The organism is Flavobacterium ovatum, from assembly GCF_040703125.1.
GTDB classification, from domain to species: domain Bacteria; phylum Bacteroidota; class Bacteroidia; order Flavobacteriales; family Flavobacteriaceae; genus Flavobacterium; species Flavobacterium ovatum.
Map to the genome: position 1 here is coordinate 1,384,113 of NZ_CP160035.1, position 57,671 is coordinate 1,441,783.

Sequence of the window (57,671 nt, forward strand, 5' to 3'; positions counted from 1 at the left end):
ACCATTACGTTCCATATAAATGTAAGGAGCCATATTTGGATCCCATTTTCTAGTCATGTGTCCAAAATGAACACCTGCTTCTAGTAAGTCTTTTACTTCTACTTTGTTTGACATTTTTTGTTTAGTTTACGTTCTGTTGATTAGCAATGTATAAATGGCGATTTCTCGGCTAAATACATTTAGATGCTAAACTAATTCCTACCTCAGTAGGCAACAACAACATTGTTTTTTAATTCAAATAATAAACGAAGTCTTGCGCATAATTGAACAAGACGGGTAATATTAACGTTTAGAGAACTGGAATTTCTTACGAGCTTTCTTCTGACCGAATTTCTTACGTTCAACCATTCTTGGATCTCTTGTTAATAAACCTTCTGGTTTCAATATGCCTCTGTTTTCAGCATTAACTTCACACATAACACGTGCTAATGCCATTCTTACAGCTTCTGCTTGACCAGTTGAACCACCTCCGTAAACATTTACTTTTACGTCAAAGTTAGCTGCATTTTCTGTCATAGATAATGGTTGCAAAACTTTGTACTGTAAAGTAGCTGTTGGGAAGTAAGTTGCGAATTCTTTTTTGTTTACAGTGATTACTCCTGTTCCTTCCGAAACATAAACACGTGCAACAGCGGTTTTTCTTCTACCGATTTTGTGAATAACTCCCATTACTTAAGATCGTTTAGGTTAACAGTTCTTGGTTTTTGAGCTCCTTGTTTGTGCTCAGTTCCAACAACTACATTTAGATTTCTAAAAAGTTCAGCTCCTAATTTGTTCTTAGGTAACATTCCTTTTATTGCTTTTTCTACTAAGGTTGCAGGGTTTTTTGCTTGCAATACTTTAGCAGTTAAAGTTCTTTGTCCTCCTGGGTAACCTGTATGACGCATGTAAATTTTGTCATCCATTTTTTTACCTGTAAGGTTGATTTTTTCTGAGTTGATAACGATTACGTTATCTCCACAGTCAACGTGTGGTGAGTAACTTGGCTTGTACTTACCTCTCAAAATCATAGCGACTTTTGAAGCAAGACGACCTAAGTTATGACCATCTGCATCTACAACGATCCACTCTTTTACAGAGTTTGCTTTTGTTGTAGAAATTGTCTTGTAGCTTAATGCGTTCACAATAATAAATTTTAATTAAACATTCCATCCCCTATAAAGGGGTTGCAAAAGTACAATTAATTATTTTAAATACAAATACCATAAATGATTATTTTATTTACGGTTTTGTCTGATTATCAATTGTCTATTTTGTTTCATTTATAGTTACTATGGTTTTTGGCTTTTAAGAGGTCATTTGTTGTAACAGTTAAATTTATTATGAAGTGTTTTTGTCTTTTTTTATGGTGTTGTTTAATTCATTATCTTGCGCTTTGGAATCTGATTTTTCGTCTTGTCTTAAACGTTTTACTTTAAGTAGAGTCTTAATAGGAAAAATGTAGTAATGTTAGAAATTGCACTCCTATATTAATGTATAAGGTTTTGTTGTTTTGTAATTCTGTCATGAGGACTGGATTTTGCGTGAGGGATAGTAGCGGAAATCCTTTTTTGGGCTCTTTTGCCCAAAAAAGATTGTAGCGAATAGCCCGACCCGTTTTTTTTACGGGGCACGCCCAAAAAAAATAAACTTTTATTTGTTAATCGAGTTTCAGTTTTTAAGAATATAAAAATATCACCGTTATGAAAGTAAAAGCAACTCTTAAGCAAATTGCAAAAGAACTTAATGTATCTGTTTCAACCGTTTCTAAGGCTCTTAATAATAGTCCAGAGATAAGTGAATTGACTAAAGTTAAAATTAAGGAGTATGCAAAACTTAAAAATTATAAACCCAATGTTATTGGGCTGAACCTTAAGAATAGGAAAACTAAAACCATTGGGGTGATTATACCTAATATATTGAATTCTTTTTACGCCAAGGTTTTTAGTGGTATCGAGAAAGTGGCCGATAAGCAAGGGTATAATGTGATTACGTGTATTTCGAATGAGTCGATTGTAAAGGAAGTGAACACTTTGGAGATGTTGAGTAATGGAACAATTGATGGATTTATTTTGTCGGTTTCTGAGGAGGCTCAAAAATTACAGGATTACTCCCATTTTTCAAATATCATTAATGAGGGTACTCCAATAGTAATGTTTGATCGAATTGCAGATGAAATAGAGTGCGACAAAGTGATTGTAGACGATTTTGATTCAGGACGTAATGTTACGCAACGATTGATTAAACAGGGATGTAAAAATATTGCTTTGATTTCATCTATTGAAAATTTAAGTGTTGGAAAATTAAGAAGTGAAGGTTATTTGAAGGCTTTGATTGATAATGGAATTCCTATAAATGAAAATATTATCCTTAGAACGGATTGTGAAGAGGATATGAAGTCTAAAATAGAAGGGATTTTTAATAACAATACGATTGATGCTGTTTTTGCTCTGGATGAAAACGATTCGGTTGCGGCTTTGAGAGTCGCAATCAAAAATGGTTATAATATCCCGGAGGATTTGTCTATTGTGGGTTTTGCTGATGGAATTCTAGCTTCTAGAAGATTGTCTCCGAGTTTGAGCACCGTAAGTCAACATGGAGTTGAAATTGGCGAAGTAGCTGCGAAACTATTAATTGACCGATTAGAAAATGAAGATGAAATCGAGCCACCCTACGAAACTATTATCATCAAGACTAAACTGAAAGAAAGAGAATCTTCTCGTTCTAAAAAGAAGAAAAAATAAAGTATTCGGGTTGATGAAATTTAAACACGAATTGGAATTAATTGAAGTCAATAATTTAGTTTCTGACATAAAAAAAACCATTCTTATTTTTAAGAATGGTTTTTTTTATGCTCTATTAAGATATTGGTTTCTTGATTTAGATTTTTGTAAAATCTAAATTATGTGTATAACCGACTGTTATGGTGTGGTTATTTTCTCGGCTAATTCCGTCTCCTTTTTCGGAGAATTGATTTAGATAGCCAACTTGAATATTGGAATCTTTGGTAAAACGCCATCCCAAAGCTGCTGATAATCGGTTTTGGTCAAAGACGTTTGCGGCTACGCGTTCGCCAATATTGACGAAAATTTCGTCAGCAACAGCTAGAAATAAGGTGTTGTCTTCCATTTGAGCACTTGTTAAAGGAACTTGTACTCTAAAACGGTATCTTGCTCTATGTCTTAGTTTCCAGTAGCCTTCTTCTGGGTCATCGTATCTCAAATAATCAGAGGATAAACTAGTTCCAAAATTTTTAAACGACTGTGTCCATCTTTGTTCTAGTCTAAAACGGCTATCAAAAGAGAAGCGACCACTGTTGTTGTGATTGATAACTAATTGTTCCCAAATACGATGTTCGTTAAATTTATGATCATTGAATCTTGAGGGTATTGCTTCTGCAAATTCTCCATAAGCTGCCGTTTCTATATGTGCCCAACCAGCAGTCACCATCACATCCTTGCTGACATTATAGTCAAGCCCAAATCGGAACATGCTTTGCATTGGGTTTTTAAATCCTTGATTTCTACGCATTTGGTATTCTGTGTGGAGTCCCCATTTTTCGGTCAGTTTATGGTTTCCGTTGTAGCTCATCCAGACATTCGTTTGGTCTACTTTTGTGTTGGTTTGTGCCCACGAAAAGGAAGTGACTGCAATTAAAAGGCTTAGGCTAAGGTTTTTTTTTAATTTTCTCAAAATTAGTAATAGGTTTTAAAAGTTTTTTTACAAAAATATCATTTACATCCATTTTTGGCCTCAATAAAAATCTTAATTTAATGTTATATTCTTTGTTAAAGGAAGGCGTTTTGAAAGGGTGTTGTGAAATTGTTGTAAATCAGTAAGTCTTTTTTTTTGTAAAGGGAATATAAAAGGAGTCTTCTTGTGCTTAAAAAGGAAAACCATTCGAGCAGAAAACAAGAATGGTTTTTATAGGTTGTTTGAAATCGTCAATAATAAATGAATTTTCTTGTCGGTGAGATCAAAAATCCAAATTCGTTAATCTACAATCGTTAATTAATTATAATGATTATGATCTTCGGAGGCTAAAGGGATTTAGTGCGCTTCCAGCCAATTTTTCCCCATTCCTAAATCAACTACCAAAGGAACATCAAGCTTAAAAGCCGTTTCCATTTCGTGTTTAATCATCGGTTGAATTTTTTCTAGTTCGCTGTTGTGTACATCAAAGACAAGCTCATCATGTACTTGAAGTAGCATTTTTGATTTCCAGTTGTCGGCAATCAGTTTATTGTGAATATTAATCATCGCAATTTTGATAATATCTGCCGCCGAACCTTGAATAGGAGCGTTGACTGCATTACGTTCTGCGCCACCACGCACAATTGCGTTTTGAGAGTTAATGTCTTTCAAATAGCGACGACGACCTAAAACCGTTTGTACATAACCATTGTCTCTCGCAAAATCAACTTGTTCGCTGATGTATGATTTTAATTGAGGATATGATTTGTAATACGCTTCAATTAAATCGGCACTTTCCGAGCGGGAAAGATTCGTTTGGTTCGAAAGTCCAAAGGCCGAAACCCCGTATATAATTCCAAAGTTGACCGTTTTGGCGTGGCTACGTTGTTCCTTGGTTACTTCTTCAAGCGGAATATTAAATACTTTGGCAGCAGTTGATTTGTGTATGTCTTCGTTATTTTTAAAAGCTGCAATCATGTTCTCTTCGCCACTCAATGCTGCAATTACACGCAATTCAATTTGCGAGTAATCGGCAGAAATCAAAGTGTAGTTTTCGTCACGAGGCACAAATGCTTTACGAATCAAGCGTCCTCTTTCAGTACGAACCGGAATATTTTGTAAGTTCGGGTTGTTAGAACTCAAACGTCCCGTAGCTGCTACTGTTTGCATGTAATCGGTATGTACGCGTCCAGTCTTAGCATCTACTTGATTAGGCAAAGCATCAATATAGGTACTTTGCAATTTTACCATTTGGCGCCATTCTAGAATGTCACGTACAATTTCGTGGTCGTTGACTAGATAACTCAAAACCTCTTCGCCAGTAGCATATTGACCTGTTTTTGTTTTCTTTTGTTTGGGGCCACCAATTTTTAATTTGTCAAATAATATGTCACCCAATTGTTTTGGCGAAGCCAAGTTAAATGTCTCTCCAGCAGTTTCATATATTTTTTGTTCCAAAGCATTACTTTCTACAGCCATTTCGGTTGACATGGCTTTTAAAAAGGGAACATCTAGGTTGATTCCTTCTGTTTCCATAGCGGCAAGCACAGGAACAAGTGGAATTTCGATTTCGTCAAATAATTTTTGTGTGCCTGTTTTTTCCAGTTCAACCGCAAAAAGTTCTTTTAATTGAAAAGTTACATCGGCATCTTCGGCGGCATATTCTTTAACTTCCTCTATTGCGATATCGCGCATCGATTTTTGGTTTTTTCCTTTTTTTCCAATCAAGGCTTCAATTGATTTTGGAGAATATTTCAAATAAGTTTCTGCCAAAATATCCATATTATGACGCATATCAGGATTAATCAAATAATGCGCAATCATGGTATCAAACAATTTTCCGGCTACTTTAATATGGTAGTTCGCTAGAATCTTTAAATCATATTTAATGTTCTGACCAATTTTTTCGATTGCTGCATTCTCAAAAAACGGAATAAATTTGGCTGACAAAACCTTTGCTTCCTCCTGGTTTTCTGGAAACGGTACATAAAAACCTTTTCCTTTCTCCCAGGCGAACGAAATTCCGACCAACTCCGCATGCAAAGCATCTAATCCAGTAGTTTCGGTATCAAAACAAACAGAAGTCTGCTTTTGTAAATTTTGCAACAACAATTTTATTCCCAAATCACCTTGTACAATCTGGTAGGAGTGAGGCGTGTTTTCAAGTGTACTGTAAAATGATTGATGCGCGACTTCTGAATCTTGTCCCGAAGTAGTAGCCGAAAACAAGTCAAATTGGTCGTCGTTTTTCGGTTGTGGTTTTTTGTATAGTTTTGAGTCGTCAGCTGGCGCACCTTCAGTTGGTTCAGCCGAAGCTTGATTTCTAAAAATAGCGTCAAACTGCTCCGCCATTCTTCTAAACTCCAATTCGTTAAAAAGTTCATCCGTTTTCGCCACATCAGGAGTCGATAGCTCATAGTCTTTTTCGTCAAAAGTCACTGGGCAATCTAGTAAAATTGTAGCTAGTCTTTTCGATAAAAGTCCGAGTTCTTTATTTGCTTCAATTTTAAGTTTTATAGCACCTTTCAGTTCGTGGGTATTCTCCAAAAGGTTTTCCATCGAGCCATAAGCCGCCAAGAATTTCTTCGCCGTTTTCTCGCCTACACCAGGCAATCCCGGAATATTATCGGCAGCGTCACCCATCATTCCAAGAAAATCAATCACTTGTTCGGGTCTTTCGATTTCAAATTTGGCCAAAACCTCAGGAATTCCCCATATCTCAATGCCATTCCCCATACGGGCAGGCTTGTACATAAAGATGTTTTCAGACACCAATTGGGCAAAATCCTTATCCGGAGTCACCATATATACTTTGTAATTTTCCTTTTCTGCTTGTTTGGCAATGGTACCAATCAAATCATCGGCTTCAAAACCCGCAACTTCAATAATCGGAATGTGCATCGCATTTAGTAATGCCTGAATATAAGGAACTGCAATCTTAATCGCCTCGGGTGTCGCGTCACGATTCGCCTTGTATTCTGGGAAAATTTCGTTACGCAAAGCACTTCCACCTTTGTCAAACGCCACCGCCAAATGGTCGGGTTTCTCACGCTTAATTACATCCATCAACGAGTTCATAAACCCCATAATGGCAGACGTATCCATTCCCTTAGAGTTGATTCTCGGATTTTTTATAAAAGCATAATAGCCTCTAAAGATTAAAGCGTAGGCATCGAGTAAAAAAAGACGTTTTTGAGCAGACATAATAAAAATAATTTGGACGTAAAAATAAACAAAGCTTTTTAAAAACAGTCATTTTCGAGCTTCATTATTAAATTTGGTTCTTCTGGAAATATTGTGAAATTCATAAACTAATATAAATACTTCAATGATTTGTCAGTTCGAGGAGTAATTTTTATTCTAAAAAAAAGCAATATAAAATGACGTTATTTGAATGTTAGCACTTCTAATTCCCCTCTTGAGAGGGGCTAGGGGTGTGTTTTTTTAAGTATTTGTAAGTCAAGTATTTAAGCTAAAATATCATAGGAAGCGAAGTCGAGATGGGATAATGGGTCTCGACTTCGCTCGACTTGAGGAAAACTAGTACTGCTTACAATAACTCTTCTAATTTAAAATTTATTCTTTCACACAAATACCAAATAGAACCTTAAATTTTAAAAGAATCATTTGGGCGTGCCACCAAACCAAAAATGAGCCATTCTGTTTGTGGTCAGAGGCTCTTTTTTGTTTTGCTGTCGTGCTCCCGACGCTTCGGGACGTTGCAAGTTCTCAACAAGTTCCGCTGTCGCTTCACTTGTTTGCGGGCTTTACACTACAAAATGGTTCACTGAACACCTATTTATAATATAAATTAGGCGAAGTAATCACTCACGCAGGCTTGTGGTAAATGTTGAAGTTTTTTTTTGGATTTAATGTTTTGATATTAGTGTAAATAAAGAGGGTAGTAGGTAAACCAATTTTAATGTTTTTTCTCTAGTTGATCCACTGTAATAATTCTAAAAGTATGAGAGTTAACCGTGATTTTGATGTTCTTTTCAACGTTGGTAACATAAAAGTTTTTTCCGATTTTATTAAAAAACCGCTCTTCTGTTTCGGTAATAATATCCAAAAGTGTTTTTTCTATTTCAGCAATAGATAGATTTGTTTTTAGTTTCTTGTTTATTCTCCCATAAACAAGGTCGGTATAGGAAATATTATTTATAATTTCAGATTTGTTGATGCTCATTTTGTAGTTAATTTTTGATTATATTTGAAATGTTCGTCTTGTGTGAGGATACAAAACGGATTCGCTTTATTCCTCGCGTATGACTGCATTGACTGCTTACTTTTAAGTGAATTTAAATCAAATTCCATGTTTTAGGAACCCATGTTTTTTGTAATTTCTTCAATTTGATTTAATAAATCTTCAGGTTCAAAAGGTTTGTAAATAAAACCATTCATTCCGCTAGAAAATATTTTATTCTTCACTTCCATAAATACGGATGCTGATAAAGCTAAAATAGGGATTAAAGTGTTGAATTTCCGAATCTCCATCGAAGCTGTATATCCATCCATTACTGGCATTTGGATATCCATAAGTACAACATCGTATTTTTTCTTTTTGAACATGTCTACGGCAATTTGACCATCATATGCGACATCTACTATAAGTTGTTCTTTTTCGAGTATTTGTTTTGCCACCATGACATTTATTTTATTGTCTTCAACTAGTAATACTCTTTCTCCATTGAAATTATATTTTTTCTTTTGAGTAGGATGTATTAATTCTTGGTCCAATGTTAGTTTTAATTCTAAATCAAAATAAAATCGACTTCCTGAGCCTAATTTACTTTCAATTTTAATTTCAGAATTCATTGCCTCAATAATACTCTTGACAATAGGCAGGCCTAGACCGGTTCCTCCATAAATCCTATTAGTGTCTGTAGAGGCTTGTGTAAATGCCTCCCAAATTTCATCATGCTTATCTTCTGGAATACCTATTCCAGTATCGATTACTTCAGTATGCAATATTAGGCTGTGTTTTGTGAGTTGTTTACATGTTGTTATTAAAGTTACGGTTCCTTTATCGGTGAACTTTATTGCATTTGTGACGAGGTTGTTAATCACTTGATTGTACCGAATTATATCCATCCAAACAATAGGTAAAGTGTCATCAATTTCTAAATTCATAGAAATACCTTTTCGGAAGCAATTTGCTTCATGAATTTTTTTTATCTGCTTTATGGATGCCCCTATGTCAGTAGGTATTGGGTCTAATTCAACGACGTTAGATTCCATTTTGCTGTAATCTAGGACATTGTTTAAAAGATTCAGTAATATCTTCCCTGAATAATTTAAAGCTTCAATGTTTTCTAATTGGTCTTCTCTTGGATTAGTATCTCCCAAAATATATGAAAGGCCAATAACTGCATTAAGTGGCGTACGAATCTCATGACTCATTGTACTCAAAAATTTAGACTTTGAATTAGATGATTCAATGGCTTCTTCTCGTTTATCATGAATTTCGGAATAATAGCGTTCATTGTTTTTTGAAAATTGTATTAGTTGGTAGGTGATCAAAAAAACCGTACTAATAATTGAGATTGGGTACACAATTGTTGATGCAATAGTAGTATCCATTTTTGTTTCGGAAAATAGATTGAAATTAGTTATATGTAGTAGTGTCCAGAATATTGCTGAAAGTGCTGAAAAAAAGATAATATAGTTCTTCTCTCTTCTAAAGGAAAATATTGTGAAAGGAAGTCCTAATGGGTACATTAATATAAATTCAACACTTCCAGTTTTCCCTATAAAAGAGGCTGCTGCTGCTACACTTAAATTTAATGTGATAAGATAGAGTATTCTTGCCAGTGTAAAGTTGCCTTTTTTAGCTATAATAGCAGCCACAATGAATAGTATAGCGGAAGTTCCCGTATTGTAGCTTAAGATGTCCATTTTTAAAAAATTTAATAATAGACACCATATAATTGCTAGTGAAGCGGTAATTAAGGATAAAGAATATACCATTTTTACTCTTCTTATAGAGAATTCTGTATTTTTATTATTTTCTTCTTTCATAGGGATGGTAAATTTTCATCAATAAATGTATCATTTTTTAATTAGAGTACCTTGTTTTTGATTTTTTTTATGAAAATAAAAGAATATAAAGCTTGTTAAATTTTATTTTTTATGCTTTTTATCGATGTTTAATGCTTTTTGTAGATTCCGTAATGTAGAGGGAGCTGATTTATATACACGAATTGCAAACCCACTACTAATGTCGAAGATTTTTATTTCTATCTTAGAGTAGCTGATTTTGTGAGTTAACAGCATGTTATCCAGTTATCAGTGCTTGCTTTTATTTTGAAAGTAGCGAGTAGTGTTTGCAACGCGGTTTGTTGGTGATAAATGAATATCTAATAATTCTGAAGAGTGCGGTTCTGCTAGTTTTTTTTAATCATTACAAGTAGATTCTAAAGATTTGCGTTGCAAATGCTACGTTTTTTTCGGTTATAATTTAAATTGGTACTCGATGCAGTTAAGTACCAGGTATCAGGGTAAACGAGTTGTGCAAACGATAATATTAGGTGTTTCAATTGTTATGTATCCGAAGTCGGGAGACTTCGGATAGCGGGCTTACAATCCTTGTTCGTCCTAAATTCATCTTTGTTTATTTCAATCCCACAATATGGGCAGGTGCATTTTTTTTCGTCTTTTTTATGTTCTTGGATTCTCTCGATAAATGCAGAGCTTATTATTCCTGTTGGAAGATCGAGCCGACTTTGTGTATTTATTTCTGATGCTCAACTTTCTGGGGATTTTATAATGCTATGAGTGACAGGAAAACAAAAAATGCAACTCATTATAAGTTGCTTTAACCTAAATTTTCCCGTTGTAAACGCTACGTTTTTTGGTTTTAATTTAATTAGGTACTCTGCGCAGTCCAATACTAGGGTTTATGGCACACTGATACCAGTGGGAGGTTGATATTGGCAGGAACAATCTCAAATCAAGTTGATGTCTGGTTTTGCTTAATTGCTGTATCCGCCCGACGAACCACATATTTTTTAGATTAACCTAAGGTATTAGTTTTGTTCTAAACAATTTAGACATGGACAAAAATGAATTTATGTTATCCCAAGTAGAATCTTGGAAACAAAGTGGACTTTCACAACAAGGGTATTGCGATCAAGCAGGTATTAAATTAGGAACCTTCAGCTATTGGATACGAAAAAGCAAAAATGAAGAAGCACAAAGCGGAGGTTTTATTGCACTGAAAAAACCAGTTTTAGCTTTAGAAAACAAATACGAAATCGTTTACCCTAATGGAGTTGTGCTGCGAGTGGATACGGATAATTTAAGTGAACTTTCGGCTTTAGTAAACCTATATTAGTGTTTAGCCTTAGTAGTTCACATACCTTTTTGCTCTACCCCAAAGTTTGCGATATGCGCAAAAGCTTTAATGGTTTGTGTGGTCTTGTTACCAATGAATTAGGACGCGTAGCACACAGTGGAGAAGTATTCATTTTTATCAATCGCAATAATAATCAGATGAAACTTTTGCACTGGGAATCTGGTGGTTTTGTTCTTTATCACAAGCGCTTAGAGCAAGGGACTTTTGCTGGTTCAACCGGTACTAAATTGCAAATTAATTGGAGTGATTTGGTGTTGATGATCGAAGGAATTCAAATCATAAAAAGCAATAAAAAAAGGAGATTTTCTTTGGAATAAAACAGCCCTAAGCCTTGGTAAATATAGGATTTTGACGTATATTTAGCCTATGGAAATAGACCTAGATAACGTATCAAAACAGGAACTTTTTGAGCTTTTAACTAAAGCTCAAAAAAACATGTTTGTGCTGGATAAAACTATTTTTGAACAAAGTGAAACTATTTCTGTTCAAGGTAAAACTATCTCCAAACAAGATAAAAAACTTGTTAAGCTTGAAAAAAAGGAAGTCGTGTTAGAAGGTAAAGCTTCTAAATTAGAAGGTAAAGCTTTTAAATTAGAAGAACGAGTTGAAGAACTTCAACGTTTAGTAGAATTACTGCGCCGTATGCAGTTTGGTCAAAAACGAGAGCGTTTTGAAGATCCTTCTCAAACTACTTTACCTTTAGATCTAGAACAAGAGCTCCTGCAAGAACAAGAAGAAGTTATCAAAGAAGAAATCACTTATTCTCGTTCTAAAAAGAAACATCCTGGCAGGGCTAAACTTCCGGATCATTTACCAGTTGAAGAAATCGAGATTTACCCTGAAGGAGATTTATCTGATCAGGTTTGTATTGGCAAAGAAACTACAGATGTGCTTGATTATGTTCCGGGACACTTTAAAATCAAAAGATATATCCGATACAAATACGCGACTAAGGATAAAGACAATACTAAGATATCCATCGGGGATTTACCCGAAAGAATCATAGATAAAGGAATACCCTCAGAAGGACTACTAGCCACTATCTTAGTAGATAAATATGTGGATCACCTTCCGCTATATCGTCAAAAGCAACGGTTCTCTAGAGAAGATATCGATATTGCTTCTTCTACAATAGATGGTTGGGCGGCTCAGAGCATGGATGCTTTAAAACCCTTGTATGAGAAGCTGGTTATGGATATCAAAAATGAAGGTTACCTTCAAGTTGATGAAACCACCATCAAGGTTTTAGACGACAAGAAAAAAGACAAAACGCATCTCGGTTATTATTGGGTGTATCATGCCCCAATATCAAAACTTGTAATGTTCAATTACAGCCCTACTCGTGCAAGTAGCGCTGCACTACCTATTTTGCAAAACTTTAAAGGTTACTTGCAAACAGACGGATATGCAGGCTACAAAGCTTATGGAAAAAAATCAGATATTACTCATCTGGGCTGTTGGGCACACGCTAGGCGAGAATTTGAAAGAGCATTAGATAATGACAAGCAAAAAGCACAACATGTTTTAGTTGAAATACAAAAGCTATATGCGGTGGAGCGCAAAACAAAAGAACAAAACCTTAGACCTGAGCAAATCAAAGAGCTGAGGCTTCAGGAAAGCTTACCTATTATAAACGAACTAGGTAAATGGATGTTTTTGCAAATCAAACTAACCCTACCAAAAAGTCAGATTGGCAAAGCTCTTGCATACTCTCAAACAAGATGGGATAATTTATCGGCATACCTATTAGATGGCAACTTGCAAATAGATAATAATCTGGTGGAAAATGCAATCAGACCAGTAGCCATAGGTAGAAAGAATTATCTTTTTGCCGGATCGCACGATGCTGCTCAAAGAGCGGCTATGGCCTATACCTTTTTTACTAACTGCAAAAAACATAACGTAAATCCTTTTGAGTGGCTAAAATATACCCTTGAGAATATCCAATCTATAAACCACAAGAATATTAAAGACTTGTATCCCCACAATTACAAGCAACTAGCGGAATCTACACCATTGTAACATTACGCTCCTATGAATAATCGCATCGTATAAAACAACATGTAGTTGCTCGGGTGGATACTAATTGCTAATGATGCAATAATTGAAGTTAATAGAATGGCAGAAATGATTATCAGTGCTATAAATATAGGAATTGGATAAATGTCAGACAGGAACATTTTTATACCTATAAAAATCAGAATTAGTGATAAACCAACTTTTAAGAATCGGAAGACACCGTGCATACCTGCAAGTGCAAAGTATAAAGATCGTAATCCGAGAATTGCAAAAGCATTAGAAGTGTAAACAATAAATGGATCATTAGTGATTGCTAATATTGCGGGGATAGAGTCCACGGCAAAAATTAAATCACTTACTTCAACCATTAATAATACAATAAATAAAGGAGTAGCGTAAGTCTTAGTATCTTGTTTTACAAAGAATTTACTACCTTGAAAAGTTTTTGTTACAGGGAATATTTTCTTAAACAAACGGACAACTGGATTTTTATCAGGATCAATTTTTTGCTCGTCCTGCAAGAGCATTTTAATTCCTGTGAAAACAAGAAATATCGCAAATAAGTAAATAATCCAATGGAATTGATTGATGAGTGCTATACCAGCGAAAATAAAAATCGCCCGCATAACCAATGCACCAAGGATGCCCCAAAAAAGAATTTTATGTTGATAAATGGACGGAACGTTAAAATAAGAAAATATTAAGATGAAAATAAAAATATTGTCAACACTAAGTGATTTCTCAATCAAATATCCTGTTAAAAATTCTAATGCTTTTTCTTTGCCAAACAAGTGGTAAATTCCGTAGTTGAAAACTAAAGCAAGTGAAATCCATGCAAAAGTCCATATAAGTGCTTCTTTTACTTTTACTTCATGTTCCTTACGGTGAAATACACCTAAGTCTAAGATTAACATTATCAAAACAAAAACATTAAACCCTATCCAATACCAAATATTAATTTCCATAATTATATAGTTTTAATTTTATAAAAACAGGTACTTGTAAATAAGGACATAATGTAAACAATGGGTATTATGGACTGGTAAAGTTTAGGTTTTTTTAAGGGTATTAAATTACGATTAATTTGAAAATAAAGTAAAAAGATGAAGTTTTTTTAGCAAAACTTTATAATGTTCTTTCATTAAATAAGGTGGTGTTTACACTTAAAACGATAGTGCAGATTTGTAATCCATGCTTATTTCAATATTATATTCAATTTCTTGTTTTGTTGCAGTTTACTAAGTTAAAATATAGTTGTGTTGAATTATTAAAAGGTATATTGCTTGAAATCTTAAAAGTTAGAAATGAAACATTTTGAAGAAACAAAAGCATTGCTACATAATTCAGTTCTGTTTTATATAATTACGGCTAGCATGGATGGTAATTATTCTTATGTGAATGAAAATTATTCTAGAGAATTTTCGCACATTAACAACAGTTTAGTTGGTCAGCCTTGTTATATTACAATGCATCCTGATGATATGAATACGTGTGTTGAAGTTTCAGCTAAATGCTTTGAGAATCCGGGTAAATTATTTCTAGCAACAATTAGAAAACACGATGGAAGAGGTGGTTATGTTTATACTCAGTGGGAATATAAAGCAATGTTTGATGATCAAAATAATCCAGCTGGGATATTTTGTCTAGGATATAATATAACAAAATATGTTGCTGAAGAATTACAGCTACAAAATTCACGGGTAGAAAACGAGAAAAATTTGGTAAAAATCGAAAAAATGATTTTTCAACAATCACATCTTATACGGGCTCCTTTAAGTAATATAATGGGACTTACTGATATTTTAGATAAAACACTAATGGATAGTAATACGAGTAATATTTGTGATATGATATCCGAAAGCGCAAACCAATTGGATGACGTTATTAAAAGTATTGTAAATATTGGTAGAATGTAATGTATTTGCCGTTTATTATCCATGTTTGGGGAATTCTACTAGCTAGTAGTTTACGTGTGAGCCTTCTTTGTTACATCTCAAATATGCGATATCCAAAGTTCTAGTTTTTGCCAAATAGGTAAGGTGTTTTTACAAATTAGATGATTGAATTCCAAGCTATTTTAACTAATCTTGATAGAAATTAAAGTCCGTTATAGCAGGTATTTGTTTATAAAGATAGTAAAGGACAGTAGGAGGGATATTCTTGATATTCAATAATTGTTTGCTCCTTGAAATCAGTAGTTAATTCAGTATTTCTTGCGTTAAAGTTTAATTAATTAGGGACCGTTTCTTTGATATAAGTTGTTATTTTGTGTAAAAATTAGTCCAATGGGTTTTAGATTATTGTTTTTTTTCTCGATATTATTGATTGTGGAGGTTTACGCCTACCAAGCGATCAAGACGCTCATTAAGGGAAAATGGTTGTTGATGGGGTATTCGGTTTTGAGTGTTTTTCTCTTTGTATATATTGTGTATTCATTTTTAAGTTTTGACCGTTCTGTTGGGCAAACCAAGCATACTATGTTTGCAATGGGATTGATGTTGTTGGTTTATATTCCTAAGATTGTGTTGGCTTTGGTTTTACTAGGTGAGGATTTGTATCGATTGATTTCGGGAATGTTTCGTGCGGCTGTTGGTGATTCTTCGGAAGGTTTTTTGGCAGCTCGACGTACTTTTGTGAGTCAGATTGGTTTGACATTGGCATCGATTCCGTTTTTATCTTTGATTTACGGAATGACGATAGGGAAGTATAATTACAAAGTCATCAATCAGCGCATTTATTTTCCAGATTTACCAGAGGCTTTTGATGGTTTTACGATTACACAAATTTCGGATGTGCATTCGGGTAGCTTTGATGATGCTGAAAAAATCAATTACGCTATTGATTTGGTTAATGAGCAAAACTCGGATATGGTTTTATTTACGGGTGATATTGTGAATACTCACGCCACAGAAATGCACCCTTGGATTGAGACTTTCAAACGTATTCATAAACCTGCTTACGGGAAATATTCGGTTTTAGGGAATCATGATTATGGTGAATATTTGGATTGGAAAACTCAAAAAGAGAAAGACGATAACTTTGAAGCTATCAAGAAACTGTATGGTGATATTGACTTTGAGTTATTGTTGAATGAACATCGTTTTATTGAAAAAGGTGAAGATAAAATAGCCTTAATTGGAGTTGAAAATTGGGGTCGTAGTTTTAAAAAAGCAGGAGATATCAATAAGGCATCTCATGGGGTAGCTAATGAAGATTTTAAAATTGTAATGAGTCATGATCCTTCCCATTGGGATTATGAATTAAAAGAACACGAAAAGAATTTTCAATTGACATTTTCAGGACATACACACGGAATGCAGTTTGGAATTGAAATTCCAGGTGTTTTCAAGTGGAGTTTGGCGCAGTATATGTACCCCCAATGGGCAGGTTTGTATGAAGTTTTGGGACGTTATATCTATGTAAACCGTGGTTTTGGCTTCCATGCATACCCTGGAAGAGTAGGAATTATGCCTGAAATCACGGTGATAGAACTAAAAAAAGGAGAGAAAGTAACATAATTCGTTAAAAATGCTACATTTGCACATTAAATATCTATTTTTTTAGTAGATTTAAAATATTAAATTTTTGGTTTTATGTCAAAATTCGGAGAACTTATAAGCGCACATGTTCCTGTGTTAATAGACTTTTACACAGAATGGAACGAAGCATCATTGTCTATGCATCCTGTCATTAAGGATGTAGCAGCAGCACTTGGCGATAAAGCTAAGGTGATTAAAATTGATGTGGATAAAAATCAAGAATTGGCTGAGGCCTTACGAATCAAGGGACTTCCTACTTTGATGATTTACAAAGATGGGCAAATGATTTGGAGACAGTCAGGCGAGTTAGATGCTAATAGTATTATTGCCATTGTTCAAGAGCAATTGTAGCTTTGTAATTAGGGTATCTTAGCGTATTGATAGTTTTTTTGATCAATAAATTCCAATACTTTAGGTAGCGTGTATTTCAAGTTTTGAAATGCTTTGACGCTGTCATGAAATATAATTATACTTCCTGGTTTAATATTTGAAATTACATTTTTAAGGCACTTTTCCTTCGAAATGGTGGTGTCAAAATCTGCGCTCAATACATCCCACATGATAATTTTATACCCTTGTCTTTTTAATTTGTCTAACTGAGCAGTATTCATCTTGCCATAAGGAGGGCGAAAAAGATTAGTCTTCAAGCCAAATTTCGAAAATGTCTTAGCGCAATGTTTTACATTTTTAAGGTATTCTTTGGTGGTGGTTTTCCAGCCGTTCAAATGATTGTAGGTGTGATTGCCAATAGCATGTTTACGCTCAATTATCTTTTTGAATAATTGAGGTTCGTCCTCAATGTTTTTTCCAAGACAAAAGAAAGTTGCTGTGGCATTGTGTTTTTGCAGTTGGTCTAGCACCCAATTAGTTATTTCTGGGGTAGGTCCATCATCAAAACTTAGGTATATTTTGTTTTCTGCATTAGGAATGTCCCATACGTATTTTGAAAATATCCATTTAATTAATGAATTTGTTTTTATCCAGTAAAAGCTCATTTTGATAGGTGTTTTTAGAGATATTAAGTTATAAAAAAGTGCAGCAATTTCCAAATAATTGCTGCACTTTTTTATAGGACTTTATTCTGCTTGATTTATTCTTTGTCTCTGCCAAAATGTTGAAACATTTCAATATAAGTATTGAATGTTTTTTTGTTTTTTTCGTAGAAGGTCAAATCTCCATTTTCTTTCATTACTTGTAGTAAACTTCTATAGCGCTCAATGTCAGTAATAATGTCAATAGCGATTTCCGATTGCTCTGCAGGGCTTAATTTGCTGTAGTAATTAAGGCTTTCTCTGTATTTACCTATTAGTTTGTTTAGTAATTCTTGTGCTTTGGTTACATCGTTTGTTTGATAGTATCCTTTAGTGAAAGGTTCTATTAAAGAATAGTATCCAAATTTCTCTAAAGGCATTTTGGTAATAGCTAAATCAATTACTTTTTTAGCTTTGTCTATTTTACCTTCTTCGATTAGTTTGTCCATCAAACGAGCCAGATTGGTTCGGTAAGTGATACTTTCTCTTCTGGTTTCAGGATCGTGATAGATTTTGTCGCTATCGCTGTTACCCCAATCCCATGACATGATGATGTTGTACATTTTATCGGAATCAATTTGTCCCATGTCTAGTGGGCTTCCGTCTTTTGGAATTGCAGTTTTCAATGGAACTAATCTGTAAACCATTCCGTCAAGTTGTAGGTATTCTTTCATCCATAGATAATCTTCATTATCGTATGCGCCTCCACTGAAGTAAATAGGTCTTTTCCAGTTGTTGTTAGCAATGATGTCAAGCATCATCAATCTGTTTTTATACAAAGCACTTCCTTTGATGTCAATATCGATATAAGGAACAATCGAGTCGTTGTATTTTGGTGCAACAACCTTGTTTTGAATTATGGCATTTCTGTCAACAGGAATTCTTATTTTATTGGTTGGGAAAAAATGGATTGTTTGTCCGTTTTGCAAACCTACAGTTGATTTAGGATTTTTGATGAATTCTATTAAATCTTTCAATTCCCATCTGCTTTCTGTCTTTGGAATATAAGCCACATAGTCTAATTTATCACCCACATACTGATCGTGAGTGAATGAAATAGGCAGTGCGTCTGATTCGTAGGTTTTCATTTTCATTTGGTCAATATACCAATCCGTCATGAAAAGACTTGTGTTGACAATTTTAATATCGGTTCTAATTTTTTCAATTTCTTGTGCATACCACAAAGGAAAGGTGTCATTATCTCCAATGGTGAAAAGTATAGCGTTTTGGTCGCAAGAGCTCAAATAAGCTTTGGCCATTGAAAGAGCGGTGTATTTGTCAGAGCGATCGTGGTCGTCCCAGTTTTGGGCAGCCATAATAACAGGAGCTGTTAACAAGCAAGCTGAAATAATAATAGGTCCTGCGATTTTTGGGGATAAATAAGTTTGTAAGCTTTCGTACAATGAATAAACTCCAAATCCTACCCATATAGCAAAGACATAAAAGGAGCCCACTAAAGCGTAGTCACGTTCTCTTGGTTCAAAAGGTCTTTCATTTAGGTAGATTTTTAATGCGATTCCCAAAAATAAAAATAGCATTAATAAAACGTAAAAGCTCTTGCGTTCTTTGCCAGCGTGGTACATGATTCCAATTAATCCAAGGATAAAGGGGATAAAATAATAGGTATTCCTTCCTTTGTTGTTTAATACATCTGATGGGAGATTTTCTTGAGAGCCTAAATGAGTTTCATCAATAAATTTGATTCCGCTCAGCCAGTTTCCGTCTAAACTATCATATCTTCCTTGATTGTCACTTTGTCTTCCAACAAAATTCCACATTAAATACCTCCAATACATATAGCCAAATTGGTATTCAACCATAAAACTGAAATTATCTGCAGTTGTTGGTTTTTCTATAATTAAGTATTCGCCGTAGCTTTTTAAGAACTTTACATAACCATCGTTGTCGATTTGTTTTTGAGCGTAGGCTAATCTGAATTCTGAAACTGTTTTTTCTACTTCATTTTTTAATTGAGCAATAGCTTTGTTGTAATCTTCTTCAGAGATTTTGCTAGCATCAATTCCATATTTAGATAAATCTTCCTCGTAAGGATAGTTCGGGTTTATTTTGAATGTTGGTGCGCTTGTGAAATTCATGTAGTTGGCAATATGCTCTGAGCTCCACATCCTTGGTAAGATGGTTTTATGATAGTCGTCACTGTTTTGTACAGCATTTTTAAAGTTATTTACAATAACATATTTGCCTGTTTTGTAATCTCTTTCATAATTGGGGGCTTTGTCTAAATAAGGTGTTTTAGGGTCTAGTCCAGCAAAAGTTTCTGTGTATTGAGGTCCGTAAAATAAAGGGTTTACTCCATATTGTTCTCTATTGTAGTAAGCTAATACCTCTGCGGCATCTGAAGGTTTGTTTTCATTAATAACCGTATTGGCATTGGCGCGAATTGGAAGCATTAACCAAGTTGAAAAACCGATCAAGATAAATAAGATTGATAGAAGTAAAGTGTTGTAATGTATAAGTCCTTTTACTTTGGTGTATTTTAATCCAAAATAGAAGAAAACAGCAAGGAATAGGCCAACTATGATGGTTCCTGAGTCAAATGGCATTCCAAGGTTGTTGACCATGAAAATTTCAGTTTTACCAATGAAAGCCATTGTTAGCGGTAATAATAATTTGAAAATAAATAGTAAAACAGATATTACTACAATGTTTGCAATAATAAAATTTTTGACGGTAACTGTTTTATAATGTTTAAAATAATAGAGTAATCCAATGGATGGAATTGCTAATAGTGCCATAAAGTGAACTCCAAAAGAAAGTCCGATGACAAGTGAAATGACTAGTAGCCATTTGTTTCCTTTAGGTTTGTCCATATCTTGTTCCCATCGTAAGCCAAGCCAAAAAAGTAAGGCGATGAATAAGGAAGCCATGGCATATACTTCGGCTTCAACTGCATTAAACCAGAAACTATCCGAAAATGTATATACAAGAGCACCTACAAATGAGCTTCCTAGGATAGCAATGTTGTTTTCAGTAGTTAGGTCTTCTTTAGTTTTTCCTCCAATCATTTTGGTGAGAATCATTGTTGAAGACCAAAATAAGAAAAGTATGGTGAAGGCACTAGAAACAACAGAAGTCATATTGACCATTAAAGCGATATGTTGATTATCTATTGCAAACATTGCGAAAAATGCGCCAATCATTTGAAATAATGGAGCTCCAGGAGGGTGTCCTACTTCAAGTTTTGCTGAAGTTGCAATGTATTCACCACAATCCCAAAAACTCATTGTAGGTTCAACTGTTAAGCTGTAAGTGATCAATGCTATTGCAAATGTGACCCAACCTACAAGAGTATTCCATTTATTGAAATTGAATGCTGCTTTACTCATGTGTAAAAATTTAGTTGTATTTTTAAAGTTGCAAAGAAAATGTTTTTTTATTGAAAGTGTAGGGCATTAACAAAATTTTCTAGGAAACTACTATCAAATAGTAAATGGTTGATTTTTAGTTACTTTTGTAAAGGGTGAGCTAGTAATTTTTTAAAATGAAACTTTTTTTGATAAAAAGTAAAAAAAAAGTTTGCAGAAACTAAATATTATTATAAATTTGCACCCGCATTCAAACGCTATTGGTCTATGGTGTAATGGTAACACTACTGTTTTTGGTGCAGTCATTCAAGGTTCGAGTCCTTGTAGACCAACTGGTATTTTTGAAGAACCCCGTAAACATTATGTTTACGGGGTTTTCTTTTTTTTGGCGTAGTAAATCACGTAGTAATTTGCTGTTATGAAATGGAATGTATTGAAGAATATGAAATTAATATCTATTTAATTTCATTCATTCAATAACAAAGCTATTCTGCCTATTTATTAGCGTGTCTCTATTTTTAATCTTTAAGATTGAATCTTTATAGCTAATTTGGTGCAACAGTAAAAAGGTATCATATTTAAAGAGATGAAAACAGATGTTTTCAAGATTAAGGTCTGTAATTTCAATTTCATAACTACCAATCTTACCTGTTTCAAATTCTTCGATGTAAATACCTATTTTTTGTTCTTCTTCACCTAATGTTACTTTGCTGTTGTAAGTGGGGAATATTGAGTATTCAGGGCTTAAATCAGCCATTTTAAATTTACTTATTTTTTTTCCGTCATACCAGATTTCAATTTGATTTTTGTTTGTATCCTTTAAGCCGAATAGAGTAGTTGCTTTTAGATCATAATGTGACTGAATATTGCTTAGCAATAGCTTAGGGTAAAAAAAAGGGTCAATTATAGCTTGGTGTAAAGTTTGATTTGTTCTTTTGGCGATTTGTTCAAAGTACTCTTTTTGGATAGATTCCAATTCAATTTTTTTCAATGACCAACCGTCGCCGTATAAATTTATTTTTAATTTTGTAGCCATCATTTCACGAAGGTAACATTTCTAAAGATAGCAATAAGTAGCAATAAGTAGCTAGTATTGTAAGTCCTTTAGGAATATTTGTCTTGATTATATTATATTGGTGAAATTGATTAGCATCAGTCTGATTGAAATTGATCAATAGTTATCAAAGAAATAATTTTGAATATAAATTAGTTTTTAAATAGTTAAATAATTAATATTAAATTATTTATTGATTCTCGCTATTTAACGTGAAATATGCTAAATATAAGTGTAAACCATTTTATTTCTAACTAATAAATTAGTAATAAAAGTGCCTACGTCCAATTATAATCTTGTATGTTTTTGTATGTGTTGGACTCTAACTCTAACTCTCAATATTTAGACTCTTTTTTAATAAATAAAACTGAATTCAGATTAAATAAAATTAGTCTTGTGGTGTCCTATGTAGCTTTGTGCTTTCAACAGTGTGGTAAATCAAATTTAATTGTTATCACCCAGTAAATTAAAATCTAATCCCCATTCAATTTCTTTCCAACATCATCCTGTCTTTTGGTAGGCAGGACTAAGGATCTGGTTCCACTTTCTTAAATGACTAAATATTACCATATAAATTTATTTTGAGTTTTGAATCCATCTTTTTCTTTGCTTTTCACATAGTCTTATAATTATTAAATCCAGAGAGAAAAGTTTTGTGCAATTTAGAGAAGTTACACAAATCAATCGTTTATCAAAAGGTAATTTATTCCAAGTTTATCTATCACAGTATTCGTAAATTCTTGATAGGAAACCTTAAAAGTGGTTTTGACAGAAAGTAAGGTTTATTAAGTCATAATAGTAAAAAAAGATTTACTTAACCCGTTGGGTGAAATTAAAACAATAGTTTATTTTATATCTATTGTCACATTGAGCTTGTCGAAATGTATCTTAAACGAGGTCTTCGACAGGCTCAGACTGACATTTTTGGTCTAAATGACTTTAGATTTAGATTAGAATCGTCATTTTTTAGTGATTCTGAGTAATTTCACCCAACGGGTTTACTTATACAATTCCAAGTCATGACTATTTAAATAAATTTTATCAATAAATTAGAAATATTACTGATGTCAAATGCTTTATATTTAAAGCTATAGGTCTAGATTAATTTATTTTGAAGCATTACGATTAAAGAAACAGATTTTCGTTTTTTTTTGTAATATTTCTAAAAAAGCTTAACAGATATACTAATTATTATCTTGAGTGGCAGACTGTAAAAAATGTACCTCTGAAATAAAGATTTTAGTAATCGAATTCAAAATTTGCTAATTATAAATCATTTAAAGACTTCATTCCACTTCTTCTTATTTTATCTAAAATTTCATTAAGCGCATTTTTTGGGTCAGAATCGATTAATTTACCATTTCGGTCTAATTATTTGTCTAAATCACTATCGCACCTTAAATCGACTGACAATACTGTTATTAGTGCCTTATCTTTTGTTTTTTTAAATTTTTCATGATTAAAAATTTGACGGTACATTTTGAAATAAGTTTAAAAGTACAAAATCATATCGGAAAATCTCTGTTAATCTTAATAAGTCTATTTAATTCATCGCAATATTTACTGTTACTCCCTAAATATTGAGAATATATAAAATTGAATCTTTTTAATGTAACAAATGATGAAACATTAAATTCTTCAAAAAATGGTTCTTCTATGTCAAAAGGAAGATTATAACTTGATTGGAATATTTTATTTAATAACTCTCCATCTAGGGGAATAAAACAACGTACAGGTAAACCAAAATCTACTTTTTCTATCCGATTTTCCCCATACTTAACAATTTCTAAGCAATTGTTATGACCGCCATCAATATAGAAAAAAGAATTTTCGGATTTTATACCAAATCTTTCAAGACTCGGTTCATCAAATCTTAATGCGCTCAAATCTCTGACAGAACTAGATTTATATGGGGGGCTATAAAGTCCTGGATACCAATTCTGAATTAATTCAAAATTATCAGCATCAAAGTATGCCAACTCACCACCACTTAAATTGCCTTCTTCAGATACAATACAACATTCATTTTTTAAATCAAATACAGATATTCTGTTATTTTTCTTGACATCTATAACCTGATATATCCCATTTATTCTAACACCCAAGCCATAATCCCCATATGAACGTACAATAGAATAGGGCGTTGCCCATTGTTCATCACCTAAAATACCATGTCTAGCATAAAGTGGATGTTCTGATGTTGATATGGTAGAGCTCAAAAAATTCCAATCTGCTATAGTTGGTAAAAGCCAGCCGTAAGGGACAAAATTATATTTGTTTCTTTTAATGTTTTTATATAAAACATCATTCTCATCAATTGTATATTCAGTATTTTCAAAAGCTAAGTTTTTGGCAAACCAAATAGAATATTGGTTTACATATAAAGGATATTCTTTACCGTCTCGTGAGTCAAAGAAAAACAATTCTTCATCTTTTATTATTATGCCTTTTTCTTTGTCTACCCATTGAACATCGATATTCTGGTAAAGAGTATCTTTATTAAAAGACTCTTTCTTGTCCGACGAATCCTTTTGTGCAATTGACTTGTCTAAGATGACCTCGTTCGTATCATTATCTACTACTAATATCCTGTTTTCACCAATTTCTAGCCCTGTTTTTATTGATTTGAAGTATCGCTTAATGCATTCAGGACTAATCTCTAATCTGATTCTGTCTACGACAACTTCTATAACATAATTTTCGTCAGAATCAATTTTTAAATTATTCTCTAAATCTTTAAGTTTTCCATTAACACAAATTTTTAGAAAACCTGAGTCATAGAATTTAAAAAGTTGACGATCTAAGTCAATCTGTGTAGTATAATTAACAGAAACAAGAATATTAACTCTTTTGTTTAAATGGTTTTTTAAATGTTCTTTAATCAGATTATTAATAGTAGGTATATCTGTTTTCATATTATTCGTTACTTAGGTTATATTACATTTAATTTTTTTTCGTTCGAAAGTCAGTATACTTATCAGCTGTCATTAATGAAATGGAAATTACAATTCCGTTTTCTGCTATTTTGAAACATTCTAATATCTTAGCTGTTTTATCACTCAAAAGTAATCCCGTCAAAAAACCACCGTAACCACATTCGGTATTTATATTTATCCCCTTTTGATTATAACTCACTTCCTCTGTAAGTCTATGACCGTGGATAAATCTTTTACCTTTCCAGGCAGGATCGAAGTCATAATTCCAAATCAATTCTTCTTGTATCTTTTCATTTATATCTTGCTGTGTATCTCTAAGTGGTGCATGAACAAAAATAAATTGTGATGTTTCAAAATAGAGATGAGTGTTTTGCAAAAAATTCACAACTTGGCTCTGAAAATCACCTGGCGATATTAACCAATCCGCATATGCTTGTTCTCTGGTTCGAGAATCGTACCCTTGCGGATGTTCTTTACCATTTATCAAATCCAATAACATCTGATCGTGATTGCCCCTTAAAAACACCCAATCAGGATTGCTCTCTTTGGCTGATATAAGTGTTTTTAAAACTTGCATACACGAATATTGAGGAACTAAATTTTCTGATATAGCTTCTTTTCCATTATTTTTATAATCTACATAATCACCTAGGAAAACTGCTCTAGCTCTACATTGTCCTGCTACGGCTACAGCAGATTCTGCCGCCTTGAAACATCCGTGAATATCTCCAAAAGCCATATATTTTACTTTGCTACTCATGATGCGAATTCTTTTTTAATCCAACTAGCAAAAAGTTCTGCCGAATTAACAGCATGTCGATCCGATGATTCTCCAGGATTTACTTCTACGACAAACTCTGGTGTAGCATCAATTGTATAATAGCGACTACCTAATTTATTTAGCCTCTTAGTTGCTTCTATTACCACTTCAGGTATAATATTGTACCTGTGGTATATGTTGCCATTCAGCACCCAATAACGTTCTTCTTGTTGAATCTTCTCTGGTTCAATAAATTTTCTGATGGCATACTTACCATCAAAAATAAACTCATCATATAACTTTTTCATTTCTTCCAAAGAAGTAGTGGGGTAGACTGATTTACCTTCCTCAACATGCTCTAAAGCCTTTGCATCTTTTTTTATAAACGCTTTATCCCAACCTTTATCATAAATTAATTTAGGGACTTCCTGATTTAATTCATCGACAAAAAAGGTTTCAATACTTAAATCTGCGATATGTGGATAATATGTAGATAAGCGTGTATAATCTATAAGATTTTGAAATTTGTTGATAAATCGTTTATCCTGTGGATATTTTTCTTCTTGATATATACAAAACCCCCTGTGCATTAAATTTTCAGAGTTACTATCTGGATCTAAACCAACTGTAATCCCAGCCTTCTGCATTGCTTCGGCTTCTTCTTTCCATAGCCAATGAATCTCTTGTGTATTTACTTCTGATGAAGGATAAATAATTTGAAATTTTTTTTTCATAAGTAATTTAATTCTTTTTTATTGATAAAATAATATCAACCTCCTTTAAGTTTTTCCGAAACCATTTTTCACTTATAAATCATCTGGCACCAAATAACCCAACTGAACTAGTTCCTGAACCAATTCTATATTTTTTTGATTATTAGGGTAAAATATTGGATCATCCATAGTATTTACACTTTTTCTTAAATACATCCAATTGGTCTCATTGTATCTCTTGATTCGAGGACCAGGAAAACCAAATTCTACAATTGCTTTCTCTTCCTCCCAAAGTTTTATACGCCAAAATCCACGATAACCGTTTCCTTTCACAATTTCTTGAGGACTGGAATAGGTGGTATAAAGCCCTTGTATAGCTGTAAAAAAGTGAGGCTCTGAAAACCATCCGACACCTATATCTCCCGTACCATCAACATAAAGTCCCTCTGGATAAAGTTTTGAGTTTAATTTAACGGCTTCTTGGAACGAATTAGGTGCTTGTTCCATCCATTTGTCAAAACGTTCTTTTGAACGCCAATTTCCTATTGGTGCTTCTTCTGGAAGAATTCTAAGAAATTTAAATGCTTCTGCTTTTAATAATTCAATGGATTTATCGGGATTACATTCGTTAGTGATCCATTCGGCATTGAAGTGTTTATTTTCAATCTGTTGTTTTTTTGTCCATGATTTAATTTTAATAATCTCTTCGCTTAGTTGTTTTAAACTGTAACGTACACCTCCAAGTGTAGGGTAAGTTTTAACTACACCTCCTTTAATCGATGCTAATTGTCCCAAACCACAAAAGTCTGAAACAACTGTTGGCAAGCCACATAGTATAGCTTCTCTTGGCGTAATACCAAAATTTTCATCTTCATGAAAGGAAGGATAAACAAAACAATCTGCCGACCAAAATAAACTTCGAAGAGTATGGTGATCCATTGATTTTAGACAAATCAAATCACAGAATTTATTAGATTCTAGTATTTCTCTATCAAAAAACTGTGAAAAGGTTGTGTGGTTAGCATTGCTTTGATAAATAAAAAAGTCAGGTTCAAAATCACCAACCAATGTAACTCTAATATTTTGTTCACCAGAGATATTCAATGCTCTTATAAGCTGGGCTATACCTTTATTTGCAATAAATCTACCAGCATAAACAATATGAAAGCATTCCTTTTTTACTTTAAACCATTTTTTTGCACTTTCCCTTTCAATATCAGTAGGTAAACAAAATATATCGGTGTTTAATTTAGGTACAAGAACCCCCAATGTAGGGGCTACTTCACCTAAGCCATTATATAACTGTTTGCTTTGTTTTTGACTTGTAACAATATTAAGCGTTGCTTCCCTGAAAGTCCATCGATTTAGAAATCCCCCAGTTGTCATAAGTGCTCCTTTGGTATGTTGTAACAACCGACAAGCTAAATCATCAGGTGGGTTTTCGTGAAATGTAGCAAAAATGACATCATCCTGAGTACACAGTTGTTTTAGTAACTCCGAATCTTGGCTAGGGCTCACTTTGATGATTTCTCCGATTTTAGCCAATGATTCAAAATAATGAGCTTTCAAATAATTTACAGAGGTACTTGCATCTAATACTGGGAAGTTTTCATGCGTATCCTCATCCAAGTTTGAATAAAAATCAAATTCCGATATAGGTACAATAAAACGCATTTTTCTAATTTTGAATATTAGCTTTTTTCAAATAAACCATTCAGCCATACCGCTAGCGAGACTCTAGATTCTATTCCTTGATACATCGTTTTTTGAGCATCACGTAAATCTTGGTTCAGCAAATCATTAGTATTCTGAGAAGAAAAATAGGGGTTAGCCGTTATGTCATAAGCATGTTCAAAGAGCTTTCGAATTGTAGGAACTGCATTCAATAAACCATCAATATACAATCCCCAAAAATCTGCGCAATATGTGTAATTAATTAGCTCTTGTGGCAAAAAGTCTTTAAAAAACTGTCTAGCCCATAATTTAGTATTATCCTCTCCTTGTCCTAAACGTAAATTATATACAGTATTCATGATACCCAAATCGGCATAAAAAGGAACTACTTCTATGCCATGAGGTGCATAAGCGAGATCATCCAACCACGAATCTCTAAAAACCTGAGGCATCCAAGTGCATTCACGTGCATCCAATTGAATTGGTTCTGCAAATAAATTATCACCTCCACTACCCGTCAAAAGTACCTCTACACCCATCTTTTGACATTCAATTGCCATAGCTTTATTAGTATGATAATTCAAATTAAGCATGTCAGGATGTTGGTGAGCCGGTACTTTTTCCAATTGACTTAATGGTAAATAATCTTCAAAATCAATTAAAACAGTATTTTTACCTAAAGGTGCAATTAATTCTTGGATATATCTTTCGGTTCTAAATTCATAACGGCTAGAACTCATTCCGACTAATGAAAAAGAAATTTTAAAATGTTTTAATAATGTAATAATTATACTAGAATCAAAACCACCACTGAGTTGTACACCAATATGTTTTGATTTATACTGGTCAAAAAAAATGGCACTAGCTTCCAGAAAATCATTGATATCTGTGTACTGCAACTTCGGTTGAAAACAAGGGTCTGTTAAAATCTTCTTCTCTACATTCCACAGCATTCCTGAATAAACTGGAAGAATATCTTCAATTACTGGTTGACATTGTGATCGGTTTAATGCACCGAGTTTTACATTTTTTTCAAAAATTTCAGGCTGAATATTTTTCCAAATCCCTTTGCTGTGATTTTTCCATATTTGGGGTAGTTTTTCTCCTGTAGACAATAAGCGGAAATGTGCGCTAGGTTCTTCTATATAGTTTGAAGCTATTTTCATTAATATATGGCCGCTACAGGTTGAAAATTTATCCACATATTATCGTAACAATCTGGTTGTATGCCGTCTTCAATAATCCATGCATGCATCGATTTTGAAGGCAGAAATATGCCAATAAACATAACGCCTTCCTTTGCGAATTTTTTAGATGTACTAGCAGCAAACAAAGATCTAGGATAACATAAATCATTTTGAATACCACCTGGATAAAGTTTGCGAAAATAATCAATGGCTTCCTGAGAAGAGTCAAATATTGGACGACCAAAATTAGCTGCTATTTTACCTAGTAAGAATGAAACTTTACAAGTCTTGATTAATGCAAAAACATAAAATTTAATAAAAATATCATTGATAAAATCATCGTTTTTAAAAACCCCTTTTCTCAAAAGGTATGGCTTATTACAACTATGGATTGCTTTTTCTAACTTTTTATTAGGAACTTGCTGGCTTATTTTCTTCAATTTCATTTCCTTTTCTAGTAGCAATCCAGTTACTGGATCGAAAACATATTGAAAAGTAGAATGAGAAATTGGTAGGGAAATAATATTCATATATAAAAAATTTCCGAAGAGATTATTCTCATAACTTTCCCACTTCCATTAAAAATACCATTCGGGTTATTTGAATTTTCAGAAATTATAATTTCTAAACTTTCACCTAGTAAATCTTTTATAGAACAGTTCATATTTATGTTGGAAAATTTAATTGTAAGCTCATCCTTATTACCAAAGTCGAAAGTATTATCAAGAGCATAAGATCTAACACGTAGTATAGCCAAATCATCTCCAATACATTCTCTTATAGTTCCGTAAATTATATTTGCCATATTTTAATAAATAACCGAAAACATTATGAAATTTTAAACAATCCTACTATTTACGGATTTCATCCATTTGATTTCCTAAACTTTGTAAATCTTGAAGGTGCTTCGCTCCATCTTCAATAATTTTTTTAAATGCTTCTTTTTGATCATTAGTAAGTTCTGATTCCTCTAGTGTTTCTAAAAGCAATTTGACACATTCTTCCATTTTTATATTATTTTAATTATTATCATTTGGTCACATTGGTTAAAAACACATTTCTGGTGCATTACCCAAAACAATACCCTTAAAATCACAACCCTTAAGCAGAATAATTATAAAGTGTGAAGGCGTTTATTACCCCACACTTTATTTTTACATCATTTAATAAGTATCATAACTAGTACTAGTCTTTTGGGTTTTCCAATCCACACCATTTTGGTCACGTGTTCCACCACTTTTTCTTCCTTTAATAGCAGTGTGATCAGCATGAATTTTTGCTCCGTAAGCTAACTCGACAATTCTTTTTACTAAATTTTTCATTTTTTTAATATTTATTATCTTTCCTACTCTTTAAAGGATTTTCGGACAACTCCTTTTTTTTAACAGCAATCCGTATGGATATCTAATCTTACAAATCAAATTAAAAATAAGTTAGAAAAAGAGGCGATTTTGTTCTAAATTAATTATTTTTGGTTCTAATTTAGAACTTTTATGAAAGCAGATATTGGAAATAAAATCAGAAAGATTAGAGAATTAAAAGGTTTAACACAAGATTACATGGCTAACCAACTGGAAATGTCACAACGTGCGTATTCTAAAATAGAGAATAATGATATTAAACTTGACTGGAATAGAATTGAAAGTATTTCTAAAATATTAGATATAGAACCTATTGACTTGGTTTCTTTTGAAGATAATTTGGTTTTTAATAATTGTTCACATTCAGGAAAAGCTCATATAATGTATAACAATAACTTTCCAGAGGAACTCAAAAAAAGCTACGAAGATCGTATTAGTCATTTAGATCAAGAAGTGCTATTTTTAAGAAGCTTATTGGAAAAAAAATAAAGTTGTTAGAAGCTCTTATTTTGTTTTTTAATGACTTTATTAATTTTCTTCGATAGTTTAAACAGCATAAAAATTTCCTAAAATTTGGAATAGCAACAATAGTCAACTCGATGCAATTTCGCCGTACGTTTGTTCTACTGGACGAAGCATCACCAATTTAATCATTACAATAAATAATCGTAATTTTCTGATACTACCAATTATTACTATTAATAAAAATCACAAATTATTAAATTAATCATTAATAGCCTATTAGTACTGGTGTGTTAATTTTTTTCGATTAGGGTCAATATAGTATAATACTATTAAAATAATACTATATTTCATATTGTTATATATGCCACTATTTTCACTAAAAAAACACATTATAGCACGCCATCACTCACTTAAATCGTAATTTCAACCTATTTTTATTACGGTTAATTACCCATCGCAATTATAACTAGACAATCAAAACAGATTTTAAAAAGCCAAAGGTTAGATTTTGTTCCTTATTTCTTTGCAATAAACATAACCTCAATAATCAGCTTAAAAAAGATTAACAGAGAAAAGACTAAACTTCATCACAAATTATTTGTATAAGATTAATGATCCCAGCAGATTAATGCTGCTGGCTACTTGATTCTCTATGATGAATTAAGTGCTTTAAATCTTTTCAAGTGCATGTATCAAATAATAAATTTTAATTACAAATCAGCTCTCTTTACACAAATTGACGCTACCACCCTACAACTACTATCTTTATCTTCAGACTGCTACATAAACAACAGGGAATTGATGTCTGATTTAAGTAATATAGAATTGCCTCTACAGGACAGAAACAAATCAGTGAAAAAAATATTAGAATTTTTAATATATCTGGAACATGAAGTAAAATTAGGTGGCACTTCTACTTTAATAATTCCGCTCCAAGTTTTTGAAAGCTACTTTTCGCCAAATTCTTATACTAAGTATCAATTAATACTTAAAGACTTGAAGATTTTAACCAATGTACCACACGATGATGGATCTTGGTACAAATATTTTGACAAGAAAAAATGCGAAACGAGCAAAACTGACTTAGGATTAGCAAAGAACTACAGAGTACATAATAATTATCTTGATAATGATGATTTAGTGTTGATAATATTTAATAATAAAATTAAAAATTCAATAGTTACAGTTACAAATCACATCCTTAAGCTTCCAAAAAAATACATAAACACTATAAAAAGTCTTAAAATAAATATTGGAAATGCGCTACAGGCAGAATTAAATGAATATCACAAACAGAAAATCAATTTTTCACAATTAAAATATCGAATTTCTCGAATTTTTGATGCTAGAAATAACAGGTTTATTAAATATGGAAAGAAAGTCAATAGAATTTATCATTCATTTAGTAACATAAGCAAAGTAACTCGACAGCATTTCAATATTAATTTTTTTGAAATTGATATAACAAATTGTCAACCAACACTGTTAATAGCTTATTTAGTGGACAACCAATATAAGTTAGATATGAACTATCAAACTGATTGTGAAAACGGCACTTTTTACGAAAGATTTATTGATTTGACAGATATTAGGTATTCCTTTGGTGATGATCTCGGTGATTTCAAAGAAGCTAGATCGACCACTAAGTCAATAATCTACAAAAATATCTTTTTCGGGTTCAATCCAAGAAATAAATGTAATAAGCGTTTTCGAGAAATATACCCCAATGTTTGGGAATCTTTATCTAAAATTAAACATGATAAAAGGTCTTTAGCAGCTGAACTTCAAAATATTGAATCGCTATTATTCAATAGCTTAGTTCCTAAAAAAAGTAAATATTACTATACGTTACATGACGCAATATTCTATTCAAGTGATGGGGATACTTGTGAGCTAGAACAGCAAATAGTTGATTTTTTTGCTATTCGAAATATCAATGTTAAAATTGAAAAACGATAATTAAAAAACTAGACATAAACAATTTGTAAAATAAATTAAAAAAAACGCAAAATTAACTAAACTTTTGATTGTCCAAAATATATAAGATATGTGATTGCAACGAAGCAACACATATTAAACAAATAAAAAAATGGAATATGGTGAATACGTAGGCACAAAAGAAGCGATGATTATCCTAGGCATAAAAAGCGAAACTACAATTATAAAACATGAAAAATCGGGTAAAATTAAAGCTTACAGACCTTTTGCGAATAGAAAAAGATTTAAGGTTTCAGAGTTGCTGAATATACAGTCTAAGAAATAGCTTTACTCACATCTTTATTTTGTAAAAAAAGCTTATAGCGAATATATTTAGTACACTAACTTTTTTAATAATTAAAATATTCTATGAAATACATATTCAATTTTTATGGCAGAAGTGGTGAATGGAATGAGGATACTCAAAGTTTTATCCTCGAATTCCGTTCGTCAGATGATATCAACTCATATTATGATCACATTAGAGCTAAGTGCTACCAAACTAATTTTAATCTCGATCCTTACAATTTTAATGCGTATGGAAAATTCGAACTTGATAATGAAAGTTATATTATTCATGCACCAGTACAATCAAACTTCGATCACAACTGGTATGAATATCACAGTATGAGTAAAAGATATGTTGAAATATCACCACTAAATCGTGATTCTTTTCTCTTGAAAAAAGCAAGAAGAGATACTATTAATCAGATTATTAATTATATAGTATGGCAATAAAAATAATAATATTTTAATAGGGTTGATATTTTTTTTACAATACTCTATCGTGCAAATAGGTTCATTTATAGGGCATACTCTAAAAGGACACGGTTTCTAGCAACCAATTTATATCTTTTAATATGTATGTTTTTGCCACTCTAAAAATATACACTATATTTGCTTGATAAATATCTTCTCATGGCAAAAGTTAAATATGTAAGAGTATCAACAGATGATCAAAATACAGCTCGTCAAGAAATAAATAATAACGACTTTTCGAAAATCTACATAGATAAAGAATCTGGGGCAATCAAGTTCGCAGAAAGGAAGGAAGCGAAGAAACTTATAGCGGATATTGATAAAGGGAATATTAATGAAATTCACATATCTTCTGTCGATCGTTTAGGAAGAAATATTATCGACATCTTGACAATGATTGAATATTTCAACCAACGGCAAATTAAATTATTTGTCGAAAATATTGGTATGTTTTCCCTGTTAGACGAAAATATACCAAATCCATCATTTAAAATGATTGTAAGCGTTTTGGGGAATGTGGCAGAAATGGAACGCCATAATATGCTAGAGAGACAGAAACAAGGGATTTATCTCGCTAAAGCCAAAGGGACTTACAAAGGAAGACTTTATGGTACTAAATTGACAGACGATCAGTTACTGGTAAAATATAAGTCAGTGGCTAAAGAGTTAAGAAATGGTGAGTCTCTTAGACGAGCTGCTAAGATAGGGCAGTGTAGTTTAGGTACAGCTCAGAAGATTCAACGAATATTGTCGAAATGAAGACTTTGGTAAGTCAAAACTAAATTCGGTAATGTCTAATCAATATTTGTAAAGTTCAGAACCTTTATCATTTAGTATTCTAATTAAATCAACTGCTTTTTGAGCCAATTTAGTTTTATCGTATGTTTGAACAATTGACGTATGCGTATGTTTAGGATGTGTCAAAGGTTCAATAGTTTCATCAGGTATTCCTAATTCTTTTAGATTTGTGATAAATGTGCTTCTGCAATCATGCGGTGTAAAAACATCGCACAATTTCTGTTTAGTGATCACTGCATCGTCAATCGTATAGTAATAATTTTTAATATCGACAATGTCTTCGAATTTTAAATGTTTTAGGAATTTAGTAATGTCTTTTCTAATGTTTGCTTGAGCGGGAAATTTAGGGAATTTATTATCGTTATCCTTTAGGAAATTTTTTACGGGATCAAGAATTGGTAACACAACTGTTAATTCGTCCTTGTTCTCTTTGTTTTTTCTAATCTTAGTAGTGACACAAAAGTAGTTAGTTGAATTGTGCTGTAGGTTCTTAGGTTCTAATTCATGTAAGCAAACCATATCGCCAATCCTTAGCCCAGTAAAGCTTGATAATAAGATGTAGTTGCGGGCATGGGTGAATTCTCTAGAAGCACTCACTTCGGTATTGATGATGGTGGTGAGGTGTTCTGTAGTTAAAACTATTTCATTATTTATTTTTCTTCTCTTTATTTCATAATCTGCATTGCTATGATTAAATCCAATATGGATATTTTCCTTATAAGCAGCATTCAGAATAGCTCTGAAATGTTTGTTTTCTTTAGCGATTGTATTATGAGCGTAATATACCTTGTTTTCAATTTTGTTTAAATCATTTATTACTTTAAAAAAATCCATGAATATTTCACCCGTTAATTTACCGAAAGACAAGATGGTGTTTTTTTCGGATTCGTAATTTTCAATATGATTTTTTAAGTTGGTATATTGCTTTCCAGTGGCTTTTGACCATCTTTTTTTTGATGTTATTTCAGCTGTTGTTCTACTCGTAACACTCTCTTCAATGTATTTTGTAATACTTATATCTTTTGAAGTGTCTTTGGTTTTTCCTAGTTTTAGAAGAATTATTTCTTTTAGTTCGTTATTTGACGGTTTTTTGTTGTGTTGGTTTTCGAAGATCTGTAACTGCTCGATGCTTGTGTCTTTTATTTTGTCCAATGCAATGTTTATAGCAGAACCTTTTTTTCTAACATATGTTGTATTAGTGCAGTAATTTTTGTTGTCCCAATCTGCTTTTTTTATGGTAAAGCCAGTTGATAATTTTAATGGTAAGTATTTGTGTTTTTCAGTTTTTACATCGAACTCTCTTAGACCGTAAGAAAAATTTAAAAAGATTAGATGTTCACCAGAAGCATTTGGTTTTGATTCTAGGAAAAATGTATGTTTAGGTTTTGTCATAGGTTAAAAGTAGCGTAGTGATTCACGTAGTAAAAGTATGGTTTAAATTGGAATTTGTTGGTATTAAATGAAATGTTTTTTTTTTATATAATTTTTCTTAACCCTTGATTTTGTTGGTAATTGAAAGGTTTTGATGTTCAATGATGTGTTAAGATAATAGTCCTTGTAGACCAACAGAAGAAGCCTCTCAAATTGAGAGGCTTTTTTTTTGTGTAAATTTGTATTTAGATTTTAAAAGTAATTACAGGTTTAATAGCGTGATTCACTAGGTCTTCGCTTATGCTGCCAGTGAAAAAATGAGCGAGTCCAGTTCTACCATGAGTGCAAAGTCCAATTAAGTCAGCGTCTATTTCAGAAGAAAAATTGAGGATTCCTTTTTCTACATTGGTGTCGTTGTAAAGATGGGTGGTGTAATTCCTAATATCAAAATTGGCTATAAATTCAGAAGTCATCCTTCTTGCTACAATTGTGCTTTTAAAGCTATTGGGGGTGCAAATGGTTACCAAGGTGATTTTTGCGTCGAAAATTTTAGCAAAATCAATCATTTTTTGAAAAGGACCTTTTGTTTCTGCTGAAAAGTCGGAAGCGAAAACGAAATTAGGTTCGTCTAGATTGATTTTGTCATTTTTCACAACTAAAACGGGGACGTCGGATTGGCGTACTACTTTTTCAGTGTTGGAGCCAACAAGAACTTCTTCAATTCCAGAGATGCCTTTAGATCCCATTACAATTAAATCAATTTCGTGGTTTTTTAAAAACGATAGTATTCCTTCTGAAGCCTTTTCGAATTTAACATGTTTACTGATAAAGATGTTGTTTAAGTGTTCTTTGTTGGATATTTCTTCAAGTACTTCTTTAGCTTTTTTGATAAATAACATTATTTCTGGAATTGCTGCTGCTCCAGTAATGGCGTCGTTCATTTGGGTAGGAATTTCTAACATGTGAAGCAGCAGGATCTCAGAATTTGTTTTTTTTGCGATTACTGCGGCTGTTCTAAGTGCATTTTCAGCATGAATAGAAAAATCGGTTGGAACTAAAATTCGTTTCATAATTTTAAGGTTTTTATTATGGGAAAAATCTTTGTTTTTGGCTTTAATAAAGGTAAGGAATATTTTAACATCAATCTATTTTTTTTGATTTATAAAAAAAACACTATATTTGCATCGTTATTTATTAAAATCTAGATAATGAGGGGACTAATAGGTCCCCTCTTTTTATAAAAATATGGTATTTAAAGAGAAAGTAAATTTATTGTTGTCAGAGGTGTTGTCTGAAAGGCCATCGCTCTTTTTAGTTGATGTAGTTATAACGGATACTTTTAAGGTCATTGTGACGATAGATGGTGATGAAGGGGTTGTTTTGCAGGATTGTATTGATGTAAGCAGAGCGGTTGAGGGTAATTTAGATAGAGAAGAACAAGATTTTTCTTTGGAAGTAGCCTCTTTTGGAGTGGGTGGACCACTAAAATTTGTTAGACAATACAAAAAAAATGTAGGTAGAACTCTTATTGTGAAAACAGAAACAGAAAATATAGAAGCAGTGTTAGTGGAAGCTAATGATGATTTTGTAGTTTTGTCGTGGGAAGCAAGAGAGCCGAAAAAATTAGGAAAAGGTAAGGAGACAGTTCAAAAAAGAATAGAATTGTCTTATGGAGATATAAAAGAAGCAGTTGTTACAGTAACATTTTAATTAAAGAATTCGCATGGAAAATTTAGCATTAATCGATTCATTTTCAGAGTTTAAAGATAATAAACTTATTGATCGTGTAACGCTTATGGCGATTTTAGAAGATGTATTTAGAAATGCATTGAAGAAAAAATACGGTTCGGATGATAATTTTGATATCATCATCAATCCTGATAAAGGAGATATGGAAATCTGGCAAAGAAGAGTTATCGTAGCAGATGATGATTTAGATTTAGATCACCTTGAAATTACTTTGACTGATGCTAGAAAAATCGAACCCGATTTTGAAATTGGTGAAGAAGTTTCTGAGGAAGTAAAGTTGGTTGATTTAGGAAGAAGAGCAATTTTGGCTTTGCGTCAAAATCTTATCTCTAAAATTCATGAACATGACAATACAAATCTTTACAAACAATTTAAAGATTTAATTGGTGAGATATATACAGCCGAAGTGCATCACGTAAGACCTAGAGTTGTAATCTTGGTTGATGATGAAGGAAATGAAATTGTTTTACCAAAAGAAAAACAAATTCCTTCTGACTTTTTCCGTAAAGGAGATAATGTTCGTGGTATTATTGAAAATGTTGAATTGAAAGGGAATAAACCTCAAATTATCATGTCTAGAACTTCTGAGAAGTTTTTAGAGAAATTATTTGAACAAGAGATTCCTGAGGTTTTTGACGGTTTGATTATGGTCAAAAATGTGGTAAGGATTCCAGGTGAAAAAGCTAAAGTTGCTGTGGAGACTTACGATGATAGAATTGATCCTGTAGGAGCTTGTGTGGGAATGAAAGGTTCTCGTATTCACGGTATCGTTCGTGAATTAGGAAATGAAAATATTGACGTTATTAACTATACTAGTAATGTTCAATTATATATTACAAGAGCATTAAGCCCTGCTAAAGTATCTTCGATTAAAATTAATGAAGAAGCTAAAAGAGCTGAAGTGTTTTTGAAATTAGAAGAGGTTTCTAAAGCTATTGGTCGTGGTGGGCATAATATCAGATTAGCTGGTCTTTTGACTGGTTATGAATTAGATGTTATCCGCGAAGGCGATATAGCTGGAGTTACAGCAGATGAAGATGATGTTGAGTTGACAGAGTTTTCAGATGAAATAGAAGCGTGGGTAATCGAAGAATTTGCTAAAATTGGATTGGATACTGCTAAGAGTATATTGAAGCAGGAAGTCGGAGATTTAGTTAGAAGAACAGACCTAGAAGAGGAAACAATTCTAGATGTAATGAAGATATTGAAAGAGGAATTTGATAGTTAGTATTAAGTACTTCTAGCAACACAACGAAAAAGGTAATAATAAAAAGGTTTTATGTCTGAAGAGAGAATTATTAGAATAAACAAAGTTTTAAGAGAATTGAATATTTCTTTGGAAAGAGCTGTGGATTATCTAAAAGATAAGGGGATTAGTATTGAGTCTAATCCAAACACAAAAATTTCTGATGACGTATACAATGTCTTGTGCGGTCAATTTGCGGGTGACAGAGGGAAGAAAGAGGCCTCTAAAGAAGTTGGAGAAGAAAGAAAAAAAGAGAAAGAGGCTTTACGTGTAGAAAGAGAAAATGAAATAGAAGATAAGCGTAAGCACGATGAAGAGGAGCGCTTGAAACAACAAGAAGTTATTAAAGCGAGAGCTGTAATAGCTGGTCCTGTTCAAGTAGGGAAAATCGATCTTAATCCAAAGAAAACTCCTGTGCCTCCAGTTCCGGCCCCTGCTAAAGCTGTTGTTGAGCCTGTTGAAGTGCTCAAAGAAAAAACAGTAGCAGAGGAGAAAAAGGAACCCAAAGAAGTTGCGCAAGAAAAACCTGTTTCAGACAAAAAAGAGCCTAAAAAACCTGTAGTTGAGGCTAAGGAAGTTAAAAAAGAGGCTTCTAAAGAAGAACCTAAAGTAGCTCCTAAGTCAGATGAAGCTCCTGTTGAAGAGGCTATCACTACACAGTATCAGAAATTGTCAGGTGCTAAATTGACGGGTCAAACTATTGATTTGTCTCAATTTAACAAGCCTAAAAAGAAGAAAGAAGAACCTAAGATTACGCCTAATAAGCCAGGTGCACCAGGTGCAAGTGCTGCTGCTAATAAAAATAAGCGTAAAAGAATTCCTTCTAAGCCGGGTACTCCTGGTGTTCCAGGTGCTGCAAATCCTAATAAGATTACGCCAAATGCTGGTGGAGGTGGTTACAATGCGAATAGAAGCTCTAGACCTGGTTTTGTAAAAGGAAATAGACCTGCTATTGTTGCTAAAGTTGAGCCAACTGAAGAAGAAGTAAAAAATCAAATTCGTGAAACTTTAGAAAAACTTCAAGGTAAAAAAGGAGGAAAATCTAAAGCTGCGAAATATAGAAGAGACAAACGTGATACGCACCGTCAAAAATCTGATGATGAGCAAAGAGCAATAGACGAAGGAAGTAAAACTATTAAAGTTACTGAGTTTGTTACGGTTGGTGAAATTGCAATCATGATGGATGTGCCGATTACTAAAGTAATTGGAACTTGTATGTCACTTGGAATCATGGTTACCATGAATCAACGTTTGGATGCTGAAACATTAACAATTGTTGCTGATGAGTTTGGTTATGAAGTTGAATTCATAACGGTTGACATTGAAGAAGCAATTGCAGTTGTAGAAGATAAGGAAGAAGATTTAGTATTTAGAGCGCCTATCGTAACAGTAATGGGTCACGTTGACCACGGTAAGACGTCTTTACTGGATTATATTCGTAAAGAAAATGTAATTGCAGGTGAGTCTGGAGGTATTACACAGCATATTGGTGCTTATGGAGTAACTTTGGATAGCGGTCAAAAAATTGCATTCTTAGATACACCAGGTCACGAGGCGTTTACCGCGATGCGTGCCCGTGGAGCTCAAGTTACTGATATTGCAATAATTGTAATTGCGGCGGATGATGACATCATGCCACAAACAAAAGAGGCGATCTCTCATGCACAAGCTGCAGGTGTCCCAATCATTTTTGCGATAAACAAAATTGATAAGCCAAACTCAAATGTTGAGAAAATCAAAGAACGTTTGGCAAGTATGAACTTACTAGTAGAAGACTGGGGTGGGAAAATCCAATCTCATGATATCTCTGCAAAAGTAGGTACGGGAGTGCCAGATTTGTTAGAAAAAGTATTGCTTGAAGCTGAGATTTTAGATTTAAAATCAAATCCAAATAAAGCAGCTCAAGGAACGGTTGTAGAAGCGTTCTTAGATAAAGGTAAAGGTTATGTGTCTACAATTTTAGTACAACACGGTACTTTGAAAATTGGAGATTATATGTTGGCTGGTAAACACCACGGTAAGATCAAGGCCATGCATGATGAAAGAGGAAATTCAGTATTAGTTGCTGGTCCTTCAACTCCTGTATCGGTATTAGGTTTAGATGGTGCTGCTACTGCAGGTGATAAGTTCAATATTTTTGAAGACGAAAAAGAAGCAAAACAAATTGCTGCTAAACGTTCTCAGTTAATGCGTGAACAATCTGTACGTACACAACGTCATATTACACTTGATGAAATTGGTCGTCGTATCGCATTAGGTCAGTTTAAAGAATTGAACGTGATCCTTAAAGGGGATGTGGATGGTTCTGTTGAAGCGCTTTCTGATTCGTTCTCTAAATTGTCAACTGAAGAAATTCAAATTAATATCATTCATAAAGGTGTTGGAGCAATTACTGAAACTGACGTTATGTTGGCTTCTGCTTCTGATGCAATCATTATCGGATTTAACGTTCGTCCTGCTGGAAACGCAAGACAATTGGCTGATAAAGAAGAAATCGATATCCGTTACTACTCTATTATCTATGCAGCTATCGATGACTTGAAAGATGCGATGGAAGGAATGTTAGCTCCTGAGATGAAAGAAGAAGTTCTTGGTACTGCTGAAATTAGAGAGTTGTTTAAAATCTCTAAAGTGGGTACTATTGCGGGATGTATGGTTATGGATGGTAAGATCCTTAGAAACGCTAAGATCAGAATTGTACGTGAAGGAGTTGTGGTTCATGAAGGTGAGCTAGTAGCGTTGAAACGTTTCAAAGATGATGTGAAAGAAGTAGCTAAAGGTTATGACTGTGGTATCCAAGTAAAAGGATACAACGACGTCGAAGAAAGAGATGTTATCGAATGTTATCATGAAGTAGCAATCAAGAAAAAACTGAAATAGAATTATTTCAGTTTATAAATAAAGAAATCCCGAGCAATCGGGATTTTTTGTGTTTAATAGTTTCGTTGTTGGTGGTTTTAAAAGAGTGTTTTAAAGCCTGTGAGTGTTGATTTGTTCTTCCGGTAGTTGTGTTGTTGAAGTTGGGCGTGCCCCGCCGAAAAAAGCGGGCCAGGCTATCCGTTTCAATCTTTTTGAGGAAGGAAAAGCCTCTAAAAAGGATTTTCACTGCTATCCTTCACGTAAAAGCACATCCATGAAAATATGTTGGACGCAATTGGGTTTACGCCAGAGATTATTTTTATCGTTTGATATATAGTATTGAAAACTATTTACAATGCAGCCACAAGCTAGTCATTCCGCTTTGAATCCTTTACAAAGTGTTTTGGTGGCTAAAATTCATAAGGCAATTGGAAGTAGAGATTCCTCTTAAACGTATTAGTTTTACTTGGGATCCTACGTAAAATAACTTCATAGTCCGAAAAAAAAAACAAATAAGATTGTGAGCTTCACTCGAATATTGATTTTATATCTTAATGAAAGTTGAAGGGTTCTATTTATTGTTTTTTTTGTTCATTTTAATACATAAAAAAAACCCGATTCTTTCGAATCGGGTTTTTTGTTTAATTGAGAAAATCAATTATGCTTCTACTTCGAATGGAAGGATTGAAACGTATGATTTGTTATCTCTTTTCTTTTGGAACTTTACAATTCCAGGTACTCTTGCGTGTAATGTATGATCTTTACTGATATATACATTTTCACCTGGGTTGTGTTTTGAACCTCTTTGTCTTACGATGATGTTCCCTGCAATAGCAGCTTGTCCACCAAAAATCTTAACACCTAAACGTTTTGATTCTGATTCTCTACCATTCTTGGAACTACCGACACCTTTCTTGTGAGCCATGACGTATTAGTTTTAATATTGTTATTATTCTTGAGTATCCTCTTTTTTAGCTTTTGCAGCTTTTTTTGCTTTAGGAGCTTCTTCTTCAGTTGCTACTTCTGCCGCTGCTTTTTTAGGAGCTGCTTTCTTAGCGCCTGTTGCAGTGATTCCTTCGATTACAATTTGAGTAAGATATTGTCTATGACCGTTTCTTTTCTTGTACCCTTTTCTTCTTTTCTTTTTGAAAACGATAACTTTGTCTCCTTTTAAGTGTTGTAACACTTTAGCTTCTACTGAAGCACCTTCTATAACTGGGGCGCCTAAAGATACGTTTCCGTTGTCATCTAATAAAAGAACTTTGTCAAAAGAAACTTTTGAACCTTCTTCGTTAGTCAAACGGTTAACATAAACCTTTAAGTCTTTAGTTACTTTGAACTGTTGCCCTGCTATCTCTACGATTGCATACATACTAATTGATTTATAAATTTTTAAGGTTGCAAATATACAACTTTAAATTTACTGTGCAATTACTCTTTTCAAAAATATTTATTTTTAGTTTAAACTTTGTTTTTTAACGGTTTATAATGCTTTGAGTTCGCTTTTACCATATAAAAAACAAGATTGTTTTATTGTCGATAAATAAAAAAAAGTATTTTTGACAGATTAAGATTCTCTATACGTATTGTAAATACAGTTTTTTATTAATCCTTATGAAAAAATATCTAATGGTGTTAAGTACTGCCCTTTTAGTTGGCGGAGCAACTGCAGCTCAAACTATAGCTTTTGAAGAATATAATCTGGAAAATGGTTTGCATGTAATTTTACATCAAGATCATGATGTTCCAGTGATTGTTACTTCGGTAATGTACCATGTGGGGTCTAAGGATGAAAATCCTAATAAAACTGGTTTTGCTCACTTTTTTGAACATTTATTGTTTGAAGGGACTAAAAATATTGAAAGAGGTGAGTGGTTTAAAATTGTTTCTTCCAATGGAGGAGTGAATAACGCAAATACCTCTGATGATCGAACCTATTACTATGAAGTTTTTCCTTCTAATAATTTGGAACTCGGACTTTGGATGGAGTCAGAGCGATTGATGCATCCTGTTATTAATCAAATTGGGGTGGATACACAAACCAAAGTGATTATCGAAGAGAAAAATTCAAGGTATGACAATCAACCGTATGGGATGATTATTGCAAAAGTGAAAGAAAATATCTTTAAAAATCATCCTTATCGATGGACTACAATAGGTTCTACGGAGCATCTTAATTCGGCGACATTAGAAGATTTTAAAGATTTTAATGCCAAATTCTATATTCCTAATAATGCGGTTTTAGTTGTTGCAGGTGATTTTGAAAAAAAACAAGCTAAAGAATGGATTAAGGAATATTTTGGACCAATTTTAAAGGGTGCGGAGATCAAAAGAGAAACTTTTGTGGAGGAACCTATTGCTCAAACTATAAAAGCTAAATACGAAGATCCTAATATACAGATCCCAATGTTGGTTGCTTCATATAGAACTCCTTCAATGAAGACACGTGATTCTCGTGTTCTTGATTTTATCTCAGCTTATCTTAGTGATGGTAAAAGTTCTAAGCTGTATAAGAAAATTGTAGATGATAAGAAAATTGCTTTACAAATAGGTGCAGTAGGCTTTAATCAAGAAGATTACGGTATGTATATTGTATATGGTTTGCCAATGGAGGGTTTTACAACTGTAGATTTGTTAAAAGAAATTGATGAGGAAATTGTTAAAATCCAAAAGGATTTAATTTCTGAAAATGATTATCTGAAATTGCAAAATCAATTCGAAAATCAGTATGTTAATGAAAACTCAAGTCTAGAGGGTGTTGCGGAGAATTTAGCTCGGTACTATTTACTTTACGGTGATATTAATTTGATTAATACTGAAAAAGACATTTATCGATCTGTAACTAGGGAAGAAATCAGAGAAGTGGCTAATAAATATCTGAATCCAAACCAACGTTTGATATTAGATTATATTCCGGCTAAAGAAGTAAATCAAAATTAGTTTTTTGAATATGAAAAAAACAATATTATTAATCCTATTGATTCTAACAGGAATTATGTACGCACAAGATAGAGCACAACCTAAACCTGGGAAACCACCAGTCGTTCATTTAAAAAAACCTCAAACTTTTCAACTGCCTAATGGCTTGAAGGTAATGGTCGTTGAAAACCATAAGTTGCCAAAAGTAAATTTTAATCTAACAATTGATAATCCGCCGTTTGCTGAAGGTGATAAAAAGGGTGTAGATGATTTATGCAGCAGTCTCATAGGGAATGGAAGTTCTAAAATTGCTAAAGATGATTTTAATGAGGAAGTTGACTTCATGGGAGCATCTATCAGTTTTACTTCGCATGGGGCAAGAGCGAATACTTTATCGCGTTATGCGGTAAGGGTACTTGAATTAATGTCTTTTGGGGCTTTGTATCCTGATTTTACTCAAGTTGAATTTGATAAAGAAAAAGCTAAAATTATTGAAAGCTTAAAGTCTGAAGAAAAGAGTGTGCCTGCTATCGCGAGTCGTGTAGTGGATGCTTTAGCTTTTGGTGTTGAACATCCTTTGGGTGAATTTGTGACTCCTGAAACTTTAAATAATGTTACATTAAATGATGTTAAAGATTTATATGCTACTTATTTTAGTCCTGAAAATGCCTATTTAGTAATTGTAGGAGATGTGAAGTTTGTTGAGATTAAACCATGGGTTGAAAAACTATTTGGTTCTTGGAAGAAAACAAATATGCCCACATTGACTTATGCTGATCCTGAAAATGTAGCTTCTACTCAAATTAATTTTGTAGATGTGCCTAATGCAGTACAGTCCGAAATTTCTGTGGTGAATACCTTTTTACTAAAAATGAGTGATAAAGATTTTTTTCCTGCGGCTCTGGCATCAACTATCTTAGGAGGAGAATTCAATAGTTATTTGAATATGAATTTAAGGGAGAAAAACGGATGGACTTATGGGGCTAATTCCTCAATAGGAGCAGGGAAGTATGTGACTAAAGTACGCTCGTATTCAGCAGTAAGGAATGCGGTTACAGATAGTGCTGCAGTCGAAATTGTTAAAGAAATTAAGCGATTGCGAACAGAGAAGGTTACCGAAGAACGTTTAGCATCAGTGAAAGCAGGTTTCATAGGTCGTTTTGTGATGCAAGCACAAAAACCACAATCAGTAGCTCGTTATGCGCTGAATACTGAAGTTGAGGAATTGCCAAAAGATTTTTATGAAAACTACATCAAAACTATAACTGCTGTTACTCCTGATGATATTATTAAAGTCGCTAATAAATATTTTCGTGTAGATAATAGTCGCATTGTTATTGCGGGAAAAGGAGAGGAAGTACTTCTTGGATTAGAAAAGTTAGGATTGCCTATTTATTATTTTGATAAATATGGAAATCCAGTTGAGAAGCCTGTTTTTAAGAAAGAATAAGGTTGTTTTTGAAAACAAAAAGTTATTAAGAATTTGAATGCATTTTCTTAATGGCTTTTTTGTTTTTTAGCAGAAAGATAAACTCCGATTAAAATGATAAATGCTCCTAAAAACTGGATTGGTGTTAATATTTCGTGATCTAATAATCCCCAAAAGAAAGCAACTAGAGGAATTAAATAAGTGACAGAAGAAGCGAAAATGGGTGAGGCTATTTGAATTAATTTAAAAAAAAGGATATTGGCAATTCCTGTTCCAATGACTCCTAGTATTAAGATGTAAATGGTTGCTTGTCTTACTTTCTCAATATGAATCATTTCGATATACCCTGATGAGAAAAGGATGAATAGAGCAGGAAAAAACAATATGGCAAAATTCCCCGTTGTGATGCTTAATGGGCTTAAATCTGATAAGTATTTTTTTATCAAATTAACATTAATTGCATAGCAAATGGATGCGATAATGACCAATATAGCGTAAAAGTAATTCTGTTCAGGATGATTCATTGCTCCATTTAGAACAAGTAATAAGCTTCCGATTAGTCCAATGAAAACACCCCAAAGCTGACGCTTTTGAAAGCCAACACTAAATGCAATAGTTCCTATTAATAAAGTATTTAGTGGCGTCAAAGAATTTAATATAGCGGTAACAGAACTGTCTAGTTCTGTTTGAGAAATGGCAAATAGGTAAGCAGGTAAAAAGGTGCCACATACAGCTGTGAGTGCAATATATTTCCATTTATTTCGTGGAATTAGAAATAAGCTTTTGAATCCTATTAGAATTAGAAAAAGGGATGCGAAAATAATTCGTAAGGAACCAAGTTGAATAGCGGTGAGTCCAATTAGCCCTTTTTTAATTAAGATGAATGAGCTTCCCCAAATAAGTGCTAAGATTATTAAATAGTTCCACTTTATTTGTTTTGACTTCATAATTTATATTTTAACCCAAAATTGTAATTATTTTATGAATTAACGGTGGTATTTTGAGTAATTTTGTAATAATTTTTTAAACAATTATACGATGAATATTATAAAATCGATTGCGTTATTAGTTTTTACAGGTGTTGTAATGACGAGCTGCAAACAAAATACGGAAGTAGCGGAGAAGATTATTCCTCAGAACGCTCAAAATGAAGCCCCAAAATTAAAGAAAGAAATTGCTGCTGAAAACTTGCAATCTGCTACTTTTAAAATTGACGGTATGGTTTGTGCGATGGGTTGTGCAAAAGTAATTCAAGATGATCTTACCAAATTGGACGGTGTTCAAGTTGCGGAAGTTGACTTTGATAAAAAAATAGCATCTGTTTCTTTTGATAAAACAGTTCTTAATCAAGAATCGTTAACTAAAATTGTACAAGCTACAGGAGATGGGACTACTTATAAAGTATCTGATTTTAAATAATTCAGCTCTTGTTTTAAACAAAAAAAACCATTAAGGAATTAATTTTTTAATGGTTTTTTTTTTGTTTAAAATGTCGTAACTATTTCCACTTCAAAGTTTCCATAAGTCGTTGCATGTCATTTTTGATATAACTAGCTGCGGGCATAATGGAGTCGAAATTTGGTTTTGCGTAAAAATAAACGGAACCTGTTACAAAATGCTTTGCACTATCTGTTACGTAAAATTGTGAATTGGTTGCTGCATTACCGTTGACTTGGTAGAACATACCGTAAACTTTTTTTTCAGGGTTTAAATAAGGTTGTTCTAGTATGTCATCAGCTTTGATTACGTGTTCGTAGGTTAGTTTTTGAGCATCGCGTAAAAGATTGTTGATGTTGCCATTTACAGGTTTGTAAGTTAGGTAAATAGTAGCTTTCATTTTTGGATACGAAATACTAAAACCACAGTCTTTATCAGCTTTGATGATTGCTTTTTCATTTATTTCAAAAGCAAAAGGACAATTGTTTTCGAAATTAGCATATTGCGCTTCAGGATAATCGAGTCTTAAATAACTGGAAGGTTTTGGTAGTACATTGTCTTTGCAGCTCAATACCAAAAAAGGAATAAAAAACAGAGTGTAATAAATAATCTTTTTTTGTAACATTTGGCTTGGTTTTAGTAAACTGAAATAATTAATCTAGTGTTACTTTTATTTGTTTGATACGTTTGTTGTCAACGGTTTCTACTTTAAAAGTACAGTTTCCGTAGTTGATTTTTTGTCCTTTTTTTGGAAAATTACCAACGATTTCCAAAAGGAATCCTGCTAAGGTTTCTGCTTCCCCTTTTTTAGATTCAAAAAGGTCCTCGTCAACTTCTACAATCCGATAAAAATCTTTTAAGTTAATTTTGCCTTCAAAAATAAAATTTTTCTCGTCAAGTTGAGAGAAATTAACATCTTCATCATCAAATTCATCACTGATATCTCCAACAATTTCTTCGATTACATCCTCTAATGAAACTAATCCAGACGTTCCTCCGTACTCATCCACGACAATGGCTAAATGGTTTTTCATGTTTTGAAAATCCTTAAGTAGGTTGTCGAGTTTTTTGTTTTCAGGAACAAAAAACGGTTCTTTAATTAAAGAAGTCCAATTGAATTCTTTTTTGTTAATGTATGGTAGTAAGTCTTTTACGAATAGTATGCCTTCAATTTGGTCAATATTGTCTCGGTAAACGGGAATTCTAGAGTATCCTTTTTCGATGATTTTAGGACAGATTTCTTCAAAGGTTTCTGTGATCTCTAGCGCAAATACATCAATACGAGGACTCATGACTTGCTTGGTATCTGTGTTACCAAAAGTTACGATGCCTTCAAGTATCTTTTGTTCCTCAGAGGAGGTGTCATCAGAAGAGGTCAGTTCCAGGGCTTGTGATAATTGATCAACAGAAAAATTAGTTTTTTGCTTACCTAATTTATTATGTAAATAAACAGTAGTCGAACGCATAGGGACGCTAATAGGTGTGAGGATAGTATCTAAGATAGAAATAGGTAACGCTATAAATTGTGCAAACTTAATGTTATTACGGCTCGCGTAAACTTTAGGTAGAACCTCTCCAAAAAGCAATAATAAAAAGGTGACTACAATTACTTCAAGTATGAATTTGATAACAGGGGAGTGGACACTTGCGAATAAATTGCCTCCAATAAATGAGAACAAGATCACGACTCCTATGTTGATGAAATTATTAGCTACTAAAAGGGTGGCAAGTAATTTTTTTGGGCGACTTAGTAATTCTGTGAGGATTTTGCCTTTAGAGTTGTTTTCTTGGGTGCTGTCATCAATGTCTTTTTGTGAAAGAGAAAACAAGGCTACTTCGGCACCAGAAATTATTGCTGAGCAAAAAAGCAAGGCGAATATTCCAATGATGCCAAACAATAAATCGCCGTCTATTGTGTGTGTTAAATTCAAACTGGGCTCTGGGTCCAAATTAAAAAAGATTAGTTAAACAATTAAAACGGCAAATCATTAATTGGTAAGTCGTTATTTTCTGGGTCAAAGTTAGTGTTTTTTGGTGATTCAGATGTTGCGTTTTGTTTGTTGTTTTCAGTGTCTTTTTTAGTGGATAAAAAAGTAAACTCTGTAACCTGAATTTCAGTCGTGTGTTTTGTGGTTCCGTCTTCTGTTTGCCATTGGCGTGACTTGATACGTCCCTCTATGTATATTTTATCTCCTTTGGATAAGTATTTCTCGCAAATTTCGGCTGCTTTATTTCTAACTACTAAATTATGCCATTCAGTAGAAGTGATTTTTTCATTGGTTGTTTTGTTAATATAGATTTCATTTGTCGCCAATGAAAATCTGCCGATGCAGTTTCCTCCATCGAAATAATGCATTTTAACATCGTCTCCAAGATGACCAATTAGCATGACTTTATTTAATGTTCCGTTCATAATATTATATGGTATTTATATCAAAGATACATTTTTTTTAAACTGTATTTTATGATTGTTCTATGAAATTGTGAATGACAATAGGGACTGGGAAAGTGGTTAAATCCTCTTGACTAATTCCTTTTTCTACTTTGCCCTTTATTTTGATGCCCCAAAATTTTATATGTAAATGTTGATGAGACAATTTATGTATGATGCTCTTTTCGTTGTGTTCTAAAATACTCACTATTGAATTTTGTTCGAATAATTCTTTGGTGATTTTATTTGAAATATATTCAAAACCTTCTTCTTTTTCCGTTTCAATTAATGGGAATTCATATAGGTTGTGCCAAATTCCTTTCTGAGTTCTTTTTTGTATTATAGTGTGGTTTTTTTCGTCTTCGACTACTATATAGTTAAAGTATCTATTTCTGATTTTTAGCTTTTTTGATTTTACAGGTAAACTGGCTACTTTCTTTTTTTGTAAAGCTAAACAGCTATTGTTGAAAATGCAGTTGTTGCAGTTAGGGTTTTTAGGAACACATTGTAATGCGCCAAATTCCATAATGGCTTGATTAAAAATCGCAGGATTGTCTTGAGGTATTAGTTCTGCAGCCAAAGATGTAAATTCTTTTTTGGCGGAAGCCTGAGTAATATCAGTTTCAATATCAAAATAACGTGAAAGGACTCTGAATACATTTCCGTCTACAACAGGGACCACTTCATTATAGGCGAAAGAAGCAATTGCAGCGGCAGTATATTCTCCTACCCCTTTTAGTTTTAGCAAGTCATTGTAGTTGTTTGGGAATTTTCCGTTTAAATCATAAGCTATGTATTGTGCTGTTTTGTGTAAGTTTCTAGCACGAGAATAGTAACCGAGTCCTTGCCATAATTTTAGAACTTGTTCTTCGTTTGCTTTAGCTAAATCAAAAACGGTTGGAAAAGTAGTTGTAAAAGATGAAAAATAAGGCATTCCTTGCGCTACTCGGGTCTGTTGTAGCATGATTTCAGATAGCCAAATGTAGTATGGATTGGTTGTTTTTCGCCATGGTAAATCGCGTTTATTTTGTAAATACCAAGAAATTAATAAGTTATGGAAAATCATTGTAAAATATTTGTGAACAAAAGTAAAAGTTTATATGATTAAAATTTAATGAATTAGCTTGATTTATTGTTTTTTAAATCCCTATATTTGCACACTCAAAAAAAATTATTACAAAATAATAAATAGGAAAGAAAATGACGAAAGCAGATATCGTAGCAAAAATTTCAGAAAAACTAGGACTTGAAAAAGGTGATGTTCAAGCAACAGTTGAAACTTTTATGGAAGAAGTAAAAAATTCTTTAGAAACTGGAGACAACGTATATTTAAGAGGTTTTGGAAGTTTTATCGTAAAAACGAGAGCTGAGAAAACAGGAAGAAATATTTCTAAGAACACTACAATCAAAATCCCTGCACACAACATTCCCGCTTTCAAACCTGCAAAAGTTTTTGTAGAAGGAGTAAAAACAAATAACGAAGCAAAATAATATTATTAATCATAAAAATCTAAAAGATTATGCCAAGTGGTAAAAAAAGAAAAAGACATAAGGTTGCTACTCACAAACGTAAAAAAAGAGCGAGAGCTAACCGTCACAAGAAGAAAAAGTAGTTTATAACTACTTTTTTCTTTTTAAAAGTTCATTGAAATTGAAAATTAGTCATCAGTTCTCAGTTATAAGTCATCAGTTTACTAGTGACTCAAAATTGAGAACTGCCAGCTGATTTTCTCCGGGTAAAAAACCTGTTTAAATTATTGTTTAATCCATCCTTGAGAAGTTGATGGTTAGTAGGTGATTGTTGATGGATTTTTTCCAACAACCAACAACTAACAACCAATGACCCATTCACGGATAAAAATTTACAAATGAATAAAGAATTAATCATTAGATCTAGTTCTGATTTCGTAGATTTTGCCTTATTAAAAGATGGAAAACTAATTGAATTACACAAAGAAGAAGAAAAAAGCAACTTTCAAGTTGGTGATATATTTATTGCCAAAATAAGGAAACCCGTTGCTGGACTTAATGCTGCTTTTGTAAATGTAGGCTTTGAAAAAGACGCCTTTTTACATTATCACGATTTAGGACCTAACTTATCTTCCCAACTGAAATTCATAAAACTTGTAAGCGCAGGTAAATTAAAAGATTTCTCCCTAAAAAACTTTCAGTTTGAAAAAGAGATAGAAAAGGACGGAACAATTACTAATGTAATCAACGCCAATCAATCTATCTTAGTACAAGTAGTCAAAGAACCTATATCTACCAAAGGACCAAGGATAAGCGCTGAGCTTTCTCTGGCAGGTAGATTTATTGTTTTGGTCCCTTTCTCTGATCGCGTTTCTATTTCTCAAAAAATAGAAAACAAAAAAGAAAAAGACCGTTTGAAAAAACTTGTACAATCCATCAAACCAAAAGGATTTGGTGTTATTGTTCGCACAGTAGCCGAAGGCAAAAATACAGCCGAATTAGAAAAAGATTTGCAGAACCTGCTAGACAGATGGACTGCAATGTGTAAAAAATTACCAACTGCTCAGCATCCGTCCAAAGTATTAGGAGAACTCAATAGAGCTTCTTCAATATTAAGAGATGTATTCAATGATACTTTTAGTAGCATTCAGATAGATGATGAAGAGTTGTACAACCAAACTAAGGATTACCTGCAAGAAATTGCACCTTCCAAACAATCTATTGTTAAGTTTTATCAATCAAAAGACACACCAATTTTTGAGAAATACAACATAGAGAGACAAATCAAAACATCCTTTGGGAAAACTGTTTCCATGAGTAAAGGAGCTTATCTTATAATAGAACATACTGAAGCTTTGCACGTCATTGACGTCAACAGTGGGAACCGTTCTAATAAAGCCACCAATCAGGAAGATACCGCAATGGAAGTAAATATGATTGCTGCCGGTGAAATCGCTAGACAATTACGTCTACGTGACATGGGCGGAATTATTGTAATTGATTTTATCGACATGTCTAATCCCGAAAACCGGAAAGTCTTGTTTGACTTCCTTCGAGAAGAAATGAACGATGATAAAGCAAAACACAAGATTTTACCCCCAAGTAAATTTGGATTAGTTCAAATTACAAGACAAAGGGTAAGACCAGAAGTAAATATCAAAACTAGAGAAGAAGATCCAAACGATGTAAATGGCGAAATTGAAGCGCCAATTTTAATCATTGATAAAATCAAATCAGATCTAGATAGAGTATTAAAAATCCACAAGAACGTTGTGCTTAATGCACATCCATTTGTGGCTGCATACCTCAGTAAAGGTTTTCCATCATTACGTTCAAAATGGTTTCTTGAACATAAAAAATGGGTGAAAATTATACCACGTGACGCTTACACGTACTTAGAGTATCATTTCTATGATAAAAACGGAAATGCTATAAACGAATAAACAAAAACCGCCTCTCGTTGAGATTGGCGGTTTTTTTGTGTCTTGTTGTGTGCGATAATTGTTGATTGTAGGTGATAGAAAAGTTAAATTTACCCATTTTAATGTTGTTTCTTTGTGATTAATTAAAGCGTTATTATGAATTATTTTGTCTTTTTTTTAGGAGTTTTGTTACTCATTATTACCATTAATGATTTAATCAATACTTCTTTGTCTGTTAGAGGAGCTGGTTTTCTTACTCGAAGACTTTCAAAATTTGTTTGGAGTTTAGTATTGCTAATAAGTAAAAAAACACAGAGAAAAAAAATCCTCGATCTTGGGGGAGCTATAATTCTAGTTTCGATTCTAGTAAATTGGATATTGCTAATATGGATTTCTGCTAGTTTGCTATTTATTAGTTATCCGGATTCGTTGATGAATGTGGAGACTAATACTCGTACAACAATAATGAATAAGATATTTTTTACAGGATATACCTTATCTACTTTGGGATTAGGAGATATGGAGCCCGCTGGGCCTTTCTGGGATGTGCTTACTGCAATATTATCATTTGCTGGATTAATCTTGATTTCTATCGCTATTACATACTTACTTCCAGTTGTTTCGGCCGAAATAGTAAAAAGACGAATAAGCGTTTATATCAACACTCTAGGCACTTCTGTTGAAGATATACTGATGAATTATTGGAATGGAAAAGATTTTAAGGAGTTAGAACAGCCTTTTGTGTCCTTAACAGATTCTATTATTTTGCATGCTCAAAACCATAAAGCATATTCTGTGTTGCATTTTTTTCATTCGTCAGACAAGAAAGAAGCCTTTGTGATTAATCTTATAAATCTTGATGAAGCCCTGACTGTATTATTACATAATGTTTCGGCAGAGCAACAACCTTCATTAAATGTGCTTTTAAGGTTACGAAAAGCCATTACAAGTTACCTTATAACACTACCAGCAGCTTTTATTATTCCTGGAATTGAATGTCCACCAGTAATAAATCTTAGTGGTCTTGAGAATGAAGGTGTCAAAATTATAAACCCTGATGCTGCTGGTCTGAAGTATGAAAAACTTACAACTAGACGTCGATTACTGTTGTCACTACTTAAAGATGATGGCTGGGATTGGGCTGACCTTGTGTCTGGTGCTTACGATCATGAAATGGATTCGATAGGACATTAATTTTTTGTGTTCTATTAATAATTGTATATTTTAGAATAAGATTTTTTTTGAACAATATATTTCGTTTTTGTATTACCACTTCCAGCTACGTTACGATTTTCGAATCGTCGGGTGCCTAACGAAAAGTTTTGTATTCTATTTTAAATAACATGTAATGGAAGTGTTTATAGCAATTAAAGGGGTTTCTGTGGTCAATTTGTGATTTTGATTAAGTTAGTTGTTTTAGTCATTGATAAAATTGTAAATATGTTTTTTTAAACGTTAACAGCTCTTATTAAACGTTGTTTTCTGTGTAAAAAAACTAGTGTAAAAACCACGCCAAGAAGGGCCATTGTTATACCAACTAAATTTGGTGAGGTGTAACTAAATCCTGCAATCAAAGGTAATCCACCCAAGAAAGCGCCTAAAGCATTTCCAATATTAAATGCTGCTTGAATAGTTGCTGAGGCAATCATTTCAGCGCCAACTGCGGTTTTGATCATCAATATTTGCACTGGTGCTACTAATGCAAATGAAAAAAATCCTGATGTAAAAACTAAAACAAGGCTTAAATAAGGATTGGATGAAAATAAAAACACCAACGTTAAGTCAAGTGCTATCGATAATAATAAACAAATGATTGTCTTCTCTGGAGAGTATTTATCAGCTAATTTTCCTCCTATGAAATTCCCAACGACCATTCCCAAGCCTGCCAAGATTAAGATAAAAGGGACATCGGCTGCTGCAAAACCAGAGACTTCTGTTAGCAAAGGCGCAATATAGCTTATCCAGCAAAAGAAACCTCCGGAACCTATAGCGGTGATTAAAATAACGAGCCAAGCATCTGGTTTCTTGAAAAATTGCAATTGATTTTTGATTGTTTCTTCCGATTTTGCTTCCAATTCTGGCATCCAAAACTTTATAGCTATAAAAGTAATCGCGCCAATTATCCCAATGATTATAAAAGTATAGCGCCAACTATAATGGTGTCCGATATAAGTTCCTATTGGTACCCCCACAACATTGGCAATGGTAAGTCCAAGAAACATTACGGATATTGCCTGCGCTTCTTTCCCTTTGTCAGCAAGTCGGCTGGCAACCACGGCACCTACACCAAAAAATGCCCCATGCGGTAATCCCGAAAGGAATCTGGAAACAAATAGAAAATCATAATTTGGAGCAATAATGGATAATGAATTAAAGAATGCTAGTAAAGCTGCAAGTATCAAAAGCGTTCTTTTAGGGGGGTAATTTCTGGTGACAATTACTAGTATTGGCGCTCCAATGACAACTCCTAGTGCATAGGCTGAAATTAAATATCCAGCTACTGGAATGCTAACCTTTAAATTAGTAGCAATATCTGGTAATAATCCCATCATAACAAATTCGGTTATTCCAATGGTTAAACCACCTAGAGATAGAGATAGAAGGCTTTTTTTCATTATATAGATTTTATATCTGTTTTGTAGATGCAAAATTATTGATTAAGCAGACTGAATAAGTTGTAAATTTGTTTTATATAATTGTAATTATCAGCTATGCGTAAATTAAAACAATTTGACACTTTAGTACTGGATCAGTTTGAAGAGGATCAGTTTCATCTCCCTGCTCATAGTCATAACTATTATGAAATCATCTATATTGTTAAAGGGAGCGGTATCCATCATTTGAATGCAAATTTACTGGCCTATAAGTCAGGTGATTTATTTGTAATATCACCTGATGATGAGCATTATTTTGATATTAAAAAAAGGACTGGTTTTGTTTTTATCAAATTTACTGACAACTATTTTAATTCTAATAAAAAGCTTTCTTGTGATGAGTTTCTACTGAATACACCTGAAAACTTTATGCGTGAAAAAGTTCTTAAAGAGAATGTTTTAGAGTTAGATGCCTCTTGTAGGTTGATATTGAAAAACACAGTTGAGAATATTATGTCCTATAACGGTAAAACAGATATTTCTACTTCACCAATTATGTTTTATCAAATTTTATCCATTTTTGGATTGATTAAAGAAAGTATATCTGCTATGAATCTCAAAATGGTAGGAGCTGGAATTGATAATGATGTAATTATAACCTATATCCATCAAAATGTATATGAGCCTAAGTTGATTCAAATCAAATCAATAGCTGTACATTTTAATATTTCTCATACTTATTTCGGAACCTATTTTAAGCGAAATTTCTCAATCACTTACAGGGATTATATTCATACTCTTCGAATCAAATTAATTGAAAAGCGAATTTTGAGTAAGCAAATGTCAATTAAGCAAATTGCACATGAGTTTGGTTTTACTGATGAAAGTCATCTTTCTAATTATTTCAAGAAAAAGAAAAATAAAAGACCTAGTGAATTAATTTAATTTTGGTAAGAAAGGGGGCTTAACATGTAGTTTGCTTTCATAACAATTAGTTAAAGATTTGATTTTGTTATTACAAAATTCAATTTACCTTAACAAAACATTGTTCCTGTAGTTTTACAAAAAACTAATTTTTGTAGAATGAAATCCATTTTTAAAGTTATTATTCGGAACAAGCTGTACTACGGACTGAACTTGTTTGTTATTTTGTTAGCAATTATCCTTTTGTGTCTGTTTTCAAGAGCGGAAGGTTTTATTTGGCTTAATCAATTTCATACGGGAAGTTTAGATTCTGTATTTGAAAATATTACATTTTTAGGTGACGGGTGGTTTATAATTATTAGTTCACTCGTTATTTTGTTATTTTTAAAACAACACCGTAACTTGGCTTTTATTATCTTAATTTCTTATATTAGTTCAGGTTTATTTGCTCAAATAATCAAGAATATAATTACTTCTCCTAGGCCAAGCGTTTATTTTGAGATGCATCATTATTTGTATTACTTAGACACTTTTGCGACTAGCCGAATAGGCTTTAATAGTTTTCCTTCGGGGCATACAGCTTCTTTTTTTGCGTTAGCGACTGTCTTGTCAGGATATTGTGAAAAAAGATATGTTTGTGTTTTGTTATTAGCACTGAGTGCGTTAGTTGGATATTCTAGAATTTATCTCGCGCA

General features: G+C 33.0%; 52 protein-coding genes and 1 tRNA gene (2 of these 53 cut by a window edge). 23 read left to right on the forward strand and 30 right to left on the reverse strand.

Annotated elements, in window-relative coordinates; genetic code table 11:
- From rpsB to rplM, 3 genes are all read right to left on the reverse strand, one after another.
- A protein-coding gene (gene rpsB, locus ABZP37_RS05940) for a 30S ribosomal protein S2 (protein WP_366186455.1) crosses the window boundary here: on the reverse strand, positions 1-114 show its 5' portion. The gene continues 720 nt to the left of window position 1, outside the view; the window shows 114 of its 834 coding nt (coding positions 1-114); it begins with the start codon at positions 112-114; its stop codon lies off the left edge, out of view.
- Between the two features lie 168 nt (positions 115-282).
- Positions 283-669, reverse strand: coding sequence for a 30S ribosomal protein S9 (gene rpsI / locus ABZP37_RS05945; protein ID WP_366186457.1), 387 nt, complete (start codon positions 667-669; stop codon positions 283-285).
- Positions 669-1,124, reverse strand: coding sequence for a 50S ribosomal protein L13 (rplM, locus tag ABZP37_RS05950; protein WP_239862858.1), 456 nt, complete (start codon positions 1,122-1,124; stop codon positions 669-671). Before rplM ends, rpsI begins: the two co-directional genes overlap by 1 nt.
- 558 nt (positions 1,125-1,682) lie before the next feature.
- Here rplM and ABZP37_RS05955 point away from each other — a divergent pair.
- Entirely contained in the window at positions 1,683-2,723 is a 1,041-nt protein-coding gene (locus ABZP37_RS05955; protein WP_366186459.1) for a LacI family DNA-binding transcriptional regulator, read from the forward strand.
- Positions 2,724-2,859: 136 nt separating this feature from the next.
- Here the strand turns inward: ABZP37_RS05955 and ABZP37_RS05960 are convergent, their stop codons facing one another.
- The 4 genes from ABZP37_RS05960 to ABZP37_RS05975 all read right to left on the reverse strand — a co-directional run bounded on the left by ABZP37_RS05960 (position 2,860) and on the right by ABZP37_RS05975 (position 9,567).
- On the reverse strand, positions 2,860-3,672 hold the full coding sequence (locus ABZP37_RS05960; RefSeq protein ID WP_366186461.1) for a DUF2490 domain-containing protein: 813 nt from the start codon (positions 3,670-3,672) through the stop codon (positions 2,860-2,862).
- Positions 3,673-4,029: 357 nt separating this feature from the next.
- Positions 4,030-6,876: a DNA polymerase I gene (gene polA / locus ABZP37_RS05965; protein ID WP_366186463.1), complete on the reverse strand. Its 2,847-nt coding sequence runs from the start codon at positions 6,874-6,876 to the stop codon at positions 4,030-4,032.
- 715 nt (positions 6,877-7,591) lie between these two features.
- On the reverse strand, positions 7,592-7,858 hold the full coding sequence (locus ABZP37_RS05970) for a DUF3781 domain-containing protein (RefSeq protein WP_366186465.1): 267 nt from the start codon (positions 7,856-7,858) through the stop codon (positions 7,592-7,594).
- Positions 7,859-7,989: 131 nt separating this feature from the next.
- A complete protein-coding gene (locus ABZP37_RS05975; RefSeq protein ID WP_366186466.1) occupies positions 7,990-9,567 on the reverse strand; it encodes a response regulator in 1,578 nt (525 codons plus the stop codon).
- A 1,156-nt stretch (positions 9,568-10,723) separates the two neighbouring features.
- Here ABZP37_RS05975 and ABZP37_RS05980 point away from each other — a divergent pair.
- From ABZP37_RS05980 to ABZP37_RS05990, 3 genes are read left to right on the forward strand one after another with little or no spacing between them, the layout of a single operon-like run.
- Positions 10,724-11,005 (forward strand): IS66 family insertion sequence element accessory protein TnpB, encoded by a 282-nt coding sequence (locus tag ABZP37_RS05980; RefSeq protein ID WP_366182939.1) that lies wholly within the window; start codon positions 10,724-10,726, stop codon positions 11,003-11,005.
- On the forward strand, positions 11,005-11,343 hold the full coding sequence (gene tnpB / locus ABZP37_RS05985; protein ID WP_366182941.1) for an IS66 family insertion sequence element accessory protein TnpB: 339 nt from the start codon (positions 11,005-11,007) through the stop codon (positions 11,341-11,343). Before ABZP37_RS05980 ends, tnpB begins: the two co-directional genes overlap by 1 nt.
- A gap of 49 nt (positions 11,344-11,392) precedes the next feature.
- Entirely contained in the window at positions 11,393-13,048 is a 1,656-nt protein-coding gene (locus ABZP37_RS05990; protein ID WP_366182942.1) for an IS66 family transposase, read from the forward strand.
- A 2-nt stretch (positions 13,049-13,050) separates the two neighbouring features.
- Here ABZP37_RS05990 and ABZP37_RS05995 read toward each other — a convergent pair whose 3' ends face one another.
- Entirely contained in the window at positions 13,051-14,010 is a 960-nt protein-coding gene (locus ABZP37_RS05995; protein ID WP_366186468.1) for a TerC family protein, read from the reverse strand.
- Positions 14,011-14,349: 339 nt separating this feature from the next.
- Between ABZP37_RS05995 and ABZP37_RS06000 the strand changes: the two genes are divergently transcribed.
- The 3 genes from ABZP37_RS06000 to ABZP37_RS06010 all read left to right on the forward strand — a co-directional run bounded on the left by ABZP37_RS06000 (position 14,350) and on the right by ABZP37_RS06010 (position 16,935).
- Complete coding sequence (locus tag ABZP37_RS06000) at positions 14,350-14,961, forward strand: hypothetical protein (protein WP_366186470.1); 612 nt, start codon at positions 14,350-14,352, stop codon at positions 14,959-14,961.
- Between the two features lie 369 nt (positions 14,962-15,330).
- Entirely contained in the window at positions 15,331-16,563 is a 1,233-nt protein-coding gene (locus ABZP37_RS06005; protein WP_366186472.1) for a metallophosphoesterase, read from the forward strand.
- 75 nt (positions 16,564-16,638) lie between these two features.
- Positions 16,639-16,935 (forward strand): thioredoxin family protein, encoded by a 297-nt coding sequence (locus ABZP37_RS06010; RefSeq protein WP_220759676.1) that lies wholly within the window; start codon positions 16,639-16,641, stop codon positions 16,933-16,935.
- A gap of 8 nt (positions 16,936-16,943) precedes the next feature.
- On the opposite strand, the gene ABZP37_RS06015 is transcribed toward ABZP37_RS06010, so the two are convergent.
- Both ABZP37_RS06015 and ABZP37_RS06020 read right to left on the reverse strand, forming a co-directional pair.
- Positions 16,944-17,579 carry a polysaccharide deacetylase family protein gene (locus ABZP37_RS06015; protein WP_366186473.1) on the reverse strand — a complete coding sequence of 212 codons (636 nt, stop codon included), beginning with the start codon at positions 17,577-17,579 and terminating at the stop codon, positions 16,944-16,946.
- A 95-nt stretch (positions 17,580-17,674) separates the two neighbouring features.
- The gene (locus ABZP37_RS06020; RefSeq protein ID WP_366186475.1) at positions 17,675-20,962 is read right to left on the reverse strand and encodes a DUF2723 domain-containing protein; all 3,288 of its coding nucleotides are present in this window, start codon (positions 20,960-20,962) and stop codon (positions 17,675-17,677) included.
- A gap of 240 nt (positions 20,963-21,202) precedes the next feature.
- Here ABZP37_RS06020 and ABZP37_RS06025 point away from each other — a divergent pair.
- Positions 21,203-21,273, forward strand: a tRNA-Gln gene (locus tag ABZP37_RS06025).
- Positions 21,274-21,410: 137 nt separating this feature from the next.
- Here ABZP37_RS06025 and ABZP37_RS06030 read toward each other — a convergent pair.
- The 10 genes from ABZP37_RS06030 to ABZP37_RS06075 form a co-directional block, all read right to left on the reverse strand.
- Positions 21,411-21,977, reverse strand: coding sequence for a hypothetical protein (locus ABZP37_RS06030; protein ID WP_366186476.1), 567 nt, complete (start codon positions 21,975-21,977; stop codon positions 21,411-21,413).
- Between the two features lie 1,523 nt (positions 21,978-23,500).
- Positions 23,501-24,910, reverse strand: a complete 1,410-nt coding sequence (locus ABZP37_RS06035; RefSeq protein ID WP_366186478.1) for a hypothetical protein — start codon at positions 24,908-24,910, stop codon at positions 23,501-23,503.
- 28 nt (positions 24,911-24,938) lie between these two features.
- Positions 24,939-25,691, reverse strand: coding sequence for a metallophosphoesterase (locus tag ABZP37_RS06040; RefSeq protein WP_366186479.1), 753 nt, complete (start codon positions 25,689-25,691; stop codon positions 24,939-24,941).
- Positions 25,688-26,425, reverse strand: coding sequence for a hypothetical protein (locus tag ABZP37_RS06045; RefSeq protein ID WP_366186481.1), 738 nt, complete (start codon positions 26,423-26,425; stop codon positions 25,688-25,690). Before ABZP37_RS06045 ends, ABZP37_RS06040 begins: the two co-directional genes overlap by 4 nt.
- Positions 26,426-26,497: 72 nt before the next feature.
- Positions 26,498-28,078 carry a glycosyltransferase gene (locus ABZP37_RS06050; RefSeq protein WP_366186483.1) on the reverse strand — a complete coding sequence of 527 codons (1,581 nt, stop codon included), beginning with the start codon at positions 28,076-28,078 and terminating at the stop codon, positions 26,498-26,500.
- Between the two features lie 17 nt (positions 28,079-28,095).
- On the reverse strand, positions 28,096-29,244 hold the full coding sequence (locus ABZP37_RS06055) for an asparagine synthase-related protein (protein WP_366186485.1): 1,149 nt from the start codon (positions 29,242-29,244) through the stop codon (positions 28,096-28,098).
- The gene (locus ABZP37_RS06060) at positions 29,244-29,795 is read right to left on the reverse strand and encodes a hypothetical protein (RefSeq protein ID WP_366186487.1); all 552 of its coding nucleotides are present in this window, start codon (positions 29,793-29,795) and stop codon (positions 29,244-29,246) included. The genes ABZP37_RS06055 and ABZP37_RS06060 overlap by 1 nt, the downstream gene beginning before the upstream one ends.
- Positions 29,792-30,070 carry a hypothetical protein gene (locus tag ABZP37_RS06065; RefSeq protein WP_366186489.1) on the reverse strand — a complete coding sequence of 93 codons (279 nt, stop codon included), beginning with the start codon at positions 30,068-30,070 and terminating at the stop codon, positions 29,792-29,794. Before ABZP37_RS06065 ends, ABZP37_RS06060 begins: the two co-directional genes overlap by 4 nt.
- 46 nt (positions 30,071-30,116) lie before the next feature.
- Positions 30,117-30,272: a hypothetical protein gene (locus tag ABZP37_RS06070; protein ID WP_366186491.1), complete on the reverse strand. Its 156-nt coding sequence runs from the start codon at positions 30,270-30,272 to the stop codon at positions 30,117-30,119.
- Between the two features lie 156 nt (positions 30,273-30,428).
- On the reverse strand, positions 30,429-30,587 hold the full coding sequence (locus ABZP37_RS06075) for a hypothetical protein (protein ID WP_366186493.1): 159 nt from the start codon (positions 30,585-30,587) through the stop codon (positions 30,429-30,431).
- A gap of 171 nt (positions 30,588-30,758) precedes the next feature.
- Here ABZP37_RS06075 and ABZP37_RS06080 point away from each other — a divergent pair, with 171 nt between their 5' ends.
- The 4 genes from ABZP37_RS06080 (at position 30,759) to ABZP37_RS06095 (ending at position 34,586) form a co-directional block, all read left to right on the forward strand.
- The gene (locus tag ABZP37_RS06080) at positions 30,759-31,115 is read left to right on the forward strand and encodes a helix-turn-helix transcriptional regulator (protein ID WP_366186495.1); all 357 of its coding nucleotides are present in this window, start codon (positions 30,759-30,761) and stop codon (positions 31,113-31,115) included.
- A 663-nt stretch (positions 31,116-31,778) separates the two neighbouring features.
- Entirely contained in the window at positions 31,779-33,050 is a 1,272-nt protein-coding gene (locus ABZP37_RS06085; RefSeq protein ID WP_366186497.1) for a hypothetical protein, read from the forward strand.
- Between the two features lie 130 nt (positions 33,051-33,180).
- Positions 33,181-33,354, forward strand: a complete 174-nt coding sequence (locus ABZP37_RS06090) for a hypothetical protein (RefSeq protein ID WP_366186498.1) — start codon at positions 33,181-33,183, stop codon at positions 33,352-33,354.
- A gap of 632 nt (positions 33,355-33,986) precedes the next feature.
- Entirely contained in the window at positions 33,987-34,586 is a 600-nt protein-coding gene (locus ABZP37_RS06095) for a recombinase family protein (RefSeq protein ID WP_366186499.1), read from the forward strand.
- A gap of 39 nt (positions 34,587-34,625) precedes the next feature.
- Here ABZP37_RS06095 and ABZP37_RS06100 read toward each other — a convergent pair whose 3' ends face one another.
- Both ABZP37_RS06100 and ABZP37_RS06105 read right to left on the reverse strand, forming a co-directional pair.
- Positions 34,626-36,017, reverse strand: coding sequence for a phage integrase SAM-like domain-containing protein (locus tag ABZP37_RS06100; RefSeq protein ID WP_366186500.1), 1,392 nt, complete (start codon positions 36,015-36,017; stop codon positions 34,626-34,628).
- Between the two features lie 224 nt (positions 36,018-36,241).
- Positions 36,242-37,066 carry a universal stress protein gene (locus tag ABZP37_RS06105; RefSeq protein WP_366186501.1) on the reverse strand — a complete coding sequence of 275 codons (825 nt, stop codon included), beginning with the start codon at positions 37,064-37,066 and terminating at the stop codon, positions 36,242-36,244.
- 175 nt (positions 37,067-37,241) lie between these two features.
- On the opposite strand from ABZP37_RS06105, the gene rimP reads away from it, so the two are divergent.
- From rimP to infB, 3 genes are read left to right on the forward strand one after another with little or no spacing between them, the layout of a single operon-like run.
- A complete protein-coding gene (gene rimP, locus ABZP37_RS06110; protein WP_366186503.1) occupies positions 37,242-37,706 on the forward strand; it encodes a ribosome assembly cofactor RimP in 465 nt (154 codons plus the stop codon).
- Positions 37,707-37,719: 13 nt separating this feature from the next.
- Positions 37,720-38,973 (forward strand): transcription termination factor NusA, encoded by a 1,254-nt coding sequence (gene nusA, locus ABZP37_RS06115; protein WP_366186504.1) that lies wholly within the window; start codon positions 37,720-37,722, stop codon positions 38,971-38,973.
- A gap of 51 nt (positions 38,974-39,024) precedes the next feature.
- Complete coding sequence (gene infB, locus ABZP37_RS06120) at positions 39,025-41,871, forward strand: translation initiation factor IF-2 (protein ID WP_366186506.1); 2,847 nt, start codon at positions 39,025-39,027, stop codon at positions 41,869-41,871.
- 637 nt (positions 41,872-42,508) lie between these two features.
- Here the strand turns inward: infB and rpmA are convergent.
- Positions 42,509-42,775 (reverse strand): 50S ribosomal protein L27, encoded by a 267-nt coding sequence (gene rpmA, locus ABZP37_RS06125; RefSeq protein WP_007137428.1) that lies wholly within the window; start codon positions 42,773-42,775, stop codon positions 42,509-42,511.
- Between the two features lie 24 nt (positions 42,776-42,799).
- The gene (gene rplU, locus ABZP37_RS06130; RefSeq protein WP_366186509.1) at positions 42,800-43,222 is read right to left on the reverse strand and encodes a 50S ribosomal protein L21; all 423 of its coding nucleotides are present in this window, start codon (positions 43,220-43,222) and stop codon (positions 42,800-42,802) included.
- Between the two features lie 242 nt (positions 43,223-43,464).
- Between rplU and ABZP37_RS06135 the strand changes: the two genes are divergently transcribed.
- Positions 43,465-44,790 carry a pitrilysin family protein gene (locus ABZP37_RS06135; protein WP_366186510.1) on the forward strand — a complete coding sequence of 442 codons (1,326 nt, stop codon included), beginning with the start codon at positions 43,465-43,467 and terminating at the stop codon, positions 44,788-44,790.
- 10 nt (positions 44,791-44,800) lie between these two features.
- Positions 44,801-46,219 carry a pitrilysin family protein gene (locus tag ABZP37_RS06140; protein WP_366186512.1) on the forward strand — a complete coding sequence of 473 codons (1,419 nt, stop codon included), beginning with the start codon at positions 44,801-44,803 and terminating at the stop codon, positions 46,217-46,219.
- 47 nt (positions 46,220-46,266) lie between these two features.
- Here the strand turns inward: ABZP37_RS06140 and ABZP37_RS06145 are convergent, their stop codons facing one another.
- A complete protein-coding gene (locus ABZP37_RS06145; protein ID WP_366186514.1) occupies positions 46,267-47,145 on the reverse strand; it encodes a DMT family transporter in 879 nt (292 codons plus the stop codon).
- A gap of 91 nt (positions 47,146-47,236) precedes the next feature.
- On the opposite strand from ABZP37_RS06145, the gene ABZP37_RS06150 reads away from it, so the two are divergent.
- The gene (locus ABZP37_RS06150) at positions 47,237-47,617 is read left to right on the forward strand and encodes a heavy metal-associated domain-containing protein (RefSeq protein ID WP_366186516.1); all 381 of its coding nucleotides are present in this window, start codon (positions 47,237-47,239) and stop codon (positions 47,615-47,617) included.
- Positions 47,618-47,696: 79 nt separating this feature from the next.
- Here the strand turns inward: ABZP37_RS06150 and gldD are convergent, their stop codons facing one another.
- The 4 genes from gldD to mutY are packed head-to-tail and all read right to left on the reverse strand — an operon-like array spanning position 47,697 to position 51,132.
- Positions 47,697-48,260, reverse strand: coding sequence for a gliding motility lipoprotein GldD (gene gldD, locus ABZP37_RS06155; RefSeq protein WP_366186518.1), 564 nt, complete (start codon positions 48,258-48,260; stop codon positions 47,697-47,699).
- 28 nt (positions 48,261-48,288) lie between these two features.
- Complete coding sequence (locus tag ABZP37_RS06160) at positions 48,289-49,584, reverse strand: gliding motility-associated protein GldE (RefSeq protein WP_366186520.1); 1,296 nt, start codon at positions 49,582-49,584, stop codon at positions 48,289-48,291.
- A gap of 23 nt (positions 49,585-49,607) precedes the next feature.
- Complete coding sequence (gene ssb, locus ABZP37_RS06165; protein WP_366186522.1) at positions 49,608-50,048, reverse strand: single-stranded DNA-binding protein; 441 nt, start codon at positions 50,046-50,048, stop codon at positions 49,608-49,610.
- A 49-nt stretch (positions 50,049-50,097) separates the two neighbouring features.
- The gene (mutY, locus tag ABZP37_RS06170; protein ID WP_366186524.1) at positions 50,098-51,132 is read right to left on the reverse strand and encodes an A/G-specific adenine glycosylase; all 1,035 of its coding nucleotides are present in this window, start codon (positions 51,130-51,132) and stop codon (positions 50,098-50,100) included.
- Between the two features lie 134 nt (positions 51,133-51,266).
- Here mutY and ABZP37_RS06175 point away from each other — a divergent pair, with 134 nt between their 5' ends.
- From ABZP37_RS06175 to ABZP37_RS06185, 3 genes are all read left to right on the forward strand, one after another.
- A complete protein-coding gene (locus tag ABZP37_RS06175) occupies positions 51,267-51,557 on the forward strand; it encodes an HU family DNA-binding protein (RefSeq protein ID WP_108739332.1) in 291 nt (96 codons plus the stop codon).
- 377 nt (positions 51,558-51,934) lie between these two features.
- Positions 51,935-53,479, forward strand: coding sequence for a ribonuclease E/G (locus ABZP37_RS06180; protein WP_366186526.1), 1,545 nt, complete (start codon positions 51,935-51,937; stop codon positions 53,477-53,479).
- A gap of 135 nt (positions 53,480-53,614) precedes the next feature.
- Positions 53,615-54,652, forward strand: a complete 1,038-nt coding sequence (locus ABZP37_RS06185; protein WP_366186528.1) for a potassium channel family protein — start codon at positions 53,615-53,617, stop codon at positions 54,650-54,652.
- 254 nt (positions 54,653-54,906) lie between these two features.
- Here ABZP37_RS06185 and ABZP37_RS06190 read toward each other — a convergent pair whose 3' ends face one another.
- On the reverse strand, positions 54,907-56,073 hold the full coding sequence (locus ABZP37_RS06190; RefSeq protein WP_366186530.1) for an MFS transporter: 1,167 nt from the start codon (positions 56,071-56,073) through the stop codon (positions 54,907-54,909).
- Between the two features lie 96 nt (positions 56,074-56,169).
- Here ABZP37_RS06190 and ABZP37_RS06195 point away from each other — a divergent pair, with 96 nt between their 5' ends.
- Both ABZP37_RS06195 and ABZP37_RS06200 read left to right on the forward strand, forming a co-directional pair.
- The gene (locus tag ABZP37_RS06195) at positions 56,170-56,997 is read left to right on the forward strand and encodes an AraC family transcriptional regulator (RefSeq protein ID WP_366186531.1); all 828 of its coding nucleotides are present in this window, start codon (positions 56,170-56,172) and stop codon (positions 56,995-56,997) included.
- A gap of 204 nt (positions 56,998-57,201) precedes the next feature.
- Positions 57,202-57,671: the 5' portion of a phosphatase PAP2 family protein gene (locus ABZP37_RS06200; RefSeq protein WP_366186533.1), read on the forward strand. 163 nt of this gene lie beyond the right edge of the window; the window shows 470 of its 633 coding nt (coding positions 1-470); its start codon is at positions 57,202-57,204; the stop codon falls past the right edge of the window.

What these genes read in the sequence shown, in the direction of transcription:
- ABZP37_RS06095 (WP_366186499.1), top strand. Translation starts at nt 33,987, where the DNA reads ATGGCAAAAGTTAAATATGTAAGAGTATCAACAGATGATCAAAATACA.
- ABZP37_RS06005 (WP_366186472.1), top strand. Translation starts at nt 15,331, where the DNA reads ATGGGTTTTAGATTATTGTTTTTTTTCTCGATATTATTGATTGTGGAG.
- ABZP37_RS06190 (WP_366186530.1), bottom strand. Translation starts at nt 56,073, where the DNA reads ATGAAAAAAAGCCTTCTATCTCTATCTCTAGGTGGTTTAACCATTGGA.
- ABZP37_RS06080 (WP_366186495.1), top strand. Translation starts at nt 30,759, where the DNA reads ATGAAAGCAGATATTGGAAATAAAATCAGAAAGATTAGAGAATTAAAA.
- ABZP37_RS06185 (WP_366186528.1), top strand. Translation starts at nt 53,615, where the DNA reads ATGAATTATTTTGTCTTTTTTTTAGGAGTTTTGTTACTCATTATTACC.
- ABZP37_RS06090 (WP_366186498.1), top strand. Translation starts at nt 33,181, where the DNA reads ATGGAATATGGTGAATACGTAGGCACAAAAGAAGCGATGATTATCCTA.
- ABZP37_RS06050 (WP_366186483.1), bottom strand. Translation starts at nt 28,078, where the DNA reads ATGCGTTTTATTGTACCTATATCGGAATTTGATTTTTATTCAAACTTG.
- ABZP37_RS06020 (WP_366186475.1), bottom strand. Translation starts at nt 20,962, where the DNA reads ATGAGTAAAGCAGCATTCAATTTCAATAAATGGAATACTCTTGTAGGT.
- ABZP37_RS06105 (WP_366186501.1), bottom strand. Translation starts at nt 37,066, where the DNA reads ATGAAACGAATTTTAGTTCCAACCGATTTTTCTATTCATGCTGAAAAT.
- ABZP37_RS06065 (WP_366186489.1), bottom strand. Translation starts at nt 30,070, where the DNA reads ATGGCAAATATAATTTACGGAACTATAAGAGAATGTATTGGAGATGAT.
- rpmA (WP_007137428.1), bottom strand. Translation starts at nt 42,775, where the DNA reads ATGGCTCACAAGAAAGGTGTCGGTAGTTCCAAGAATGGTAGAGAATCA.
- ABZP37_RS06135 (WP_366186510.1), top strand. Translation starts at nt 43,465, where the DNA reads ATGAAAAAATATCTAATGGTGTTAAGTACTGCCCTTTTAGTTGGCGGA.
- ABZP37_RS06195 (WP_366186531.1), top strand. Translation starts at nt 56,170, where the DNA reads ATGCGTAAATTAAAACAATTTGACACTTTAGTACTGGATCAGTTTGAA.
- rplU (WP_366186509.1), bottom strand. Translation starts at nt 43,222, where the DNA reads ATGTATGCAATCGTAGAGATAGCAGGGCAACAGTTCAAAGTAACTAAA.
- ABZP37_RS06145 (WP_366186514.1), bottom strand. Translation starts at nt 47,145, where the DNA reads ATGAAGTCAAAACAAATAAAGTGGAACTATTTAATAATCTTAGCACTT.
- ABZP37_RS05970 (WP_366186465.1), bottom strand. Translation starts at nt 7,858, where the DNA reads ATGAGCATCAACAAATCTGAAATTATAAATAATATTTCCTATACCGAC.
- infB (WP_366186506.1), top strand. Translation starts at nt 39,025, where the DNA reads ATGTCTGAAGAGAGAATTATTAGAATAAACAAAGTTTTAAGAGAATTG.
- ABZP37_RS06030 (WP_366186476.1), bottom strand. Translation starts at nt 21,977, where the DNA reads ATGGCTACAAAATTAAAAATAAATTTATACGGCGACGGTTGGTCATTG.
- ABZP37_RS05955 (WP_366186459.1), top strand. Translation starts at nt 1,683, where the DNA reads ATGAAAGTAAAAGCAACTCTTAAGCAAATTGCAAAAGAACTTAATGTA.
- ABZP37_RS05975 (WP_366186466.1), bottom strand. Translation starts at nt 9,567, where the DNA reads ATGGACATCTTAAGCTACAATACGGGAACTTCCGCTATACTATTCATT.
- ABZP37_RS06085 (WP_366186497.1), top strand. Translation starts at nt 31,779, where the DNA reads ATGTATCAAATAATAAATTTTAATTACAAATCAGCTCTCTTTACACAA.
- rimP (WP_366186503.1), top strand. Translation starts at nt 37,242, where the DNA reads ATGGTATTTAAAGAGAAAGTAAATTTATTGTTGTCAGAGGTGTTGTCT.
- polA (WP_366186463.1), bottom strand. Translation starts at nt 6,876, where the DNA reads ATGTCTGCTCAAAAACGTCTTTTTTTACTCGATGCCTACGCTTTAATC.
- ABZP37_RS06060 (WP_366186487.1), bottom strand. Translation starts at nt 29,795, where the DNA reads ATGAATATTATTTCCCTACCAATTTCTCATTCTACTTTTCAATATGTT.
- ABZP37_RS05995 (WP_366186468.1), bottom strand. Translation starts at nt 14,010, where the DNA reads ATGGAAATTAATATTTGGTATTGGATAGGGTTTAATGTTTTTGTTTTG.
- ABZP37_RS06180 (WP_366186526.1), top strand. Translation starts at nt 51,935, where the DNA reads ATGAATAAAGAATTAATCATTAGATCTAGTTCTGATTTCGTAGATTTT.
- ABZP37_RS05990 (WP_366182942.1), top strand. Translation starts at nt 11,393, where the DNA reads ATGGAAATAGACCTAGATAACGTATCAAAACAGGAACTTTTTGAGCTT.
- ABZP37_RS06000 (WP_366186470.1), top strand. Translation starts at nt 14,350, where the DNA reads ATGAAACATTTTGAAGAAACAAAAGCATTGCTACATAATTCAGTTCTG.
- ABZP37_RS06035 (WP_366186478.1), bottom strand. Translation starts at nt 24,910, where the DNA reads ATGAAAACAGATATACCTACTATTAATAATCTGATTAAAGAACATTTA.
- nusA (WP_366186504.1), top strand. Translation starts at nt 37,720, where the DNA reads ATGGAAAATTTAGCATTAATCGATTCATTTTCAGAGTTTAAAGATAAT.
- ABZP37_RS06055 (WP_366186485.1), bottom strand. Translation starts at nt 29,244, where the DNA reads ATGAAAATAGCTTCAAACTATATAGAAGAACCTAGCGCACATTTCCGC.
- ABZP37_RS06175 (WP_108739332.1), top strand. Translation starts at nt 51,267, where the DNA reads ATGACGAAAGCAGATATCGTAGCAAAAATTTCAGAAAAACTAGGACTT.
- ABZP37_RS06015 (WP_366186473.1), bottom strand. Translation starts at nt 17,579, where the DNA reads ATGAGCTTTTACTGGATAAAAACAAATTCATTAATTAAATGGATATTT.
- mutY (WP_366186524.1), bottom strand. Translation starts at nt 51,132, where the DNA reads ATGATTTTCCATAACTTATTAATTTCTTGGTATTTACAAAATAAACGC.
- gldD (WP_366186518.1), bottom strand. Translation starts at nt 48,260, where the DNA reads ATGTTACAAAAAAAGATTATTTATTACACTCTGTTTTTTATTCCTTTT.
- ABZP37_RS06075 (WP_366186493.1), bottom strand. Translation starts at nt 30,587, where the DNA reads ATGAAAAATTTAGTAAAAAGAATTGTCGAGTTAGCTTACGGAGCAAAA.
- ABZP37_RS06070 (WP_366186491.1), bottom strand. Translation starts at nt 30,272, where the DNA reads ATGGAAGAATGTGTCAAATTGCTTTTAGAAACACTAGAGGAATCAGAA.
- ABZP37_RS06040 (WP_366186479.1), bottom strand. Translation starts at nt 25,691, where the DNA reads ATGAGTAGCAAAGTAAAATATATGGCTTTTGGAGATATTCACGGATGT.
- ABZP37_RS06150 (WP_366186516.1), top strand. Translation starts at nt 47,237, where the DNA reads ATGAATATTATAAAATCGATTGCGTTATTAGTTTTTACAGGTGTTGTA.
- ABZP37_RS06100 (WP_366186500.1), bottom strand. Translation starts at nt 36,017, where the DNA reads ATGACAAAACCTAAACATACATTTTTCCTAGAATCAAAACCAAATGCT.
- ABZP37_RS06045 (WP_366186481.1), bottom strand. Translation starts at nt 26,425, where the DNA reads ATGAAAAAAAAATTTCAAATTATTTATCCTTCATCAGAAGTAAATACA.
- ABZP37_RS05980 (WP_366182939.1), top strand. Translation starts at nt 10,724, where the DNA reads ATGGACAAAAATGAATTTATGTTATCCCAAGTAGAATCTTGGAAACAA.
- ABZP37_RS06010 (WP_220759676.1), top strand. Translation starts at nt 16,639, where the DNA reads ATGTCAAAATTCGGAGAACTTATAAGCGCACATGTTCCTGTGTTAATA.
- ssb (WP_366186522.1), bottom strand. Translation starts at nt 50,048, where the DNA reads ATGAACGGAACATTAAATAAAGTCATGCTAATTGGTCATCTTGGAGAC.
- rpsI (WP_366186457.1), bottom strand. Translation starts at nt 669, where the DNA reads ATGGGAGTTATTCACAAAATCGGTAGAAGAAAAACCGCTGTTGCACGT.
- ABZP37_RS06140 (WP_366186512.1), top strand. Translation starts at nt 44,801, where the DNA reads ATGAAAAAAACAATATTATTAATCCTATTGATTCTAACAGGAATTATG.